The organism is Stackebrandtia soli (genome assembly GCF_965137155.1).
Lineage (GTDB): Bacteria > Actinomycetota > Actinomycetes > Mycobacteriales > Micromonosporaceae > Stackebrandtia > Stackebrandtia soli.
In genome coordinates, this window is the sequence record NZ_CBCRZX010000032.1 from 1 (window position 1) to 47,876 (window position 47,876).

The following is a 47,876-nucleotide window of genomic DNA, read 5'->3' on the forward strand; positions in this document are numbered from 1 at the left end:
GTGGGTCTCCGTTACCGACCCCGCAGAACNGTTCCGNCACGTAACCCGCCCCACCAAGCCGAAACTCTCCGACCACCCAGCACTAGGGAAGCCGAGTTGCCTGGGCGCAAACGAAAGTCTGCGGCCACCCAGTCCAAGGCGTGGCAGGTTCCCGACCAGGTGCGGAGGTACGAGAAAGACAGCGCCCGGAGGGCACCTCNACCAGAAGNCGCCACACCCACATTCGGCTTGGTGGGGCGACGTACGAGGCCGCAAGACGAGGCACCGGCAGGAAGGAAGACCCACCAAGCCGGGAAACTCGACCACCGACCAACCCCCACGACCCAGCAGAAGTCACCTCCCCCGGCTTGGTGGGTCTCCGTTACCGACCCCGCAGAACAGTTCCGCCACGTAACCCGCCCCACCAAGCCGAAACTCNNCGACCACCCGGCACNANGCGCGCCGACTNGCNTAGCGGTACNANAAGCACAGCGCCCGAAGGGCACTCCACTCAGAAGCCGCCACACCCACATTCGGATTGGTGGCCCCGCACACCGCCCCACCAAGCCGAAACTCTCCCACCACCCGGCACACTTCGCCAAGCCGAACGCCGGGGCCTTGCAATCGCACCCGACGTCGCCATGTCGGGGCGTCGACCTGGAGTGTCCGATGAGGAGCGTTAGAGGTGTCGCAGCGGCTTCGTACTATCGAGCCGCCGCCGAGAACACGGACCTCCGCGGCGATCACTCACGCCTCCCCAAGGATGTCGCATGTCCCACCGCCGATTCCATCCCGACAACGACGCCGCCGACGCCGTTCGAGCACAGTGGCTGGCGCCACACGAACGTCTTGAATGGATAGTGAGCGCCAGTCCCGTCTTCAAGATGACCCGCCGCCGGAAGACGGGGAAGCTGAAGCGCCCACTGCCCGTCAGAATTCTGTTGTGGACAATTGGTCTGCCGATCTACGTCTTCGTGTACTTCGCCAGCGGAGCTCACGAGGACGCGTTCGACAGCGGCAGCTCCAGCGCCCCCACCAACGTCTTCGCCTTCGGCGCCCAACCGCACTGTCAGGCGGCAGCCGTCGCGGGGTTGAAGAAGGGCTTCTGGGTGTTGACCGACCAGCGGTTCGCCTACCTCCAAGCGGTCTCCGAAGAGGACGCGGCGAACGGCTCCCGTTTGGGCAAACTCCAGCGCTCCGCCGATCGGCTCCGCAAGGAGTTCGCCTCGCCGAGTCTGCCGCCTGAGCAGGTCCGGTTGAAGAGGATCCTGGAGTTCGCCCGCCACCAACTGCCCGCGCCCCAGCTGACCGAACGAAAGCTGTCGGGATCGACTGTGCCACGGGCGATCTACGAACGATTCCTGCTCCAGGACGGCTCCGGCTTCGACTTCTACCGGGGCCCGGCGCAGCGTTAGGAGCGCTCTTCCGCCGCGAGCGGATCACAGGCGGACGCGTCGTAAGGCGGAGGTGTCATGACGACACCGCGACGCGCCACCTGGAACCGCGATTCCCCAGCACGTTCCTCATGCCATCGTCGGCACGTCCGGAACCGACTCGAAGGCAGCCACCCCCAGACGTTCGAAGACCTCGAGCGCCTGGTCTCGGTACTCGACGGCCGAGGCGTCGCCGAGCGCGACGTGAATCGCGGCCAGCGCGGCGAGGGAACGCCCATGGCGGAAGGGAATCCCCATCCGCGCGTACATGTCGCGGGCGGCGACGCCATGACGGAGCGCCGACGGGAGGTCTTCCAGTCCGGTGTAGATGGTCGCCAACAGCAGGTGCCCGGCGGCCTCGTCGCGCACGAACCCCGTACGCACCCCGACCGCGAGGCACTCACGGGCGTGCTGGAGCGCCTCGTCCACGTCGCCGCGAGCGTAGACGCACTGCGCGAGCGGTTCCAGCAGTTGGGCCGTGGATCCGATGTGCCGATTCTCCTGGTCCTGGTCGTACGCGGCCCGCAGATCCACGTACGCCTCGTCGATTCGCCCCTGCGCCAGGCGAAGCTGACCGCGCAGGGTCAGCGTGCGCTGTGGGCGACTGACCGCCTCGAATCGCAACAGTTCGTCCACGACCCGCTCGCAATCGTCGTACCGGCCGGTGGTCCAGTAGAGCTCCCCGAGAGACAACATGCCCGGCACGGACCGATACCCGGCCTCGGGGCCGAGATCGTAGAGTTCCCGCACCCGCATGAAGTACCGCTCGGTCTCGGCGTACTCGCCGAGTTGGAAGCACGCCGACCCGACGCGCTCCATCCGACTGGCGATCGCCTCGACGCGTCCCGTCTTCTCCGCGATGGCGAGGGCTTCGAGCGCGATGTTCTTCGCGAGCACGATGTGACCGCGAGAGAAGGCGTAGGTCGCCTGGTTGCCGAGGTGCCGACCGAGCAGGATGGGATCGTTCGCCTCGCGAGCGGTGCGCACGGCGAGGTCTCCGGCCGCCTCAGAGTGTTCGAGTTCCCTTGTCGCCCAATATGTTCCCGCAATCAAGTTATGCATTGTGGATTGACCGGCGAGGTCGTCGTGCGACTCGGCGACCGCCAGGCAACGTCGTGCCGTGTCGCGAATCTGGATCGGGTCGCGTCCTTCGAAGATGGAGCGATGCAGGGCCGACGCGGCCTCCCACGACCTGGGGTGATCGACGAGGTCCTCGACGACCGCCATGACCTCGTCGTGTTCCTCCCGGTTGGCCGCCTGTTTGAACCAGGTCAGCATGCGACGTCGCGCACCGTCGAGTTCGACGTCGGACACCAGTGACTCGGCGCTTCGACGGGCGTACAGGCGCACCAGGTCGTGGAAGCGCAGTCGACCGCTACCCGGCCGTTCGAGCAGGTGGGCGCTCAAGAGTCGGGCGATCTGTCCACTGTCCTGGTTCTCGCCGTCGACCCCGACGGTCCGTGCCAGGTCGTCGGGGAAGGTCTGCGCCGGAATGAGACCGAGCCGCAGGAAGAAATGGCGCGTGGCGGGATCCAGGACGCGCAGGGAGAGGCCGATGCTCTCGGACACGGCGGCCTGCGGATCGCCGCCGACCGCGATGCGGTCCAGTCGGTCCGCCCCGCGCAACTCGTCGACGACCTCGGACAGGCGCTTGTGCGGGTCCGTCGCGAGATTCGCCCCGACGATGCGCAGCGCCAGCGGCAACCGACCGCACAGCTCGGCGATGCTCTCGGCGGACTCCCACTCCTCCTCGACTCGTCGCGATCCGACCAGGTCGTCGAGGAGTCGCCGCGACTCGCTCTCGCTCAGCACGTCCAACTTCACGGGCCGCGCGCCGTCCAAGGCGACCAGGCCCGCGAGGCTGTCTCGGCTCGTCACGACCGCGAAGCAGCCGGGGGTCGCGGGCAACAGTGGACGGACCTGATCCCCGGACCGCGCGTTGTCCACGACCACGACGAGGCGGCGGTCCCGCAGCAGGGAACGATAGAGCGCGGAGGCTTCGTCCATATCGGATGGAATGGAGTCGTTGGGTTGGCCCAGAGCCCTCAAGAACCGCTGCAGCGCGTCGAGCGGCGCGATCGGCTCGCCGTGGTCGTACCCGCGCAGGTTGACGAACAGCTGGCCGTCCGGGAAACGGTCCCGATTCCGCTCGGCCCACTGGACGGCCAACGCCGTCTTGCCGATGCCCCCGCCTCCGGACACCACCGCGATGGGGTTGCCGGCGTCGATGATCGAGTCCAGCCACCGCAGTTCGTCGTCGCGACCGGTGAAACCGACGCCCGCGACGGGAAGCTGCGCGGGCACGGGCCGCGACGTCGGCGACTCGGCGGTCGGCGGCGGCTTCGGGGTGGTCTCGGCACGCCCGCGAAGAATCGACAGGTGGATGTCGCGAAGGCCTGGACCGAGGTCCATTCCCAGGTCCTCAACGAAGCGGGATCGCAGCTCCTCGTACACCGAGAGCGATTCCGAAGTCCGTCCACATTGATGCAATGCCAGCATGAGGAGGCCGGCCAGGTCCTGGCGATACGGGTGTTCGTCGAGGAGCGCCCGCGCCTCGCCCGCCACCCGCCCGGGCTGCCCCAACTTCAGTTCGAGGTCCATCCGCAGTTCCTGCGCGGCCAGGTGGGACTCGTCGAGTTGACGCGCCGCCGATTCGAGGGCTCGACCGGACAACCCCACGAGCGCGGGGCCACGCCACCGGTCGAGGGCCAGGCACGACGCCGCGTGGGCTGCGGCGAAGCGTTCGGTTTCGGCGAGCCGCCGGGCCTCACGCACGTCCTCGGCGAACCTCCGCGCGTCGACGTGTTCGGATTTCAACCGGTAGCCATCGCCGACGGCCCGCAGTTCGTCGAAACCCGCGTCGGCGAGGACTCGCCGGATCGCGGCCATCGTGTTCTGCACCTGTCGGCGAGCGGTCGGCGGCGGATCGTCCTCCCACAGGCCGTCGATCAAGCGGTACATGGGGACGACACGGCCGACGTCCGCCACGAGCATGGCGAGCAGACGTGGTTGATGTCTGCCCGCGATCGGGACGGGCCCGGCGTCCCCGAGCACCTCCAGCGGACCCAGGATCCGAAACTCCACACCACACTCCACGACGAACGACGAACACCCCCTCCAAGATATCGGGCCGCGACCACGGCGGTGAAGCTACTGCCCTGCGGCCAAACCGCCCGATTCACCACAGTGGATGAAAGCCGGTCGCGCGGGGACGAGGTCCGTTCGCCGATCGGCGAACGCCGTCATCCGTCGGCCGATTCTCGCCACCCCTCCACGGCGGCGACGCTCGGCACGGCTCGGACGCCGACAGCCGTGCCACAGCCGTGCCCGGGGCGTGGATCGTATGAGTGACAGGCACGAAAGACGAATGGAGCCACCGTGACACGTAGGGCCAGCTGGCGAAGGGCGATCGGCGTCGGGAGCGTCGCCGGATTGCTGCTGACGGGCTGCGGTGGCTTCAGCCCTCCGGGATCGAACGGCCCCGGCGACGAGAAGAAGGCCCCGGCCTCGCACATCGTCTTCATGGCGATGGACGGATGCTTCACGCTGAAGGACCTTCAACCCGTCCAGGACTACCTGGGGGTCGAGGCGATCAGGGGCGATGGACTGATGTCCAGTGACAGCACGATGCAGGAGAGACCGTCGTGCCAGGGCATGTTCACCGTCGCGACGTTCACCCCGGAGTTCAGTGACAGGGGGATGCCCGGCGACGGGGACGTCTCCGTCGCGATCGACACCGAGTACACCGCCGACGAGGCCGCCACTGACTACCAGGACATGATCGATCAGCTGCACGAGGCCAACGCCGCTACGAGTTTCGAGAACGTCCAGGAAGGCGAGATCTCCGGAACGTGGGACGAGAGCTACTACTTCACCGGTGACTCGTCGGGGGAGCAGTTCTTCTACGGCTACGCGCGCCACGACACCTGGGTGCTGCGGGTCAGCCTGAGCATCCATCACGACCCGGGCATCGTGGAATACGAGCGCGCCCCCGACCGCTACCCGGACAGCAGCGCCGCGGAGATGGCGGCGTACCCGTTCACCAAGGAGGAACTCGTCTCGTGGCTCACGACGGAGTACTACCCGCAGACGCAATCGGAGTTCCTCGCCGCGATCGCGGAGCACGAGAAGGCGAACGCGCCGGAGTGACGCCGCGTCGTCCATAGACCGGGGGAATCGGGTCAACTCCGCCCAACACCCGATTCCTCCGCCACACCCGCCCATGCGTCCACATGGGTCATCGGGTCGGATCCGTCTGTCGCGGATCGGCCCGAAACGGCATGTCCGCGAACGTCTCCCGGTCAGGTGGGGAATCGCTCCGACGACGCGTCGGGGCGATTCGGGAACCGGGGGCGTTCGCGGTGCCGTTCCGGCGGTCCGGGGTCGGTGCCGTGCGATCAGCGCGGGGCTCAGCCGCCGACCGTGAGCTTGACGGTCACCACGTCACCGATGTCGAGGCCTTCGGCTTTCTGGACCTTGGCCTTGATCGGAACGAGGTAGCGACCGTCCTTTGGGAACAGTGACGTCGTCCACTCGGTGGCACCGACCTTCGCGACGACCGGGATCATGCCCCAGCCGTATGTCACCGACGCGGACGCCTCCTTCAACGCGACGCACTCGTGCTCGGGAACGGTGACGAAGTGCCACGGCGCCGGGCCGCGCCAAAACCACAGCTCGCCGCTGAATTCCAAGTCCATGCGCCCAGGATAGGGCCGTCGACCGACAGCGGACAGGACGACAGTGGCACGGCAGGTCCCTAGTGGAACTCGTGGACGACTTCGATGGGGCCGACGATGTGGCGGTTGAACTCCGGAAGCTCCTCGGCGGGAACCCACAGTTCGAGGATCGTGCTGCCGCCCGCCTGCTGAACGGGATAGCGCTCAAGGAAAGCGGTGTCGACGGCGAACCGGGTGACGTATCCGGCGCCACTGTGCTTGACGTTCCAATCGCGGGCGATGCGGATCGCGTAGTCCTCATTGAGCACCGGATAGAAGATCGGCTGCTCCGGCAGACGAGGCGGCCAGGCCGTCCACGCGGAGTCCTCGACCAGTTTCAACTCGACGGGCCCGCACGGCCGCCACAGTGTCGTCGTGGTCATGGAAACTCCCTCGGATTGATCGATGATGGACGATACCGGTCGTCCCAGCCCGCCGACAACCGACTTACCGAACTTGACGTGGGCAGCCGCCTCCCAAGCCGCAAAAGACAACCTCCGCACCGTCGACTCCCGTGAATCACAGTGGACAGGGCCGGGCCCGGCGGGGCTCCCCTGCCGCCAGTGCCCGCCCCTGCAACCCCACACGCGGCCCACCAAGACGAAACTCTCCCACCACCCAGCCCTGGACGCGCCGACTCGCGTAGCGGTACGAAAAGGACAGCGCCCGGAGGGCACCTCCACACCCCCCACATTCGGCTTGGTGGGGCGACGTACGGGGGCACAACGCGAACCATTGACAGGAAGGAAGACCCACCAAGCCGGGAAACTCGACCACCGACCAACCCNGACGACCCAGCAGAAGTCACCTCCCCCGGCTTGGTGGGTCTCCGTTACCGACCCCGCAGAACAGTTCCGCCACGTAACCCGCCCCACCAAGCCGAAACTCTGCGACCACCCAGCCCAGGACGCGCCGGCTGGCGTAGCGGTACGAAAAGGACAAAGCCCGAAGGGCACCTCGACCGACTTGGTTAGTTGAAGCTCGCGGCTATGAAGATGAACGCGATCAGGCCCGCGAAGCCGCCCAGGACGACACCCGCGACGCACTGGCCGGGATTCGTCGCACGACCGTCGTCGACCCGACCCATGCCGACGATTCCCAACGCGATCGCGAGCACCGCCGCCGTGAGGGCCACGAAGTCGCCGATGATCGGGACCACCGCGAAGCCCAACGCCACGAAACCGGCGACGAGCGACAACCGGCCGGGTCGATTGCCCGGAGGCGCCCCGACCGGGGTCTTTGAGGACATCCAAACCCCCACCGCCCTTGGCACCGCCCGGCGGTACGACCGAACGACCCGCGGGACATCCGCTCGGGCTACGGCGTGATCGTACTCGTGCGCCGACGCCGCACCGCACGTCCTCACTGATCCGGCGGCCGGGATCGCGGGACGACCGGGAATCGATTCGCGATCCCGGTGAATTGGGCCCACGGACGCGAACGGGCCGGTGAACCACGAGGTCCACCGGCCCGAAACGGAGTAGCGAGGACGTCAGTCGGTGACGAGCGAACGGGCCGCGCGCAGGCGATCCAGGCTCGTCTCACGACCGAGGAGTTCGAGCGACTCGTACAGCGGCGGCGAGACGGTCTTCCCCGTCGCCGCGACGCGGATCGGCGCGAAGGCCTTGCGCGGCTTCAGTTCCAGCTCATCGATGAGCTTCGTCTTCAGGGCGGTCTCGATCGCGGCCGTCGTCCAGTCCGGAAGCGTCGTGAGCGCGTCGATCGCGCCGTCGAGAACGACGGCGGCCTCGCCCTTGAGCGTCTTCTTGGCACTCGCCTCGTCCAGGGCGAACGCGTCACCACTGTAGAGGAACGACAGCATGTTGGCGCCCTGGACCAGGGTGCCGGTACGTTCCTGCACCAGCGGCGTCGCCTCCGCGAGGATACGCAGCTGCTCCTCGGTCGGGTGTTCCGGCAGCAGCTTCATCTCCTGAAGGAACGGCAACAGCCGCTGCGCCAGATCCTCCGGCGCGAGCTGCCGGATGTGCGTCGAGTTGATCGCGTCCAGCTTGCGATCGTCGAACCTCGACGGGTTCGAGTTGACGTCCGACAGCTCGAACGCGGCGATGAACTCGGCGACGGAGAACACGTCCCGGTCCGGAGCGATCGACCAGCCGAGCGTCGCGACGTAGTTGAGGATGCCCTCCGGGAGGTAGCCCTCGGCGCGGTACTTCAGCAGATCGGAACGCGGGTCCCGCTTCGACATCTTCTTACCGCGCTCGTCGACGATCAGCGGCGGATGCGCGAACTCCGGGACGCGCTCGGCGATGCCTAGCTCGACGAGCGCGCGGTAGAGCGCGATCTGGCGCGGAGTGGACGCCATGAGGTCCTCGCCTCGGATGACGTGGGTGATGCGCATCAGCGCGTCGTCGACCGGGTTGGTCAATGTGTACAGTGGCGATCCGTCGCCGCGCGCGATGACGAAGTCGGGCACGCTGCCCGCCGGATAGGTGATCTCGCCGCGCACTCCGTCGACGAAGGTGATCGCCTCGTCGGGCATGCGCAGGCGCAGCACCGGGGTGCGGCCCTCGGCGCGGAAGGTCTCGCGCTGTTCGTCGGTCAACGTCCGGTCGAAGTTGTCGTAGCCGAGCTTCGGATCGCGTCCGGCGGCACGATGCCGCGCCTCGACCTCCTCGGCGGTGGAGTACGCCTCGTAGACGTAGCCGCCGGCGACGAGTTTGTCGATGACGTCGCGGTAGATGTCGCCGCGTTCGCTCTGCCGGTAGGGGCCGTGGGGGCCGCCCTTCTCCGGGCCTTCGTCCCAGGTGAGGCCGATCCAGTTCAGCGCGTCGAGCAGCTGGAGGTACGACTCCTCGCTGTCGCGCGCCGCGTCGGTGTCCTCGATGCGGAAGACGAAGGTGCCGCCGTGGTGCCGGGCGTAGGCCCAGCTGAACAGGCAGGTGCGGACCAGACCGACGTGCGGTGTTCCGGTCGGCGATGGGCAGAAGCGGGTACGTACCTCAGACAAGGGAAACCACCGAGTTCGTCAGGGTGCCGATGCCTTCCACCGACACCGATACCGTATCGCCGGGCTCCAGCGGTTCGATGCCTTCCGGAGTACCGGTCAGGATCACGTCGCCGGGCAGCAGCGTCATAATGTGAGACACATAGGACACGATCGTGGCGGGAGAGAAGACCATGTCCTTGGTGCGACCGAGCTGCCGCACCGAATCGTTGACCTCGCAGCGCACCTCGATGTCGCTGACGTCGAGTTCGGTCTCGATCCACGGCCCGATCGGGCAGAACGAGTCGAAACCCTTCGCGCGGGTCCACTGGTTGTCGCGTTCCTGAAGGTCGCGAGCGGTGACGTCGTTGGCGCACGTGTAACCGAAGATCGCGGCCTCCGCCTCGGCGGGGCTCGTGACGCGGCGGGCGCCCGGCGGGCCGATGACGATCGCCAGCTCCGCCTCGTGGTCGACGCGCGTCGACTGCGGCGGGATGCGGATCGCGTCGCCAGGACCGATCACAGTGGTCGACGGTTTGAGGAACAGCAAGGGTTCGCTCGGAACCTCCGCCTGCTGTTCCGCGGCGTGCGCGGCGTAGTTCCGACCGACGCACACGATCTTGCTCGGCAGGAGCGGCGACATCAACCGGACGTCGGCGAGTGCCCACCGCTGACCGGTCAATGTGATCTGTCCGAAAGGGTGTCCGTCGATCTCGGAGACGGTGGCGCCGTCTCCTTCGCCGTCGACGGTGACGAAGGACATGCCCTGAGCGTGAGCGATGCGTGCGATCCGCACGTGACTCTCCCCTGATGTCGTGGTGGCCGGAAAACGGAAATCAGCCTAACCCGCCGTCACGGGCGTTCCCGCCGCCGATCCCCCGCCCGGTCTGATTGCTCTCAATCGGGGCGCCGGACTCGGCGCGATCCTCGACCCCGAACCACCCGCACAGTCCCGCGTCCGAGAGTTGCCTCCCCTCTGCAGCGGGTTTCGGCGAAGGTGCTCGGCGTACACCGCCATCTGCTGAGGGACCGGGGCCCACCGCAGTGGGCACGTCCTCCTCCAACGACGAACGCGAGGCGTCACCACCGTTCATCGACGCGGGCGCTCCACGTCTCACCACAATGGGCAGTATCTTGGCGTCACAGCAGGAACCAGGTGACCGCCAGGGCGAGAGTCGCGACGGCGGTTCCGACGAGGATGCCCCCGCCGAAGGGTCGCGCGTCGGGCTTCAGCATCAACGCGAAGCCGACGCTGAGCATGGCCGGCGTCGCGATGACGCTGGAGATGATCATCGAGAGCAGTCTGACGGTCAGCGAGAAACCGCCCGCGAGAATCCAGCCGAGCAGGAACCCGATGAAAAGCTGACCGACGATCCCGCCCGCCACCCCGACCGCGAACCGTTGCCTCGCGTGCGCGCGGGTGACACGCGCCCGTCCGGCACGGACCCGCGCCGACCCATAAGTACTCACCTGTCAACGGTATCCGTTTCGGGGGCGCCGACGGCTCAACCGCCGAACGCGCCGCCACCCCCGGGTAGGGTCCCGGCGCCCGAAGTCGCGCGGGACGAGAGGCGGGGCGCCACTCCATCCTGAACCAAGGAACCGTCCACGTACCAGTGTCGAACGCGGACGATTCGACGACGCCGCAGTCGATCGGTCAAACGGTCGCCGGCTGTGTACTCAGGCGATACGTGAGCGCTTCCGAGAGGGCGTGCCAGCTCGCTTCGACGACGTTGTCGTGGACGCCGACGGTCGTCCATTCGCGCGTGTCGTCGGCGGCCTCGACGAGGACGCGTGTCACCGCGTCGGTGCCGCTCGATCCGGCGAGGATGCGCACCTTGTAATCGGCGAGACGGACGGCGTCCAGCTCCGGAAAGTCCGCGATGAGCGCCTTGCGGAGCGCCGAGTCGAGGGCGTGCACGGGGCCGTTGCCCTCGGCGGTGGCGATGACGCGGCGACCCGCGACGCGGACCTTGACGGTCGCCTCGCTGACGACGGCGCCACCCGCCCGATGCTCCACAATCACCCGATAACTGTCGAGTGTGAAGTGTCGCGTCAGTCCGGCGGCGAGCTCGTCACGGACCAGCAACTCGAACGACGCGTCGGCGGCCTCGAACGACCACCCGCGCGCCTCCAGCTCCTTGACACGCCGCGTCACCCGCGCCGCGACGTCGGGACGGCCGGTCAGGTCGAGTCCGAGCTCGGTGGCCTTGAGCTCGACGCTGGCCCGACCGGCCATCTCGGTCACGAGGATCCGCATGTCATTGCCCACGGTCTGCGGGTCGATGTGGTTGTACATCAACGGATCCACTTTGATCGCACTCGCGTGCAGGCCCGCCTTGTGAGCGAACGCCGCGTGACCCACGTACGCCTGATGGGCGTCGGGGGCGAGGTTGGCGATCTCGGCGATGGCGTGGGAGACCCGCGTCATCTTTCGCAGGCCGCCATCCGGTAGGACGGTCAGCCCGAGCTTGCATTCGAGGTTCGCGACCACCGCGAACAGGTCGGCGTTGCCGGGGCGCTCGCCGTAGCCGTTGGCGGTGCCTTGGACGTGCATGACGCCCGCCTGGACGGCCGTGATCGTGTTGGCGACGGCGCAGGCCGTGTCGTTCTGGCAGTGGATGCCGAGCCGGGCCGTCTCACCGAGGTCCGCCCGCAGCGCGGTGACGATCTCGGTGATGTCGGACGGCAGCATCCCCCCGTTGGTGTCGCACAGGACGACCACGTCCGCCCCCGCGTCGAACGCCGTCGCGACGACGTCCGTCGCGTAGGCGGGATCGTGCCGGTAGCCGTCGAAGAAGTGCTCGCAGTCGAGGAACACCCGACGGCCCTGGGAAACGCCGTACGACACGGTGTCGGCGACCATCGCGAGGTTCTCCCCCGGGGTCGTGCGCAGCGCGCGCCGCACGTGGCGGACGTCGGACTTCGCGACGAGGCACCAGGTGGAGGCGCCCGAGTCCAGCAGCGCCCTCACTTGTGGATCGTCGGCGACCTGGACGCCCGCCTTGCGGGTCGCCCCGAACGCGACCAGCGTCGCGTGCTTCAGATCGAGCTCCGCTGCGGCCCGCGCGAAAAACTCCGTGTCACTCGGCAGCGCTCCCGGCCAACCGCCTTCGATGAAGTCGACCCCCAGGTCGTCGAGGTGCCCGGCGATGGCGAGCTTGTCGGCGACGGAGTACCGGATGCCCTCGCGTTGAGCGCCGTCGCGCAGTGTCGTGTCGAAGACGTGGAACTCGGGTCGATCGGTCGCGGTGGTCACGTGTGTCTCCCTGCCGAATGGTGGCGTTGCGTGGGTCGAGCAATGAAAAAGACCCCCCGTGGACACGGGAGGTCTGGCGTGTGGCGTCGTGCGGGTCGTCTACCCGCTCGCCACACGCCCGTCGCTAATGAGACGGCGGAACGTCATGTATCGGAGTATGCCAGGACCAGCCAAGATGTGGCTGTTTACTCCCAAATATTGGGCGCGCATCATGTCACGTTTGTCTCGAAATTACTGTCGGATATCCGAAACTCATTCCTGCGCTCCCGTGAGAGGATCGAGCCGTTTACGCCGCCCGCGATCTTGAGGAATGAACGATGCGCGACGACGACGAGTTGGTGGTCATCGGTGGATCCGCTTCACCGCGCTTGACCAAGAACATCTGCAAGATTCTGGACGTACCGGTCGGTAAAGGCGAGGTTCACCAGTTCTCGGACGGCAACCTGTTCGTCAAGGTCGGCCAGAACGTCCGAGGACGGCACGTCTATTTGGTGCAGTCGACCGCTCTTCCCGCCAATGACAACTTTATGGAATTGCTGTTCTGGATCGACGCGCTCAAACGCGCGTCCGCCGCGTCCATCACAGTGTTGATTCCATATTTCAGCTATGCCAAGGGCGATAAGAAAGACGAACCCCGCGTTTCCATCCGCGCGCGACTCTGTGCCCAGACCATCGAGACCGCCGGCGCCGATCGAGTGGTCACTTTGGACCTCCACGCGCCGCAGATTCAAGGCTTCTTCGACCTGCCCGTTGACGACCTGTACGCGCTGCCCGTGTTGACCGACGCGATCGCCGCCGAGAATCTCGACGAACTCGTGATCGTCTCCCCCGACGCCGGTTTCGCGAAGAAGGCCAAGCAGTACGCGCGTCGGCTCGGCGCCCCCCTCGCCATCGCCGACAAGGAACGTATCGACCACACCGAGAACGCCCACGTCGCGGACCTGATCGGCGACGTCGAGGGCAAGAACGCCGTCATCGTCGACGACTTCACCATCACCGCCGGAACGCTCGCCGAAGTCGCCGACACCCTCATCCAGCGCGGAGCCCGTTCCGTGCGCGCCGCCGTCACGCACGGCGTCTTCACCCGTAAGGCGATGTCCCGGCTCGACGATTCCGCGATCCAGACGCTGTGGGTGACCGACACCGTCGAGAAGCGACCGACCCGCCGCTCCAAGCGCATCGTGACCGTCTCGGTCGCGCCCCTGTTCGCCGAGGCGATCCGCCGCATCCACGCCAGAGAGAGCCTGAGCGTCCTGTTCAGCTGATCAGCCCGTGAACGGCGCGGGCCCCGACACGACGTCGGCGAGCCGGGAAGTCAGCGCGTCCCGATGGACGAGCGGCACCGGCTCGCCTGAACTCCACTTCGGTCGAACCCCCCGGTCGGCCAGCAGATACAACGCGCGAAGCGTTCGCAGCGCGTTGCTGACGTGAGGCGGCACCGGTCCGGGCGTTCCGGCCGCGAAAAGCGAGGCGATCGGGTCCAGCCATCCGACGGCCACGGTCTCGGAGACGTCCGGCCTCGTCAGGATCCGCCCGAGCGCGAAGGCGAGGCGATCGTCCTCCTGATCCCGCCACACGTGCTCGGTCGGGGCGATCAGTCGGAACGCCGCCGTCTCCAACATCTCCCCCGGCTCCACGTGCGGGCTCATTCCGAACACCCCCAGCAGATCGGCGCCGTGCGCGATCGCGTGCAGCCAACCCAGGGACGGGTCGTGCCCGCGCAAGTCCGTCTCAGCGGGATACCAGGCGACGAAAGCGTCCCGCCAACGTTCGTCGTGGACGCCACGTTCGACGATCGCGGCGAGGATGAGCGGCGCGAACGTCCGCGCCTGGATCCGTTCGTCGCCGAAACGGGCGGCCTGCTCCTCGCCCAGCGCCCTCAGAGCCGCCTCGTCGAGCACGCCGCGCTTGATCCAGGTCGCGAGGATCGTGTACGCGTGCCGGTCGCGCCGAACCGGGTCCGGCGAGACGAGATCGGCGGACAGCTCGGCCACCAGTTCCAGCAGCGGGGCGGTGTCGGGAACGGTGAGGTCGGCGTCGAGTACCGCCTGCCAATCGGTCATGGGCGCATCGTAGACGTGGGTATCGAGGGTGCCGTCGCGTCGATTCCGGGTCGGGGCGGCGCCGGAGGATTTAGAGTCGCCCCATGCGCATTGTCATCGCCGGAGGTCATGGCCAGATCGCCCAACGCCTGTCGCGGTTGCTCGTCGCGCGCGGCAATCAACCCGTCGGGCTGATTCGCAACCCCGATCACGCGGACGACCTACGTGAGGTCGGAGCCGAGCCGGTCGTGTGCGATCTCGAGCATTCGACCGTGCACGAGGTCGCCCGTCACGTCGACGGCGCCGACGCGGTGGTGTTCGCCGCCGGGGCGGGGCCGAGCAGCGGAGCCGAACGAAAGACCACCATGGACAAGAACGGGGCGATCCTGCTCGCCGACGCCGCGGAGACCGCCGGGGTCGCCCGTTACCTCATGCTGTCGTCGATGGGCGCCGACCGCGAACCACCGGGCGGCACCGACCCGGTGTTCGCCGCCTACCTGCGCGCCAAGGGCGCCGCCGACGACGACCTGACGGCCCGGTCGAGTCTGCGGTGGACGATCGTGCGCCCCGGAAGTCTGACCGACGAACCCGGCACGGGCAAGGTCCGGCTCGCCCCGCACACCGGCAAGGGCTCCATTCCGCGTGACGACGTGGCCGCCGTCTTCGCCGCCCTGCTCAAGGCGCCGCGCACGGCAGGAATGGTGTTGGAGCTGATCAGCGGCGAGCGGCCGATCAACGACGAGATCGAGCGTCTCCTCGGCTAGGGCGCCATCCGTCGGCAGGTTCCGAGTGGGCGCGTGGTCCGGGCGGGACGCACACCGGCGTTCGACGCCGCCGACGTGCCGAGCCATGACGTGGGCGTGGATGTGGCAGGAAAGGGTCATACGCACGCCCTGAGGCGCAGCCGCCGCGAGTCGCCGAGTGGTGAAGGGCGAACGAACTCCTGCTGCGGCTCGGCTCATCGCTGAAACGTCCGGGGCACGCGGAACCGATGGAGCGCGCCCCGGACGAGATCTATCGGTTTCGATATAACGATCAATCGAGGCGTTGACGAGCCTTCGGCGCCAAGCGAAGGAGTCTGCCGAGAGCGAAGTGATCACCGTGGCGGCACGTCGCACGCTCGACTCCCCACGGCCCGACTGCGGACACCACTATGGATTCGGCGCATCCCGTTCCATTGGGCGCCTATGGACTACCAGCAAGTAATGACCCCTAGAAGAGACCATTGCGCATATGACGGCGAGCTATCCGTCACCCTGACCGACACAGTCGACAGAACCGTGCGTTGACGCAGGTCACATGGCAACTCCCGGCGGATCGAGACACTGCCCACAGTCGCGCCCACCGGCCTTGGCGACACGACAACCAGTCGAGTACATTCTTGATCGATTCCAAAAAAGCCGGGCACCGGATCGACGAGGTCCGGCCCACGACGTCTTACAAGGAGACATCTGTGCTGACCGTTGGCGACCACTTCCCCGAGTACGAGCTGACCGCGTGTGTCTCGCTCGACGCCGAGAACGCCTTCGAGACCATCAACAACAAGACCCACCAAGGCAAGTGGCGCGTCCTGTTCGCATGGCCGAAGGACTTCACCTTCGTGTGTCCCACCGAGATCGCCGAGTTCGGTCGTCTCAACGGCGAGTTCGCCGACCGTGACGCCCAGGTCCTCGGCTGGTCGGTCGACAACGAGTTCGTCCACCACGCCTGGCGCAAGGACCACCCGGACCTGCGTGACCTTCCGTTCCCGATGCTGTCCGACATCAAGCGCGAGCTCACCGAGGCCGCGGGCGTGCTCGGCGAGGACGGCGTCGCACAGCGCGCGACGTTCATCGTCGACCCCGACAACGTCATCCAGTTCGTGATGGTCACGGCGGGCTCCGTCGGCCGTAACGTCGCCGAGGTCCTCCGGGTCCTCGACGCCCTCCAGACCGACGAGCTGTGCCCGTGCAACTGGAACAAGGGTGGCGACACGCTCGACGCCACCAAGCTCCTGGCCGCGTCATGACGATCGAGGCGATCAAAGAGGCCCTCCCGGCGTACGCGAAGGACACCAAGCTCAACCTCGGCTCGGTGACGACCACGTCGTCGCTGACCGAGCAGCAGCTGTGGGGCACCCTGCTGGCGACCGCCGTCGCCGCGCGGAACCCGCTGGTGTTGCGCGAGATCGCCGACGAGGCGGTCAAGCACCTGAGCGCCGAGGCCATCGAATCGGCCAAGGGCGCCGCGTCGATCATGGCGATGAACAACGTCTACTACCGGGCGAAGCACCTGATCGGCGAGGACGCCTACCAGTCCCTGCCCGCCCGGCTGCGGATGCAGATCATCGGCAAGCCCGGCGTGGAGAAGGTCGACTTCGAACTGTGGTGCCTGGCCGTCTCGGCCATCACCGGCTGCGGTGTCTGCCTTGAGTCGCACGAGAAGACCGTCGCGTCGGCGGGCGCGTCCCGCGATCACGTCCACGACGCCCTGCGCGTCGCGTCCGTGATCCACGCGGCGGCCGTCACCCTCGACGCCGAAGCGGCCCTGTCCTAACAAGGTTGTCCGTTCCCATGCCGCCGTGACGAACCGCGGCACCTGGACAACCACTCGAGACCTTACGGGTATGGGGTAGTCGACGCCCGCGATCGATCTTCGGTCGCGGGCGTCGGCGTGTCCACTCTAGATGGAAGCTCCCGCATCGTCCGCAGCGGCGACAGCACCAGCGGAAGGAACGCCAGAAGCGCTCCCGCGGCACCGATGAACAGGGTCTCCCGCGCCCCGACCACCTCGCCGAGCACGCCACCGACGAACGCCCCGACGGGAATCGTGCACCAGTTGAAGAACCGCATCGTCGCGTTGACACGGCCCTGCAACGCGTCCGGCGCCATGTTCTGGCGGGCGCTGATCAGCGTGATGTTGTAGACGACACCACAGAAACTCATGACCGCCGTCGCCCCCGCCGCCAGCCAGATCCGCCAGTCGGCGCCGACCATGGGCAGGACGAACCAGAACGGCGAGCCGAGCGCGAAGACCACGCACATCGTGGGACCCTGCCCGAGTCGGGCGACGACGCGACGCACGAGTACCGCGCCGGCCAGTCCCCCGATGGCCCCGATGCTCATCATGACGCCGATCGTGCCCGGAGACAGGCCGAGTGTGCGCGCGAGGAACACCAGTGCCATGGCGTGATAGACGGCGCTGCACAGGTTCGACCACGCCGTCGAGATCGAGAGCACCCGTAGCAGCGGATCGCGAAGGACGAAGCGCAGCCCCTCCCCGATTTGAGACCACAATGTACTGTCTGGAGCCCGCTCGGCGAGCGGTTCGTCGAAGCCGATCCTGGCCGTGAACGCCGCCGACACGAGCAGGGCGACACCGGTGACGACGAGGGAGACCGGCGCGGTCACGATGACGATGATCTGCCCGGCGACGGCGGGCCCCGCCAGCTGCGCGACCTGCCGCACGGACTCCTGCTTGGCGTTCGCCTCGACGAGGCGATCCCGACCGACGAGCGCGGGTAGGAAGCTCTGTGACGCGACATCGAAGAAGATCGACGCCGCCCCCGAGGCCGCCGCGATGACGTAGAGGTGCCACATCGACAGCTGGCCCATCCACCACAGCACCGGTATCGCGAGGATCAGCACCGCTCGGATCAGGTCGGAGACGATGAGGACGCGGCGTTTGCGGAGCCGGTCCACCCACGCGCCGGCGGGCAGTCCGAAGATGGCCAAAGCGAGGCTGGACAACGCCGCCAGCAGCCCGACCGCGAATTCGCTCGCGTCGAGCGCCAGCACGGCGACGAGGGGGAACGCGACCGTCGTCACCTGGTATCCGACGGCCGTCGCGGTGACGGCGGCGAACAGGTTCGCATAGGGGCGGTGTCGCAGCAGGCCGAGATCGGGGCGTCTCATTGATGCATTGAACCACGAAATTGACGTCATTTGAATGTCAGATTCGCATCATCGACACCTCTTCGATGCGAGCCCCGACTTCGAACCGACGCCGTCGCTCGGCGGTGACGGAAGTTCCCGCGTCCAGGGCGAGACGACCCCGCGCCGAGGAACGGCGGACACACTCGGCGGTGCGATCCCTTATGGATGACGTGTCGCGGTCAGACCGCGGGCGTCGGGGTGTGCGCCTCGCCGTCGAACTGGAAGTGGGCGCGGTCCCCACCCTCCAGGGCCGTCGCCAGCTGACGGGTCTGTCTCGGCCCCAACGACGGGGCGTCCGCCGGATCGAACCAGGCGACGTCGACCGACTCGTCGTCGTTGACCCGGGCCTCGCCGTCGACATGACGGCATCGGAACGCGACGTCCATCCACTGGACTCGATCACCATTGGCGCACACCCCGGGCGGCGTCGCCTCCACCCCGATCAGCGCCTCGGGAACGGCGCGCACCCCGGTCTCCTCGAAGACCTCACGGATCGCGGCGTCGGCGGGCTGCTCCCCCGGATCCGTACAGCCCGTCACCAGCGTCCACGCGCCGTTGTCGGAACGCCGAACCAGCAGGACCCGGCCGTCAGCGTCGAAGACCACGGCCGTCACCGATGGAAGCCACAGTAGATCGTGGCCGATCTTGGAACGCAGGGCGACGATGAAGTCGGGAATCGGCATCGACCGATCGTAGAGGCCGTCTCGATACCCGGTGGTTCGGCTTCGGTGGCGTCGCGGTGTTCATGGTCAGCGGTTCGACGGCCATCGGCCTCGTTGTCCAGGCTGCCCCGTGTTCCAGCACACCAGAAGGCATGGCCGACACCGGTATACGGGAACTTCTCCGCCTCAACGGATGACGCCCCGACCCGCGCCTCACAGGACCTGAGACAACGAGACGACCTCCGTCACAGTGTCCCGATCGCCGCGAACGGCGGTCGCGTCGACGGCGTAGCGTCACGACCGTGACCTCCCTTGACATTCGCACGGCCACCGTTGACGACGTTCCGGCGATCGTCGCGATGCTCGCCGACGACCCGCTCGGAGCGACCCGCGAAACGCCCGACGACCTCGGCCCGTACCTGTCGGCGTTCGCGGCGATCGACGCCGACCCGAACAATCACCTCGTCGTCGCCGACCGAGACGGTCAGGTCCTCGGAACCCTGCAACTGACGATCATCCCCGGTCTGGCACGGACCGGCATGGGGCGCGGCCTCATCGAAGCCGTCCGAATCCACGCCGACGCGCGGGGCATGGGGCTCGGCGAGACCATGGTCAGGTGGGCGATCGAACGGTCCCGCGAACTCGGTTGCGGCCTCGTGCAACTGACGACCGACATCACGCGCACCGACGCGCACCGCTTCTACGAACGCGTCGGCTTCGACCGTACCCACTATGGATACAAGCTGTCCCTGACATAGTGGACGATCGACGGTCGCGATGTCGGAGGGGCTTTCTACACTGCGGCCATGAGCACGATAACCATCGTCGATGAGACCACCGCCGGGACGCGCAGCGCCGGGTGGCACCTGGAGATCTTCGAGGAAGAACTTCCCCTCACGGAGCTGATCAAGCGCCGCATCTTCCAGGAGGTCGCCGAACACAACGCGCGCGGCGGCGAGCACTTCCACGGCCTCGTACAGCCCACGAGCGTCGAAACCGTCCTCAACGGTTCGACGGCGGACGGCTCGCGAAACCGGAAACACCCACACGTTGACGCCCAGACTCAGTACGACAAGGCACTCGAAGCCTTCGGCCGCAACGGTTTCCTCATCCTGGTCGACGACCGTCAGGTGACCGAACTCAACGCGGTCGTGTCCATCAAGCAGGGCACCGAGGTCACGTTCCTCAAGCTCGTCCCCCTAGTCGGTGGCTGATGACCACCACCCAGAACGTCGGTACCCCGGAAGAACTCGCCCACGTGCGGCAACTGGCGGTGGACGGCGACGTCCGGGAGTTCTCCCACCGGGTCGTGGACCTGATCCGCCAGACGCAAGGCTGGCGCGGCATCCTGCCCAGCATCGACCCGAGCATCTTCACCGACCTGCCGCCTGAGCGGGCCGAGGCGCTGCACGAATCCCTGTACACGAGGTTGCACCGCCGTTCATGGCACACTCCGCACGAGACGGCGATCAACACGATCCTGGAGATCCTGATGTCGAACCTGCCCGATTCCCAACGGATCGAGAAAGCGAGGAAACAACTCCACGCGGCGGGAACGCGCTGGACCGAGTGGGATCGGACCGGTCTCCTGTGGGCGGTCCGGATCATCCAGGAGGCGGGCGAGACCCTCGACCCTCGCACCCTGGCGACCCTGCGACGCAGTTCCGTCGACTACTACGCCCACATCACTCCGCACGAGGTCGCCGAACTGTGCGACCACCCCCTGCTGAACGTCGGCGAACCGTGGGCCGAACAGGCCAACGCCGACCTCGAGACGCTCGGGGAGGACTGGACGGCACTGGTCCGGCACGCGCGAACGGCCACCACCGCCAAACCGAGTGCGAAATGGACAAAGCAGACCAATGCGCTCATCGCCGCGATCGGTGACGACCAGGTCCGCGGCCACGTCGTCGAATGGCTTCGGACGCTGAACAAACCGCGCACCTACGAGGTGAACATCACCCAGTACGAACTGCCGTACAACACGACCTTCGACCCGTACAACGCCAACATCCTCCGTGGACTCGTGTGGATGCTCGCGCTGCTCCCTCACCACGACACCGCCACCCGGCTCGGCGAGATCGTGGAACTCGCGCTGCGCAAGGTGCCCGGGCTCGGCCCCCGCAGCCCGAAGGTCGCCAACGCCGCCGTCGGCGCCCTCGCGCGCATGGAGGACCCCGCCGCGCTCGGGCAACTGGCGAGGCTGGCGTCCTCCGTCAAGTTCAAGGGGACGCTCAAGGTCATCACGAAGGCCCTGGACGCCAAGGCGACGGAACTCGGCATCAGCCGCGACGACATCGAAGAACTCGCGATCCCCGATTACGGCCTGACCGAGGTCGGTCGACGCGTCGACGTGGTGGACGACTCGCGCGCCGAACTCACCATCCATAATGGCGTGATCGCCCTGACGTGGTTCAACGACAAGGGAAAGGCCGTCAAGTCGCCGCCGGCCTCCGCCAAACGCGACCACCCCGACACGGTCAAGGAGCTCAAGGCCCTCGTCAAGGACATCGGCAAGATGCAGTCGGCGCAGATCGAACGCGTCGACCGCCAATTCCTCGAAGCCCGCGAATGGCCGTTCAAGTCGTGGCGCGAGCGTTACCTCGACCACCCGCTGCTCGGAACGCTCGGGCGTCGCCTGATCTGGGTCGTCGACGGCACGGCGTTCGGCGTCGTCGACGGGGTTCCGGTCACGATCGACGAGGCTCCGCTCACGGCCGACGATGACGCCACCGTCTCGCTGTGGCATCCGGTCGCCCGCCCGGTCGACGACGTGCTGGCGTGGCGGGAATGGCTGGAACGGCACGAGATCCGCCAGCCGTTCAAACAGGCGCACCGCGAGGTGTACCTGCTGACGGAGGCCGAGGAACGCACCGGGACGTACAGCAACCGTTTCGCGGCGCACATCGTCAAGCAGCACCAGTTCCACGCCCTGGCGGCGGCCCGTGGTTGGAGGAACCGGTTGCGGCTCCTCGTCGACGACGAATACGAGGCCCCGTACAAGGAGCTCCCGCGATGGGGACTGCGGGCGGAGTTCTGGGTCGAGGGGCTCGGCTCCGATTGGGGCGCGGACACGACGGACTCCGGCTCGTACCTGTACCTGGCGACCGACCAGGTCCGGTTCTACCCGATCGACTCGACCGCCAACAGCGCGCACGCCGGCGGCGGTGGCTACCGTCAGTGGCTGGTCGCCGGTCAGGACCCGACGGAGCCGCTGCCGATCGAACGCGTTCCGCCGTTGGTTCTGTCGGAGGTCCTGCGGGACGTGGACCTGTTCGTCGGCGTCGCGAGCATCGGCAACGATCCGACATGGACGGACGGCGGCGGCGAAGGCCGACACATCGAATACTGGCAGTCGTACAGCTTCGGTGATCTGAGCGCGTCCGCCGAGATTCGCAAGAGCCTGCTGGAACGGCTGGTGCCTCGGCTGGCGATCGCGGATCGCGCCCACCTCGACGGCAGGTTCCTCGTGGTGCGCGGCGACCGCCGCACCTACAAGATCCACCTGGGATCGTCGAACATCCTCATGGAGCCGAACGATCAGTATCTGTGCATCGTCCCGAACCAGCGGGCGGCCGCCGAGACGGGCGGACTGTTCCTGCCGTTCGAGGGCGACCGGGTGCTGTCAATGATCCTGTCGAAGGCGATGTTGCTGGCCGACGACTCGGCCATCACGGACTCGACGATCCTGTCGCAGTTGAGCATGCGCTGACGCGCGTGGGGCGGGGCAACCAGTTGTCCCGCCCTCATCATCGAAAAGACCCCGGAAACGAAAAACCCCCACACGGAAGCATCCGTGCGGGGCGCCGAGGCTCGTCCCGGTGACACGTCAGACGCGTCACCCGTGCGAGTTACAGCGGACGGACGTTCTCCGCCTGCGGGCCCTTCTGGCCCTGCGTGATCTCGAACTCGACCAGCTGTCCCTCGTTGAGCTCACGGTAGCCCTGAGTCTGGATCGCCGAGAAGTGCACGAACACGTCGGGACCGTTGCCATCTTGTTCAATGAAGCCAAAGCCCTTGTCGGCGTTGAACCACTTCACTGTGCCTTTTACCACTTACAAGCTCCATAACATGCGAAAAGGTGCGAGCCGCGTCGCGGCCTCACCCCGCCCTGACGGGCTCCTTGAAGCGTACGCGCCTTGTTTCGATTCCGACACCGGGCGTACCCCTTTTTCTCAACAACGTGACGGGTACGATCGTGCGCCCGCCGGCGGGCCGCAGTCGAGGTCCGTCCCCCGGCCCCTCCTCAACGAGGACCGATCGACCCCGCGAGCTGGCGTTCCGCCCGATCCGGTTCCGATGTAGACCACTGCGGGAGGTCCATGGCTACCGTTCGCGGCAACGGATCTCGCCGTGTGGAACGACGAACACGGCGTCCGGGTCGTCGGCCCACGCGAGCCAGCCGCGAGCGATCCGGTCGAGATCCTCCGGCCCGACGAAGCCCTCTCGGACGGCGGTCTCACCGACGGCGGAGTGCCGCATTCGATCCGCCCACATCCCGCCCCACCACCGGCGATCCTCCGCCGTGGCGAAGCACCAGGTGGTTGTCGTGTATCTCACGTCGGGGAACCCGGCCGAGCGGGCCCAGCTCGGGAGCAGTCTCGCGGCGTCTGGCTCGCCACCGTTGAGGCGCGCGACCCGGCGATAGAGGGAACGCCATTCGTCGAGTTCGGGAAGCCTTGGGTGCCAGTACATCGCGTCGTAGTCGGCGTCCCTGGCGGCGAGGACTCCACCAGGCGCGATCAGCCGCCGAAGGGCGCGAAGCGCCGCCACGGGGTCGGGAACGTGCTGGAGGACCTGGTGCGCGTGCACGACGTCGAAGGACCCGGCCGAATAGGGCAGGTCGTACAGGTCGGCCACCTCGACGACGAGATTGGTCACAGCGGCGCTCTCGGCGGCGGCGCGGGTCTCGGCCACGGCCGCTTCGGCGGTGTCGACGGCCGTGACGACGCCGGGCGCGACCGCCGCCGCGAACTCGAGGCTGATCGTGCCGGGACCGCAGCCGACATCGAGGACGGACCTGCCGGGCACGAGCGCGTCCGCGAGGTACGCGGCGGAGTTGTCGATCGTGCGCCATCGATGTGAGCGCAGCACCGTGTCGTGATGGCCGTGGGTGTACGACATGACCGTCCCTTGTGTCGAGGTTGTCTCGTTGTCCGACGGTTCGGCTGTGGCGGCGTCGCGGTGTCCGAGCTCCTTCGCGGTGCTTCAGCACGCCGGAAGGCATGGTCGACACCGTTCTTCGCCTCGCCGTGAGACGCCCCGCCACTCGCCGCACACGACCCGAGACAACGAGACAACCGCTGGTCGCCTGCGGGACCTTGGCGGTCCCGTCGGCGACGGTATCCGCCGAGGGGACCGCGCCGTCGGGTCTTCTCAGTCTTCGAAACACGACGACCGCCCGTAGGCAGCGTGAGGCGGCGAAGGGCGGTCGGCCGGGTGTCGAGCGATCGGTAGTCAGCGGGCGAGCAAGGCGCCGTCACGGGCGACGACACGGCCGTGCTTGACGACGACGCGGTCGGTCGGTCGTGTCATGACGGCTTCGGCGGCGTTGCGGGCGTCGACGGCCACGAAGTCGGCTTTGTCCCCTTCGGACAAGCCGTAGCCGTCGAGACCGAGCGCCCTCGCGGAGTCGACGGTCGCGGCGTCCAGCGCGGCGGAGATGCCCGAGTCGGTCGAGTCGCCCCCGTTCTTCACCTGGAACATGACGCGCTCGAGCATGTCGGCGGTCGTGTTGGGGCTCCACAGGTCGCGGACTCCGTCGTTGCCGAGGGTCAGCGGCACGCCCGCTGCGCGGAGTTTGCCCAACGGCATCGCCGTGGACGGGGCGGTGGAGGCGATCGCGATGCCCGCCTCGGCCAGGCGGGCGATGAGACGGTCCTGGACGTCTGGGGCGGCTCCGATGAGGGCGTAGCCGTGGCTGATGACGACCTTGCCGCCGAGGCCGAGCGCTGCGGCGCGCTCGATGATGCGCTCGAACTGCCAGAGGCCGAGAGTCCCGCGATCGTGCAGGTGGATGTCGACTCCGACACCGTGCCGGTCGGCGAGCTCGAAGACGAGGTCGAGATGGCGGACGGGGTCGCCGTCGACTCCGGCGGGGTCGATGCCGCCGATGGTCTCGACGCCCGCCGCGAGCGCCTGGTCGAGGAGCTCGGCGGTTCCGGGACTGATGAGGATGCCGGCCTGCGGGAAGGCGACGAGTTCGACGTCGATCGCGTGGGCGAGGCCGTCGGCGGCCGCACGGACGGCCTCGACCGCGCTGAGCCCGAGCAGCGGATCGATGTCTACATGAGACCGGACGTGGCTGGTGCCGAGCGTGACCATGTGCTCGAGCAGCGCCGTGATGTAGCCGCGGTGCGGAATGCCGAGTTCGGGACGACGACGCTGGCCGTTGGCGATCAGGTCGGCGATGCTCGCGGCCGTCTCGTGACGGATCCACGGTCCGGTCCATAGTGTCTTGTCAAGGTGCGCGTGGCCGTCGACGAGGCCCGGCAAGACGACGCGGTCGGCGAGGTCGACGACGTCCGCGTCGGTGTCGATCGCGGGGGCGACCCGGGCGATGCGGCCGTCCGTGACGAGCAGGTCCACCTGCTCGGAGTCGCGGCCGACGCGAGCACGCCTGAACAGTGTTGACGACACGGGAATCCTCCATGATCCGAGTTAACGGTATACCACTATACCGTCGATGGAGGCGACGCGACGACCACGCGAAGGTCACCCGAGTCACTCACCTTGACCTTCGCGGAACGGCGATCGCCCTGCCGACTCCGCACGGCTCGATCGGCCTCCCGGCACCGCCGGCCCCATGGCCCGCCGCCGCCGAAGCGCCGGGTGCCGTGACAAGCTCTACACTCGACGGCTACACCGAGGAACGGACAGGCGATGACGGGCACCGACGACGGTTCGCTGCGCGACCAGGCGTATCGAACGCTGCGCCGACGCATCATCGACGTCGAGTATCAGCCGGGCCAGCGGCTCATCGAGCGCGATCTGGCGACCGAGCTGCGCGTGTCGCGCATCCCGCTGCGGGAGGCGCTTCGGCTGCTGTCCGCGGAGGGGCTCGTCGTCATCGTGCCGGGCAAGGGGACCATCGTCAGCCCGTTCACGCCGCGCGACGTCCGCGACCTCCTGGACGTGCGACGTGGCATCGAACCGCTCGCCGCCCGCCTCGCGGCCGAACGGGTCGACGCGCTGGGCCTGGCGCGCCTGCGGGAATGCCTCGACGACGCCCACGCCGTCGAGCACGACCCGAAGCGGCTCACCAAGCTCAACGCGGATTTCCACGGTGTCCTCGCGGAGGTCTGCGACAACCCGTTGCTGTTGACGATCACGCGTCCCCTCGATTCGAGAATGCGCTGGCTGTTCGCGCTCGCGGTGGAACTCGACCCGGTGGCGCAGGTCGCCGACCACGAGCGGATCCACGCCGCGATCGCGGCCGGGGACCCGGAAGAGGCGGCCAGACTGGCCTTGGCGCACGTCGAGGCGGGCCGGGAACAGACGATGCTGCTCGCGCGGTCCTGGATCGGCGGCGACGTCGACCCGAAGGAGGCCACGCACAGTCGACGACGCGCACGCGCCGATCGCGTGAAGGCCGCCGACACCGACACCGACACCGATCAGTCCACTATCGAGTAACCATCGGGTAGCACCAGACCCACCGGCACGGCCCCGTCGGCGAGCCCGAAGCTGGGCGGCGCGAGCGGGGCCGACTCTCCCTCGCCGGTCAACCGTGCGGCCCCCAGGTCAACCACGCCGCCCGTGAACACCGCGCCGCCGAAGTCGACCCGACCGCCGCAGAACGTCGCGTCCCAGAAGTCGGCGCGCCCGCCGATGAAGGCGGCGCCCGTGAAGCTGACGTCGGTCCCGGCGAAGGTCGCGCCCCACCACGCGACCGCACCGCCGTCGAAGGCGCTGCCACCGAAGTCGACGCGCCCACCGGAGAACAGCGCCCCGGAGAACAACACTCGGCCGCCGCGAAACGCCGCGCCCCTGAAATCGACGACGGCACCCGCGAACGCGACATCTCCGAAGTGGACGTATCCGGTCTCGACGACGGCGTCGACGAAGGACATCCGACCCGACGGGAACCAGGCGCCCTCGAAGTCGACGACCCCGTCGACGAAGCGCGCCCCCGACCAGTCCCCGCCGTCGACGACCGCGCCCTTCAGATTCAGGTGACAGTCGTGCCAAGACCGCCCGGAAACGGGCACCGCTCGCAAGCGCGCCCCGATGAGGTCCATGATGACCCTTCGAACGAGACGGTCGTCCAAGGCCCGCTGCCGCGCGATCCGCCGCTCGCCCGTCTCCTCACCGAGCGGCGATGACGGCGGCTGATAGGGCGAACGCATGACGGCGCACAACGCCCCGACGCAGTCCTGACGTCGGCGCGGGAAGACGTCGGTCAGGTCCGCCAACGCCAGGACGCCGCTCACCCGAACGCGCACGTCGTCGGCACCGAGCAGGTTCACGGCTTCGGTGAAGAGCCGGGTGAACCGCGCCGAGTCGGAGCGCTCGCGGGATTCGCGACGGCGCCGACGCACCGTGTGGACGAGGAACGCGCCGACGGCGCCGACGAGCCCGGCGACCACGTAGACGACGCTCTTCGCGACGTCGAGGCCGATGCCGGCGCGATTTCCGTCCACTGTGTTGTCGATATGGACGCGGTCGGCCACGACCGCAGCGACGACCACGATCAGAGCGAGGACGCACAGCGCGACGAGCGCCCGGTCCGATCGTCGGCGAACGGCCCGCCTCTCGGGCGTGTCGCGCAGCTTCGTCATGGTCCTGTTGTACCCGTGGGGGTGTGTGGTGACCGATCTGACCACGCCGATCCGTCGCCGACGACGTCTTTCGTTCGTACAGTGAGGCGATGGCATGGTTGGTTCTAGTCGTCTCCGGCATCCTGGAGACCGTTTGGGCGATCGCCTTGGAGCGTTCGCAGGGTTTCACTCGGCTCAACGCGACGATCGTCTTCGGCGTCGCACTGGTGTTGAGCATGGCGGGCCTCGGTGTGGCGCTGCGGGACATTCCCGTGGGGACGGGGTACGCCGTGTGGGTCGGCATCGGCGCGGTCGGGACCGCGATCGTGGGGATGGTGTGGCTCGGGGAGTCCGTCAACCTCGCGCGGATCATCTGTCTGTTGTTGATCGTCGCGGGCGTCGTCGGTCTCAAGCTCTACCACTGAGGACTCTCCGCTTGGTTGGGCAAACGGCCGGCTTGGTTGGGCAAATTGCGGAATCAGGCGTGATTNCGNCATTTGCCCAACCAAGCGGAGAATTTGCCCAACCAAGCGGCGGTAGGGGTCGGCTCACTCGCGGGTGAGTTTGACCCCGTCCGCGACGACGAGACCGGTCCCATCGGTCCACCGACTCACCGCGACCGCCTGGTACGAGCCGGCGTCGAAGTCGAAGGTGCCGATGGTCTGCCAGGCTCCGCCACCGGTGCGCTGGTCGACGTAGACCGTCTGCCACGGGCCGTCCCCGGCGGTGTTGAGGATGTACGGCGTCCGCGCGTTGTGCCTGGCGTCGGCCGGGAACCACACCTCGACGCGGTACCGCCCCCGCGCGGGAATCGTCGCGTCGTACCAGAATGGATCGGACTTCGCGACCGGTGAGGCGTACGCGTAGTCGGGTCCGTAGTCGCCGCCCTGGTGCCGGGACTGCCAGGCGCCGCTCGCGGTCGAGTTGTGGGTCTCGTTGTTGAGCTTGATCGGGGCGGGCTTCGGTTCCATCGCGTCGCGCACGAACGTCAGGTACTTGTTCCAGTCCCAACCCTTGCCGGGATCGGTGTGGTCGGCGCCGGGCACCTCGACGTGTCCGATGATGTGCTTGCGGTCCACCGGAATGCGGTACTTGTCGCAGATCGCCGCGACGAGTTTCGCGGACGACCGGTACATCGCGTCCGTGTACCACTTCTTCGGGTTGTCGACGTAGCCCTCGTGCTCGATGCCGATCGACCGGGTGTTGACGTCCCAGTTGCCGGCGTGCCACGCGATGTCGGCCTCGTGCACCATCTGCGTGATCTCGCCGTCCTTCGACCGGATGACGTAGTGGGTCGTCACCTGGGACTTGGGGTTGCGGAACCAGGCCTTGGTCCCCTCGTAGCTGCCCTGGGTCGTATGGACGACCACCGTGGTGATCGGATCGCTCTTGGGTCTGTTGGCGTTGGTGTAGTTGCTCTTGTGCGCGGCGAGCCATTTCGCGCCGGGGTAGTCGACGGCGGACGCCTCGGGGGCTCGGTCGTGCGGTCGGTCGGCGTCCCCGTGGTCGAGGCCTCGGCCGCCGGGGTCCGCGTGAACGGGTGTCGTGGTGATTGCGAACGCGAGTGCGGCCGTGGCCGCGACAATCCATCCCTTCATAAGGGACAGCCTCACATCGTCGAACGCCGATGTCCGTTGTAGCAGTAAAGCTCCACATCGGCCTTTACCATGTGATACGACGGCAACGGCCCCGACACGCGGTCGGTCGTCCACTCAGTCCGCGAAGATCCCCTCGCGCACCGTGTCGAGCGCCACCCGCAGGGCCCCCTGCAACACCGGGCGCTCGGCGGCCGTCCCGACGACGACCCGCGGGGAGATCGGCGCGATCCTCGGAACCGCCTCCTCCACGATCGACGCGAGGACGTCACCGCCGGCATAGCCGACTTCGCCGCCGAGCACGACGAGGGCGGGGTCCAAAACGGAGCACACGGACGCGACGCCGAGCGCCATGCGTCCGGCGATCTCGTGCAGGAACTTCTGGCCCGCGTCGCCCGCCTCGACGGCGCGGGCGACGAGCTCCTCCGGCTCCCCGCCGGAGAAACCGTGCTCACCGGCCAGGTCGGCGATGACGTCCCCGCCGACGAGCTGCTGGAACGAGCCCTTCGCGCGACGCGAGACCTGGCCCTGCGGAAGTGGTCCGCCGGGAACGGGAAGGTAACCGATCTCGCCGGCGCCACCCGTGGCACCGCGATGGAGCTTCCCACCGAGGATGACGCCGAGGCCGAGACCGCGGCTGAACCACATGTAGACGAAGTTGTCGACGCCCAATGCGGCGCCCGTCCGGTGCTCCGCGACCGCGGCGAGGTTGACGTCGTTCTCGATGACGACGGGCCTGCCGAGGTCGGTCTCCAACGCGCCGTGCAGGCCGCGCTGCCACGCGGGCAGATCCCAGGCGAAGCCGATGTCGCCCGTGCTCGGGTCGATGATGCCGGGGGTGGCCAGCATGATGCGACTGATCTTGGCCAACGGTATGCCCGCGTTCTCGGCGGCCGCCGCCACTGCATTGTGGACGACAGTGACGGGTTCGTCGGAATCGCCGATGACGAGCTCGGCGCGCCCCTTGACCTCGCCGATCAGGTCGGCGCAGGCGACGGTGATAGACGACGGTCCGACGTTGACGCCCGCGACGTACGCGTACGAACCGACGACGGCGTAAACCTGGGCGTTGGGGCCCCGATTGCCGGGACGAGTCCCGACGGCCTCGATGAGACCGCGCGACTCGAGCCGTTCGACCATTTGGGACGCCGTGACCTTCGACAGGGACGTCGCCGCCGCCATCTGAGCGCGAGTCTGCGGTCCCTCCGAGAACAGCAGGTTCAGCGCGGCCCGGTCGTTGAGCACCCGCAGCAACTGTGGGATGCCGGGTGACTGCTTGTTGGCCATCGCTCGAGGCCCGCCTTTCGAAGTGTTCGCCTACTGAAACCGGGGTTCCCCGAAACTGCCGGTCAACCTCGCATCCTCTCTCATCTAATCGGATGCGGGCAAGCCGCCGTCTGGACACGATTGACACCACCTTAGAATAATCGAAAATATTCTTACTAGTTAGCTCGGATGTTGCCCATGAACCGTCGCGACGTGAGAACCAAAGCCCTCCGGACCCTCATTCCCGGCTTTTCCGGCACAACGGCCCCGCGTTGGGTCGTCGACCTGCTCGACGAAGGCATCGCCGGTTTCTGCCTGTTCTCGTACAACATCGACAACCCCGACCAGGTCGCCGAGCTGACGGCCCAGCTGCGCACCGCCAACCCGAACGCGCTCGTCGCCATCGACGAGGAGGGCGGCGACGTCACCCGCCTGCACACCGCGACCGGCAGCCCCTACCCCGGCAACGCGGCGCTCGGCGCCGTCGACGATCCCGAACTGACCCGCGCGATCCACCACGCGATCGGCGCGGAGCTGCGCGACACCGGTTTCAACCTGAACTTCGCGCCCGCCGTCGACGTCAACGTCGAAGACGACAACCCCGTCATCGGCACCCGCTCGTTCGGCCGGGACCCGCACGCCGTCGCCCGGCACGCCGCCGCGGCCGTCACCGGGCTGCACCAGGCCGGGGTCCTCGCGTGCGCCAAGCATTTCCCGGGGCACGGCGCTACCTCCGTCGACTCCCACTTCGAACTGCCCACGGTGGACGTCACGATCGACGTGCTCCGCGAGCGCGAACTCGTGCCCTTCCGCGCCGTCATCGGCGCCGGAATCCGGATGATCATGAGCGGCCACATCCGCGTCCCGGCGTTGACGGGGCAACGGCCCGCGACCCTGAGCCGCGCCGCCATGCACGACCTGCTGCGTGGCGAGCTCGGCTTCGACGGGGCGATCATCACCGACGCGATCGAGATGCGCGGCGTCAGCGGCGACATCGGGCTGCCCGCCGCCGTCGTCGAGGCGCTCATCGCCGGTTGCGACCTGATCTGCACCGGCGGCGAGATGCAAAAGGACGGACCGCTGACCGACGTCGTCAACGAGACCGTCGACGCGATCGTCGCGGCCGTGGACGAGGGACGGCTTCCCCTGTCCAGGCTCGAGGCGGCGAACCGCCGCGTCACCGAGCTGTTCGACGGCGTGACCGACCTCGGCGACGCCCAGTCCGCGCTCGGCCTCTCCGCCGCGCGCCGGGCCCTGAGGCTCGAGGGCGAACTGCCCGCGTGGGACAACCCGCTCATCATCCAGATCGACTCCGCCGCCAACATCGCGGTCGGTGAGGCGCCGTGGGGCATCACCCCGCTCCTCACCAAACGACTGCCCGATGTGGATGTTCTACACGCGGACCAGGACGGGCCGGGAGTCGAGGCGTTGACGGCCGCGGCGCGCGGGCGTGCCGTCGTCATCGTCGCCCGGGACAGCCACCGCACGCCGCACTCGCGCGAGATCATCACGGCGCTGGCGGGCTGCTCGCGCGCCGTCCTCGTCGAGATGGGATGGCCGGCGCCGTGGCGTGCGGAGGGCCTGACGGCGTACCTCGCGACGTACGGCGCGGCGTCGGCGAACGCGACGGCGGCCGTCGAAGTGCTGCTTGGCGACTGAAGCGTCGACGGTTCCGTCCCGGACGCCGTTGTCGCGGAACGGAACCGAAGGCTCGGCGGCAGTCGATGACCGCCGCCGAGCCCATTTCGAGAGAGACGCCAGGCGGGACGAGCCCCGAGGGAAGCTCGCTCGACACCATGAGCTTGTGAAGGTGTAGTGCCGATCACATAGCGCGTTTCTTCTTCCTACCACGTGGCCAGCGCCGAGGGAAGACCTCGTGATCATCGAAAACGTGCGACCCGGNGCCGGGCCTCGACGCATCGATGGGGCGACGTCACCAACGCAGGAGCGCGACGAGCCCGTCGGCCCCGTCACCAAGGCGTTCGGCCTCCTCCTCGCGGAGCATGGCGACCTCGGTGCCGTTCCGCAGCGCCAACTCGACGAGCCGCTCCCCCATGTGCGGTTCCGGCATCATGTCCTGTTCGGACGCTCCGGGCGGGACGACGCCGTCGGCGGTGTACTGACCGTCGGCCGACCGACACCCCGTCCACTCGTGCCCCTCGCTCATCAACAGCACCTCGGCCTGGCCCTGCTGGATCGCCGCGAGGGTCTCGTCGAGCCCGCGCGCCGTTCGCTTCGTCTCGGTCGCGCGCATGACCAGCGCGGCCTCCGCCTCCCGACGGCCCTTCTCGAGGTCCGGCAGGACCGTGTCGATGAGCATCGCCGTGGGGACGTCCCACAGGACCTGCTGCGCCCGGACGACGCGCGGCCGGTCCCCGTTGACGTGTTCGAGGACCGCGTCGACGAGCTGCGGTTCGCCGGTGACGACGAGGTACTCCCACTCCTGGCCGTCGGCGTAGCGCCGCAGCGTCGTGTGGGTCGTCGACAGGAACTGTCGAATGTGTTCGTTCAGTTTGGACTCGAAGAGTTCGCGGTGCGAGACGCCGTGCCTGGCGAACGGGGAGCCGGACGTGGCCGGTCCCTTCATCTCCGCCCACTCCTCGGTTCCCGCGTCGTACTCGACGGTCGCGAGTTCCGTGGCGAGGCCGAACCGGAAGTCGACGATCCGCAGGCCATCGCGGGCGGCGACGGCGATACCGGCGGGTGAGCCCTTCGACCACCACTCGAACAGGGGTCGGATGTAGGCCGAGTCCTCGCAGGTCACGAAGTCCTCCGTCGGCAGTTGCACCGAGACGCGGTGCACTTCGCCGTCGGACAGCGGCGCGAACAATGCCCGACCCATGCCGCGCGTCGTCGGGTCGAGGAGCCAGTCGCGGTCCTCGCCGAGCGCGTCGATGCGCCGCCGCATGCGGTCGATCCGTTCGCGCGAGCCATTGTCGCTCATGCGCTCGGTCAGCGCGCTGATCTGGTGCTGAAGCCGCAACCGCCACGCCTGCGGGTCCGAATCGCCCTGCGGGTCGGCGTTCACGTACATCGACAGCACGCCGTGCGGGTCGTTCAACTGGGACAGCTGCGCGAAGGTGTCGCGATCGAGAGTCATGACGCTCCTTGGGTCGCGTCGCCCACCCGGACGGATGGCGTTAACGATGGATTCGTCCAGCCAAGCACTGACGACGCCGACACTTGGGCGATTCGCGGCAAATGGCCCGCCGCCCGGCGAGACGTGCCACGGGGACGTCGCGTCATCGGGTGGACGGCCCGCGCACCGTCGAGCGCCTTCCTCCGGTTCGAGGAGGAACGGCGAACGGCCCGCGTCGCCGAGCCCGATCCGAGTGGATCGCGCCCGATCGCCCAACGACGCGGGCCGTGTCAATGCCCCCGGAAGCCCGGGGTTCGTGGTTCGGCCGGGTGGGGAGGGCACCCGACCGAAAAAATCACACCTTCGTCACGCGAATGGCGTCCGCGAGGACGTAGCCGGCGCCGTCGGTGCGACGGGAGACGGACACCAGGTCCCGCTGCCCCGCCGGCAGCGTGAACTGGCCGAGCCCGACCCATTGACCGCCGTTGGAGGTCTGGTCGACGGTGACGGCGTGGTCGCCGTCGCCCGCGTGAACGGTGAACGGCGCGCTCGGGTTGTAGCCGGGGAGAGCGCCGTGCCAGGTCTCGATCGAGTAGACGCCCTCCTCCGGGATCTCGGCGGAGAAGACGGCGGTGCCGTCCTCGGCCGCGGGAGAGGCGAACGCGTAGTTGTCGCCGTGCTTGTCGGCGGCGTAGCTGGACAGGGCCCAACCGGCGCCCATGGTGAAACCGGCGTCCCCGTTGTCGATCGTGACGGACCAGGCGCCAGGGTTGCCCCCGCCGTCGAGGACCGCCTGAACGTCGGCGCGCAGCTGCGGCAGCATCGCGTAGAACGCCTCGCCGGGGCAGGCCGTCGCCACGAAGTCGCGGTGCCCGTAGATCTCGCTCGACGGGATGCCGTACTGCTGGCAGATGTAGGCGCAGAACGTGACGAGGCTGTCGTACAGGGCCGCCGGCGGCGTCTCGGAGGTGTAGGTGCCCTCGTTCTCGATGCCGATGCCGTCGGTGTTGGCGCCGGGGGCGTGCGCGCCCTGGACCATGCCGGAGCCGGACGACAGGTGGTCGAGGCTGGTGTGCCGCCCCTCCATCACGTAGCCGCCGCGGCTGACGGTGAAGTGCTGGCCGGAGTCGGCCCAACCGTTGCCGTCCATGTGCCAGCCCTGGATGTCACGGGCGAGCTGGAACGCGGCCTCCTTCGACGTGTCGGCCTGGTTTGCCGAAGCCGTGTGGTGGATGACGATCTTGTTGGCGCCGTTCGGAAGTTGCGTCAGCCCGCCGGGCGCCCGGGCGCCCCAGTCCGCGCAGCCGGCGATATCGGGGCTCGGGACGTCGGCGGAGGCGCTGCTCGTCGTCAGGATCGTCGCGCCACCGACCGCGGCGCCGACACCGACGACGACCGCGCCGCGCAGGGCGGCCCGTCGCGATATTCGGGGACTTGGAGACATCAATACTCCCGTTCGCTGGAATGGAATTCTTACCCGGTACGCAAATACCGATTGAAGGTTTCTACCACGCCCCGAAACATATCGAAAGACCCAAAACCATCGAATATGCATGAATTATGAGAAAGTGTCGAGAGTCCCCAACAGACAGATCGAAGTGGACTCGGTGCCCACTGCCGAAGAGTCGGTAACGTGCGGTTTCTCGACGATCACACCGCAACCCGGAGTCGATCGACCATCGCGGCGCCCCGGCGGAATACGCCGACTCCGGGCACTTCGAAACGGCGCGCCGGCCGCCGCGCGTCCCATTCGGACGCCGTCCCGCACACCATCCACTTCAGAGGCATGGACAGGACACGGGTCCAGCCCGATGTTGCACAGCTTCGCATGAGACGGCGGCGATTCGCGTTCCGGACGTCGGCAGCGGCGGACATCGGCGAGTCCGGCCCGACCGTTCGTCGGGTGAACGTCTCGGGTCCACCGAGTCGAGTGACCCGCAGACCCGAACGACGGCATGGCGCAGAGCGATCGAGGGGGTGGGAACGCGCGTCCCCACCCCCTCGCTAAGTCGAACGGTCTAGCCCTGACCGCGAGCCGCCGCCGTGGCCGTCTGAGCGAGCGTGCGGATCTGCCGCAACAGCACCGACAGCGACGCCAGGTCCGGGCTCGCCGTCGCGAACTCCTCCATCGATCCGAGCACTCGGGCGAGGGAGGTCTCGTTGTCGATCTGCCACGTCTGAACGCGCTCGACCGCGCTGTCCTCGGCCGACGTCGACACCAGGATCTGCGCCGTCAACGCCGCGAGCGTCGAGTACAGGTCGTACCGCAGCGCCATCCGCGCGAGGGTCTGCCACCGGTCGTCGCGGGGCAGCGCCGAGATCTTGTTGAGAATCGAGTCGGCGCCGAACCGCGCCGCCATCGTGTAGTACACGTCCGCCGCGACCTCGACATCCACATCGGCCACGTGGGAGACCTCGACGACGTCAACAAGCCCGAAGCCGTACATCAGGCCCGCGACGCGAACCGCCAGGTCCTCCGGGACTCCCTTGTCGACCAACTTGCCCGCGTACTCGCCCAGGCCGTCCCGGTCGCTGCCCTGGAGGGTGTCCGCGATCCGGGGAAGCATCTCGGCCAGGCCGGACTTGTAACGCTCGATCTCCGCCGAGACGTCCAGCGGGAGTTTGCGGTTCTGGATGAGCCAGCGCACACCCCGGTCGAGAAGCCTCCGCACCACGAGCAACGTGGCCGTCTGCGCCGCGAACGGGATCTTGTTGTCGAGCGCCTCGACCTCCTGCCAGATCTCCTTGAGCCCGAACACTTCCCGAACAATGACGTACGCGCGCAGCACGTCGGCCGAGTCGCAACCCATCTCCTCCGAGACACGGAACACATAGGAGGTTCCGCCTCGGTTGACCGCCTCGTTGACGACCGCCGTCGTCACGATCTCGCGCCGCAGCGGGTGCTCCGGCATGACATCGACGAAACGCTCGCGCAACGGCGTCGGGAAGTAGTCGCTGAGGACCGGGATCGTCCACTGTTCGTCCGGCAGCGCCGACGCCAGGATCTCGTCGGCCAGGCCCAACTTCACGTAGGACAGCAGGACCGCGAGCTCCGGCTCGGTCAGGCCCCGGCCCTGCGACTTGCGGGTGCCGATCACCTTGTCGCTCGGGAGCGCCTCCAGTTCCCGGTCGAGACCCGCCGTCGTGGCCAGATGGTTCATCAGCCTGCGGTGCACCGACAACAACTTCGACGACTGCGCGTTCGCGTTGGCGAGCGCGACGTTCTGGTCGTAGTTGTCGCGCAGCACGAGACTGCCGACCTCGTCGGTCATCTCCATGAGCAGTTCGTCACGATCGGCCGAGGGGAGCGCGCCGGTCGTGATCGCCCGCGACAGGAGGACCTTGATGTTGACCTCGTGGTCGGAGCAGTCGACGCCCGCCGAGTTGTCGATGAAGTCGGTCGAGATGTGGCCGCCCTTGCGGGCGAACTCGATCCGGCCGCGTTGGGTGAAGCCGAGGTTGCCGCCCTCACCGACGATCGTGCATCGCAGTTCGCCGCCGTCGACCCGCAGCGGGTCGTTGGCCTTGTCGCCGACATCGGCGTTGGACTCGGACGAGCCCTTGACGTAGGTACCGATACCGCCGTTCCACAATAGATCCACTTTGGCCATGAGGATGGCGTGGATGAGATCGTTCGGCGCCAGGCTCGTCACGTCGTCGTCGATGGCGAGCGCCTCGCGCATCTGCGACGAGATCGGGATCGACTTGAGCGTCCGCGGCCAGACGCCGCCGCCTTCGCTGATGATCGACTTGTCGAAGTCGTCCCACGTGGTGCGGGGCGTGTCGAACAGTCGACGCCGCTCCGCGTACGCGGCCGCGGTGTCGGGGTCCGGGTCCACGAAGATGTGCAGGTGGTTGAACGCGCCGACGAGGCGCGTGTGCTCGGAGCACAGCATCCCGTTGCCGAAGACGTCGCCGCCCATGTCGCCGATGCCGACCGCCGTGTGGTCCTGCGTCTGAGCGTCGACGCCGAGCTCGCGGAAGTGCCGCTTGACGGACTCCCACGCGCCGCGTGCGGTGATGCCCATCTTCTTGTGGTCGTACCCTGCCGAACCACCCGAGGCGAAGGCGTCGCCGAGCCAGAAGCCGTAGCTCTGCGCGACCTCGTTCGCGATGTCGGAGAACGTCGCGGTGCCCTTGTCGGCGGCGACGACGAGGTAGGTGTCCTCACCGTCGCGGCACACGACCTCCTGTGGGGAGACGACCTTGCCCGAGGGGTCGATGTTGTCCGTGACGTCGAGCAGGGCCCTGATGAAGGACTTGTAGCAGGCGACGCCCTCGGCGTGCAGTTCCTCCCGGTCCGTCGGCGGGTTCTTCAGGACGAAACCGCCCTTGGCGCCCACCGGGACGATCACGGCGTTCTTCACCATCTGCGCCTTGACGAGACCGAGGATCTCCGTGCGGAAGTCCTCCCGGCGGTCCGACCAGCGCAGGCCACCCCGCGCGACCTTGCCGAACCGCAGGTGCACACCCTCAAAACGAGGCGAGTAGACGAAGATCTCGTAGCGCGGACGCGGCGCCGGAAGGTCCGGAATGGACTGGGCGTCGAGCTTGAACGCCACGTAGGACTTCGGACGGCCCGAGTCGGATCGCTGGTAGTACGAGGTGCGCAGGGTGTTCTGGATCAGGCTCAGGTACGAGCGCAGGATCCTGTCCGCGTCGAGACTCGGGACTGCCTCCAGGCCCTCCTCGAACTCCGCCTGGAGCTTCTCGGCCGCCTCGTCGCGCGCGGCCGACGTCAGTTGCAGTTCCGGGTTGAAGCGGGTCTCGAACAGCGAGACCAGCAACTCGGCCAGGTTCGGGTGCGAACCGAACACCGTCGCCATGAAGCGCACCGAGTGCACGCTTCCGGCCTGGCGCAGGTACTTTGCGTACGCCCGCAGGATGACGACCTGGTGCCAGGTCATTCCGGCGCGGAGCACGAGCTCGTTGAAGTCGTCGGTCTCCGCCTCACCGAGCCACGCCCACATGAACGCGTTCTCGACCATGACCCGCACCTGCGGGACCTGGATCTGCGGATCCGGCAGTTCCAGACCGAAGTCGTGCAGGTAGATCGTGCCGTCCTCGCGCTCGATCTCGTACGGTCGCTCGTCGGTGACGGTGACGCCCAACGAGTGCAGCACGGGAAGCACCGTCGACAGTTTCATGGGCTCGCCGAAGCGGAACACTTTGAATCGGACGTCCGTGTCGCTCTTGCGGCGGCGGTAGAAGTGCAGCGCGAGTTCACCCGGCTCGTCGACCAGTTCGAACTTCGCGAGGTCCTTCGCGGCCTCGAACGGCGAGTGGCTCGCCTTGTAGCTGCTCGACAGGGCGTTGACGTACCGCTTGAACAGGTCCTGCGACTGGTCCTCGCCGAGCTTGCGGTCCAGCAGCAGCTCGAAGTCGGCCTCCCAGGAACGGGTCGCCTCGATCAGTTCGGCCTGGATCGAGTCGGTGTCGATCTCGCGGGACGGCTGCGCCGGGTCGGTACGGACGGTGACGTGGATTCGCGCCAACACCGAGTCCGAGACGTGCGTGGCGAAGTCGACGCCGACTCCGTGCAGACGCTCCTTGAGGATGTTCTGGATCTTGACGCGGTTGTCGGTGTTGAACCGATCGCGCGGGAGGTAGACCAGACACGAGATGAACCGGCCGTAGGTGTCACGGCGGGTGAACAGTCTCAAGCGGCGGCGGCCCGCCAGCCGGAGGACGGCCATGGCGGTGCGCAGCAGGTCCTCGGTGCGGATCTGGAACAGTTCGTCCCGGGGGTACGTCTCCAGGATCGCCATCAGATCCTTGCCCGAGTGGCTGCGGGGCGCGAGACCGGAGCCGTGCATGACCTCGGCGACCTTACGCGAGACGACGGGCAGCACGCGCACGGACGACAGGTAGGCCGATGACGTGAACAGGCCGAGGAAACGCTTCTCCCCCACCACATTGCCGTCGGCGTCGAAGGTCTTGATCCCGATGTAGTCCATGTAGGAGTTACGGTGGACGGTCGATCGGGAGTTCGCCTTGGTGACGATGAGGAGACGCTTCTCCAGGACCCTCTCGTGGGCCTCGGGCGTCATCGTGCTCAACGGCTTCGGACCGGCCTGGTCGGCGCGCAGCAGACCGAGGCCGGACCCCATCCGCGCTTCCAGGGCGAGGCCCTCGTCGCTGTCGACCAGGTCGTACTCGCGGTATCCGAGGAACGTGAACTGGTCGTCGGCGAGCCAGCGAAGGAGCCCACCGGCGTCGGTCAGGTCCTTCTCCGGAACCGGCCACTGTGGGCCGTCGGAGTCGATCTCGTTGGCGAGATCGAGCGCGGCCTTGCGCATCTTCTGCCAGTCCTCAACGCACTCGCGGACATCCGTGAGGACGCTGTGAACGACATTGTGGATGTCCTCGGCCATCTCGGCGCCACGGATGCGGTCGATCTCGACGTGCATCCAGCTCTCGATGACCGTGTCGACGTCCTCCGGCTTCGCCGGAACGACGTCCAACGCGCCCATGACTTCGCGCTTGACCGGCACCTGCGGGTGCACGATGAGGTGTACGTCGATGCCTCGGGTGGTGAGGGCACCGGCGATCGAGTCGACCAGGAAGGGCATGTCGTCGGTCGCGATGTCGATCGACGTGTGCACCAACGCGGGGTTCGGCGTCGAATAGGGGTCGGAATCGGGCAACTCGGGCGTCGTGACGGCGAGTTTCACTTCACCTGGCGTACGCTGCCACGCCAGATCACGATGAGCCACAGTGGCGTCGAAGAGGTCGCGGGCCCGACGACCCATCAGGTCTTCGTCGGGAACCAGCCTCCAGTAGAGCCGCACGAGCGCGGCCAAGTCGTGGTCGTCGGCGGCCAGCTCCGCCGCCTCAGCGATCAGACGCTCCCGATTGGGAAGCTCCTCGTCGAATCCCCGGTCTTCCTCGTCCGACACTATCGCCAACACTGTCTGCTAGCTCCCATGTTCATTCGTACCCACGCCGCTGTGGGTAGCGCTATTAAAGAGCCTACGTCCGACCGTCAGGAATCACACATGATGTCGGCCTCACGTGGCGGGGGGCACCGCAACCTCGCGGGGGTGCTGGTCGTCGGTGTTTCATCAGGTGAGGACGGCACCGAGTGCCATTCTCGGCAGGCGACACAAAGGAATGGAGCCTCAGGCGAGCGCCCGCGCCAAGGTCTCCACGATCGCCGCCGCGTATTCGCCGTCGGGGTCGTAGTCGGGATCGAAGACGGTGAGCTCCATACCCAGACATTCCTCATAGGAGGCACAGACGCGGATGAGCTGTTGAAGCTCGCTGTGGGCGATGCCGCCCGGATCGGGGCCGTCGACGGCGGGCATCACCGACGGATCGAGGACGTCGACGTCGACGTGCAGCCAGAAGCCGGCGACGTCGCCGAGTTGGTCGATCGCCCATTCCGCGCTGCGGGCGGCGCCGGCGGCCCGCAGTTGGGGCACCGTGCGGTGCGCGATGCCGGACGCCGTCAGTTCGACGCGGTGCTCGTCGCCGTCGCGGATGCCGAGGACGGCCACCCGCGAGGCGTCGAAGTACGGGCGCTGCCCGTCGATGTCGGTGAGGTCGGGCTGGCCACGGCCGGTCACGAGGGCGAGGTCCTCCCCCGCCGCCGCGCCGACGTACGCGGAGTTGCCGGGGTGCCGGAAGTCCGAATGTCCGTCCACGAAGATCAGACCGTGGGCGCCGTCGGGACCACTGCGGCGCTTCATCGCCAGGGCCGAGCCGATCAGGATCGAGCAGTCGCCGCCGAGCACGATCGGCCAATCACCGGCGTCGATGATCGCGTCGATGCGATCGGCCAGGGCCCGGGAGTAGCCGGCGATCGCCGCCGCGTGACAGACGCCGTCGCCGGGCCGCCAATCGCCGGGGTCGAATCGGGGTGGCGTGAGACAACCCGCGTCGCGGGCGGACAGTCGGGCGACGAGTTGGTGATCCCGCAATGCCCCGGGGGCCTTCGCGCAGCCGGGAACGCTTCCCGGTGTCGGAGGACGAAGGCCCAGGTTCGAGGGCGCGTCCACAATGGCGAAGGATCTCACCATTCAAGGAAACCACAAAACCGCGCAGGGCAGCCCGCGTGCCGTTGGATGGGATGGCCGGGGCCACCGAAAACGGCCGAACGGTGGAGGGCGCGGCGCCGTGCGGTCGGCTTTGACGCCTGCCCCGTAACCTCGCGAATCGTCACGGCCGGTATGGGTCGACGCGTCGCGCGTTCGCGAGGCGGAGGCGCCCCCGAGCACCGGTGTCGTCGTCAGTGACACCGATGACGAAACGAGGCGCCCCCGGAGCGCGCGGCGGGAGAACCGCGTCCTAGAAGAGAACCGACGCCAGCTTGCGGCGGGCGGCTGCCACGGTCGGATCCTCGGGGGACGCGACGAGGAACAGGTCGAGCAGGTGCTTGCGCACGCGGTCGCGGTCGTCACCGGCGGAGAACTGGACCAAGGTGATGAGACGCGAGTACGCGGCCTCGGCGTTGCCCGAGATGACCTCGATGTCGGCGGCGAGCATGCCCGCGTCGAGGTCCTTCGGGTCGGCGGTGGCGCGGGCCATCGCCGCGTCGGCGTCCGCCTCCGTAACGCGGCGCAGCAATCGGACCTGCGCCAGCCCGGCCTCGGCGTCCACACTGCCGGGGTTCTCATTGAGGTACTGGGAGAACGCCGCCTCGGCCACGTCGTATTCGCCGTTGCTCATCGCCTCCTCGGCGGCTTCCAGCTGCGGGTCCACGGGAATCGCGGGCGGCTCCCCGCCGGCCAACGACACGACCTGCCCAATCCATTGGCGGGCAAGCTGTTCGGGAACGATTCCCTCCTGCACGTCGACAATCCGGCCCTGCCACAACGCGACGACCGTCGGCACCGAGCGCAGTTGCAGGCCCATCGCGAACTCCTGGTTCTGCGCCACGTCGGCGCGAGCCAGGGTCCAGGTGCCACCCGACTCGGTGGCGAGCTTCGCGAACAGGTCGACCGACTGCACGCTCTCGGGCATCTGCGCCGCCCAGAAGATGACGACGACCGGGTTCGACAGGGACCGTTGCAGGACTTCGGATTCGACCGTCGCGTCGGACACGTCGATGACGGCGACGCCCGGACCGGCCGCGGCGGGCTCGGTGGGAGCCTCCTGCCGCTGCGACGGCGCGGACGTGGCGGTCTGAGCCAGGGAGGACAGATCGACGGCCCCGGCCAACAACCGCTGCGGAGCCTGGTTCGGGTCATGCGTATTCATGCCGTTTAGTCTCGCATCACCGACCGAATGGACGCGAAAGGCTGCCCCGTCGCCGAGGCGGCCCCACGAATCGCGCCGCGCGGAATCGCGGCCGGGTCGATCGGGTCGGAGCCGGTGCCCACCGAACGACGAACGAGACCGTCGCCGTCGAACCTCGCCCACCCGTGATCGTGCGAGACGGTTCGCCTCGCACGATCACTTGGGCCCTTGTCAGCCGACCAGGGTCGGGTCGTAGACGCCGGGCTTCGTCTCCTGCTGTGGCGCGAACGCGAAGCCGTACCAGGAGTTGACCGCCGAGGCCTCGCCGGAACTCGGGTACGGGTTGGTGCAGCCGGTTCCGGCACTGCCACCGGACATCAGGATGGCGCAGTTTCCGTTGTAGTTGTCGCCGAGGCCGTGGCCGTGGCCGATCTCGTGACTGACGATGCGGAGGGCGTTGTGCCCGGCCGCGACGTCGTTGTTGTCGATGTAGATCGTGGCGCAGCCGAGACCGCACGGGTAGGCGCGCGAGCCGCCGCTGTTCGTCGCGTAGATGACGATGCTGCCACCGCTGGACGTCGACACCATGTTCAAGTTCGGCACGGCGTTGTTCCAGATCTGCGCCGCGCTGTGGGACTGGCTGACGTAGCCGTAGGCCGTGTAGTAGACCGTCTGAGCCTGGGTGGTGGGCTCGGCGTTGGCGGCCGTCGCGCCGGCGGCCTGCACCGTCAACAGCGCGAGCGCGGTGACGGCGGCACCGGCGAGAAGTCGTCTGACGTAGGTGATGAACACAACTGTCTCCTTTAGAGATGGTCTTGTGTCGCAAATAGATTAAGCGAGCGGCCGTCGCCACCACGACGATTCCGACACGCCGTCGCGACTTCAACCAAAAGGGACGTTATCGGGACAGAGACCCGCAAATCAATAGATAAGCATGAATATCTCGTTTCGGTAATTCACTGATTACGCGGAGATCTCCCTCCCTCACTCACACCGGGAACCGCGCGCCGACATCGACGTCGAGCTGCCCCTTGACCGAAACCGAACCGATGGAAAATCTGCCGAAAACGTTATCCACGCGGTCACTCGATCAGTGCTAATGTCCCGCCTCAGCACGACTGTGTGTCCGATCACATCCGTGTCGACCTACCCGCACGACAACCCCGGAGGACCCGTGTCTCCCCGCGACCGAAGCACCAACACGGATCGCAGCTGGGCCAATTGGCTGCTGCTGCTCCCGATCGTCATCCCGCTGATGACCTTCCTGTTCAACAAGGACGAACCCCGCGTGCTGGGATTTCCGACGTTCTACTGGCTGCAACTCGCGTTCATCGTGATCGGAGTCGGCACGACCACGCTCGTCTACCAGATCACGAAAAAGAAGAAGGGCCGGTGACCTCCGATGGCCGACCTGAACTGGATCCAACTGACCGTCTTCGCCGCGCTCTTCCTCGTCGTGTCGGGGATGGGCTTCATCGCCGCGCGCTGGCGGCGGCCCACCGACATGGAACACCTCGACGAATGGGGGCTGGGCGGCCGCGCCTTCGGCTCCTGGATCACCTGGTTCCTCGTGGGCGGCGACCTGTACACCGCTTACACCTTCGTCGCCGTACCGGCACTCGTGTGGGGCGCCGGAGCGCTCGGCTTCTACGCCCTACCGTACACAGTGGTCGTCTATCCGCTCGTCTTCCTCGTCCTCATCAGACTCTGGTCGGTGTCGAAGCAGCACGGCTTCGTCACCCCGGCGGACTTCGTGCGGGCGCGCTTCGGCTCCCCGACGCTCGCCCTGATCGTCGCGGTCACGGGCATCGTCGCGACCATGCCGTACATCGCGCTGCAACTCGTCGGCATCGAGGCCGTCCTCAAGACGATGGGCGTCCACGGACACCTGCCGATCATCATCGCCTTCGCGATCCTCGCGGCGTACACCTACCAGTCGGGACTTCGCGCCCCCGCGCTGATCGCGTTCGTCAAGGACATCCTGATCTACCTCGTGATCATCGTGGCCGTCGTCTACATCCCGTACAAGCTCGGCGGCTGGGACGTCATCTTCGACTCGGCGGAGGCGAAGTTCGAGGCCACCGAGGCGCCCGGCGACGGCCTTCTCCTCAATGGCGCCAACCAGTTGCAGTACATCTCGCTGGCGTTCGGGTCGGCCCTGGCGCTGTTCCTCTACCCGCACTCGCTGACCGGCGTCCTCGCTGGCAGGAGCCGCGACGTCATCAAGCGGAACATGTCGGCGCTGCCGGCCTACTCGTTCGTCCTCGGCCTCATCGCCCTACTCGGGTTCATGGCGATCGCCGCGAACACCCAAATGGTCGGCGAGGACAAGAACACGATCGTCCCGCAGCTGTTCAGCGACATGTTCCCCGACTGGTTCGCGGGCGTCGCGTTCGCGGCGATCGGGATCGGGGCGCTCGTCCCGGCGGCGATCATGTCGATCGGTGCGGCGAACCTGTTCACCCGCAACATCTACAAGGAGTACCTCAGGAAGGACGCCACTCCAAGACAGGAGGCGAAGGTCGCGAAACTGGTGTCGCTCATAGTGAAGGTCGGCGCGGTGGCGTGCATCCTGCTGCTCGACACCCAGTTCTCGATCGACCTCCAACTGATCGGCGGCGTCATCATCCTCCAGACGCTCCCCAGTGTCGCTTTGGGACTGTTCACCCGATGGTTCCACCGTGGAGCGTTGATCGCGGGTTGGGGCGCGGGCATGGTCGCCGGGATGGCGATGCTGTACAGCGTCAAGAACCCCGTGACGGGCGCCCCGTTCGGCGGTTCGGCGTATCCGCTGGCCGACCTCGGCATCGACACGCCGATGACGATGTACGTCGGCATCCTCGCGATCGCGGTGAACCTGATCGTGGTGGTGATCGCGACGTTCGTGCTCAGGGCGCTCAAGGTCACCGACGGCGACGACGCCACGAAACCCGCCGACTACTTCGTCGACGAGGACGACACCCCCGACACCGAGGCGAAACCGGACGAGGACAGCGCCCCCGTCGCCGCCATGGTCTGACGCGAACCGACGCTGTGGGGGCGGGCCTTCGCGGCCCGCCCCTTCCCCGACCCCACGACACTGAAACGCCTCAGCGTCCGCTCCGGTTGTCCCCCGTTGAGGCGGAACCACCCGTCAGGCGGCCCCCATACCGCGTCCACGACCTCGGGGGAAGAGCTGTCGGGTCGTCGACCGCGTCATCGAAACGCCTGCGCGCCTGAGGATCACCGCATTGACGTCAACCGAGACGGGCTCACCTGGGACGACGAGACGGCCTCTAGGCTGCCAACCGTGCCATTCGACATCGAGATACGCGAACTGGGCCGCGACGACTGGCGGCTGAAGAAGGAGCTACGGCTCGCCGCCCTCATCGACTCCCCCGCCAGCTTCATGGGCTCCTACTCCAACGCCGCCGTTCGAGACGAGAACGCCTGGCGCGACTGGATGTCGTCCGGCATCGCCCTCGCCGCGTTCGACGCCGGCTCCGCGATCGGTCTCGCCGGCGGACATCGTCCACCGCACCTCGCGGGGCACGCCGAAGTCGTGTCGATGTGGGTCGCGCCGACGCACCGCGGCCGCCGTGTCGCGGGCGCCCTCCTCGATCGGATCGTCGCGTGGGCGGCGGCCAACGACGACCCGGGCGTCTACCTCGAGTTCGTCGCCACCAACGACGCCGCCCGCGCCACCTACGAGCGGCACGGCTTCGTCGCGACCGACGAACCGGCCGGCATGGCGAACGCGGTCGTCATGCGACGAGCCCTCGCGCGTCAAGCGGTCTGAGCCGACCGGGAATGATCCGCCGCCCGCTCGCGTTGACAACCCCATGTCCGAATAAAGCGGAAGGATGACCAGTGCAGGATCCACGGCAGCTGTATCAGCTCGACCCCGATCTGCCGGACCTGACCGGTGCGGTGATGCTCCATCAGTTCGACGGGTTCCTCGACGCCGGTTCCGCCGGCGAGGGAGTGACGAGGCACCTGTTGCAGGAGTTCGACAGTCGTGTCATCGCGACCTTCGACGCCGACCAGTTGATCGATTACCGCTCTCGGCGGCCGAACATGCTGTTCTCCACGGACCATTGGGAGGCCTACACCCAACCGGAGATCGTGCTGCATCTCATGCGCGACGACCGGGGGACTCCGTTCCTGCTGTTGACGGGGCGCGAACCCGACACGCAGTGGGAACGTTTCGTCAGCGCGGTGATCGGCATCGTCGGCGACCTTGGCGTCAGCAAAGTCATTGGGCTGCATGGAATCCCGATGGGTTCCCCGCACACGCGTCAGCTGGGCGTGACGTCGCACGGCACCAGCCCGCACCTGCTTCACGAGGCGGGCATGTGGGGTCCCGGGAAGCTTCAGGTGCCCGGCAGCGTCAGCTCGCTCCTCGAGTACCGCCTCGGCCAGGCCGGATACGACGCGCTCGGCTTCGCCGTCCACGTCCCGCACTACCTCGCGGAGTCGACGTACCCGTCGGCGTCCGTGACCCTGCTCGAACACATCTCCACCGCCGCGGGGCTCACCGTCCCCGACGAGGAACTGCGTGAGACGGCGCGCCAGGTCAACGCCGAGGTCGACGAGCAGGTCCGCAACTCGACCGAGGTCTCCGACGTCGTGGAGGCCCTGGAACGCCAGTTCGACATGTTCACCGAGTCCGCCGCGCGACGCAGCCTCCTCGCCGACAATGACGGTCGCCTTCCGACGGCCGACGAACTCGGCACCGAATTCGAGCGCTTCCTCGCCGAGCAGCCGGACCAACGCGACGACCGCCGGGGTTTCTCGGCCTAGAGCCTGTCGGGTCACCCGGCGGTTCGGCTCCGGCGGCGTCGACGGTGTTCATGGTCGAACCGCGGACACGGCTCGACCACCGGCCGCGTCGTCGAAGTCCGCCCTGCTCCAGCACGCCAGAAGGCATGGCCGACAACGGTTTGCCGGAACTAATCGCCTCGCACGACCTGAGACGACCTCTGGACGCGTTCGGTTCGACGCGGGTTCCCGGTCAGTCCTGGTCACGCGTTTCAATCGACCTCCGTCGGGCGCGCCGCCTTGTCGCGG

General features: G+C 67.6%; 38 protein-coding genes and 1 pseudogene. 16 read left to right on the forward strand and 23 right to left on the reverse strand.

Features of this window, described 5'->3' with window-relative positions; translation table 11 throughout:
• Positions 1–749 precede the first annotated feature (749 nt).
• Complete coding sequence (locus ACM9NP_RS17035; RefSeq protein ID WP_415647707.1) at positions 750–1,394, forward strand: hypothetical protein; 645 nt, start codon at positions 750–752, stop codon at positions 1,392–1,394.
• Between the two features lie 108 nt (positions 1,395–1,502).
• Here the strand turns inward: ACM9NP_RS17035 and ACM9NP_RS17040 are convergent, their stop codons facing one another.
• The gene (locus ACM9NP_RS17040; protein ID WP_415647708.1) at positions 1,503–4,496 is read right to left on the reverse strand and encodes an AfsR/SARP family transcriptional regulator; all 2,994 of its coding nucleotides are present in this window, start codon (positions 4,494–4,496) and stop codon (positions 1,503–1,505) included.
• Between the two features lie 294 nt (positions 4,497–4,790).
• On the opposite strand from ACM9NP_RS17040, the gene ACM9NP_RS17045 reads away from it, so the two are divergent.
• Complete coding sequence (locus ACM9NP_RS17045) at positions 4,791–5,561, forward strand: hypothetical protein (protein WP_415647709.1); 771 nt, start codon at positions 4,791–4,793, stop codon at positions 5,559–5,561.
• Positions 5,562–5,821: 260 nt separating this feature from the next.
• On the opposite strand, the gene ACM9NP_RS17050 is transcribed toward ACM9NP_RS17045, so the two are convergent.
• From ACM9NP_RS17050 to cimA, 7 genes are all read right to left on the reverse strand, one after another.
• Positions 5,822–6,109, reverse strand: a complete 288-nt coding sequence (locus ACM9NP_RS17050) for a DUF1905 domain-containing protein (protein ID WP_415647710.1) — start codon at positions 6,107–6,109, stop codon at positions 5,822–5,824.
• 59 nt (positions 6,110–6,168) lie between these two features.
• Positions 6,169–6,510 carry a hypothetical protein gene (locus ACM9NP_RS17055; protein ID WP_415647711.1) on the reverse strand — a complete coding sequence of 114 codons (342 nt, stop codon included), beginning with the start codon at positions 6,508–6,510 and terminating at the stop codon, positions 6,169–6,171.
• Between the two features lie 587 nt (positions 6,511–7,097).
• Positions 7,098–7,376 carry a hypothetical protein gene (locus ACM9NP_RS17060; protein ID WP_415647712.1) on the reverse strand — a complete coding sequence of 93 codons (279 nt, stop codon included), beginning with the start codon at positions 7,374–7,376 and terminating at the stop codon, positions 7,098–7,100.
• 243 nt (positions 7,377–7,619) lie between these two features.
• The gene (gene gltX / locus ACM9NP_RS17065; protein ID WP_415647713.1) at positions 7,620–9,095 is read right to left on the reverse strand and encodes a glutamate--tRNA ligase; all 1,476 of its coding nucleotides are present in this window, start codon (positions 9,093–9,095) and stop codon (positions 7,620–7,622) included.
• Complete coding sequence (locus tag ACM9NP_RS17070; RefSeq protein WP_415647714.1) at positions 9,088–9,867, reverse strand: fumarylacetoacetate hydrolase family protein; 780 nt, start codon at positions 9,865–9,867, stop codon at positions 9,088–9,090. Before ACM9NP_RS17070 ends, gltX begins: the two co-directional genes overlap by 8 nt.
• A gap of 344 nt (positions 9,868–10,211) precedes the next feature.
• Positions 10,212–10,541 (reverse strand): hypothetical protein, encoded by a 330-nt coding sequence (locus ACM9NP_RS17075; RefSeq protein WP_415647715.1) that lies wholly within the window; start codon positions 10,539–10,541, stop codon positions 10,212–10,214.
• A gap of 187 nt (positions 10,542–10,728) precedes the next feature.
• Positions 10,729–12,330: a citramalate synthase gene (gene cimA / locus ACM9NP_RS17080; protein ID WP_415647716.1), complete on the reverse strand. Its 1,602-nt coding sequence runs from the start codon at positions 12,328–12,330 to the stop codon at positions 10,729–10,731.
• A gap of 317 nt (positions 12,331–12,647) precedes the next feature.
• On the opposite strand from cimA, the gene ACM9NP_RS17085 reads away from it, so the two are divergent.
• The gene (locus ACM9NP_RS17085) at positions 12,648–13,595 is read left to right on the forward strand and encodes a ribose-phosphate diphosphokinase (protein WP_415647717.1); all 948 of its coding nucleotides are present in this window, start codon (positions 12,648–12,650) and stop codon (positions 13,593–13,595) included.
• On the opposite strand, the gene ACM9NP_RS17090 is transcribed toward ACM9NP_RS17085, so the two are convergent.
• Entirely contained in the window at positions 13,596–14,393 is a 798-nt protein-coding gene (locus tag ACM9NP_RS17090) for a DUF2785 domain-containing protein (RefSeq protein WP_415647718.1), read from the reverse strand. It abuts the gene before it with no gap.
• A gap of 83 nt (positions 14,394–14,476) precedes the next feature.
• Between ACM9NP_RS17090 and ACM9NP_RS17095 the strand changes: the two genes are divergently transcribed.
• The 3 genes from ACM9NP_RS17095 to ACM9NP_RS17105 all read left to right on the forward strand — a co-directional run bounded on the left by ACM9NP_RS17095 (position 14,477) and on the right by ACM9NP_RS17105 (position 16,907).
• Positions 14,477–15,136, forward strand: coding sequence for an SDR family oxidoreductase (locus ACM9NP_RS17095; RefSeq protein WP_415647719.1), 660 nt, complete (start codon positions 14,477–14,479; stop codon positions 15,134–15,136).
• Between the two features lie 689 nt (positions 15,137–15,825).
• Complete coding sequence (locus ACM9NP_RS17100) at positions 15,826–16,380, forward strand: peroxiredoxin (protein ID WP_415647720.1); 555 nt, start codon at positions 15,826–15,828, stop codon at positions 16,378–16,380.
• A complete protein-coding gene (locus ACM9NP_RS17105) occupies positions 16,377–16,907 on the forward strand; it encodes a carboxymuconolactone decarboxylase family protein (protein WP_415647721.1) in 531 nt (176 codons plus the stop codon). The genes ACM9NP_RS17100 and ACM9NP_RS17105 overlap by 4 nt, the downstream gene beginning before the upstream one ends.
• A 62-nt stretch (positions 16,908–16,969) precedes the next feature.
• Here ACM9NP_RS17105 and ACM9NP_RS17110 read toward each other — a convergent pair whose 3' ends face one another.
• Together ACM9NP_RS17110 and ACM9NP_RS17115 are read right to left on the reverse strand one after the other, a co-directional pair.
• A complete protein-coding gene (locus ACM9NP_RS17110) occupies positions 16,970–18,265 on the reverse strand; it encodes an MFS transporter (RefSeq protein WP_415647722.1) in 1,296 nt (431 codons plus the stop codon).
• 200 nt (positions 18,266–18,465) lie between these two features.
• Entirely contained in the window at positions 18,466–18,969 is a 504-nt protein-coding gene (locus ACM9NP_RS17115; protein ID WP_415647723.1) for an NUDIX hydrolase, read from the reverse strand.
• A 281-nt stretch (positions 18,970–19,250) separates the two neighbouring features.
• On the opposite strand from ACM9NP_RS17115, the gene ACM9NP_RS17120 reads away from it, so the two are divergent.
• Genes ACM9NP_RS17120 through ACM9NP_RS17130 form a run of 3 tightly spaced genes read left to right on the forward strand, consistent with a single transcriptional unit; the run spans position 19,251 to position 22,660 of the window.
• On the forward strand, positions 19,251–19,706 hold the full coding sequence (locus ACM9NP_RS17120; RefSeq protein WP_415647724.1) for a GNAT family N-acetyltransferase: 456 nt from the start codon (positions 19,251–19,253) through the stop codon (positions 19,704–19,706).
• 48 nt (positions 19,707–19,754) lie between these two features.
• Positions 19,755–20,162 carry a hypothetical protein gene (locus tag ACM9NP_RS17125; RefSeq protein WP_415647725.1) on the forward strand — a complete coding sequence of 136 codons (408 nt, stop codon included), beginning with the start codon at positions 19,755–19,757 and terminating at the stop codon, positions 20,160–20,162.
• Positions 20,162–22,660 (forward strand): DUF4132 domain-containing protein, encoded by a 2,499-nt coding sequence (locus tag ACM9NP_RS17130; protein ID WP_415647726.1) that lies wholly within the window; start codon positions 20,162–20,164, stop codon positions 22,658–22,660. Before ACM9NP_RS17125 ends, ACM9NP_RS17130 begins: the two co-directional genes overlap by 1 nt.
• A 139-nt stretch (positions 22,661–22,799) precedes the next feature.
• Here ACM9NP_RS17130 and ACM9NP_RS17135 read toward each other — a convergent pair whose 3' ends face one another.
• The 3 genes from ACM9NP_RS17135 to ACM9NP_RS17145 form a co-directional block, all read right to left on the reverse strand.
• The gene (locus ACM9NP_RS17135) at positions 22,800–23,003 is read right to left on the reverse strand and encodes a cold-shock protein (RefSeq protein WP_415647727.1); all 204 of its coding nucleotides are present in this window, start codon (positions 23,001–23,003) and stop codon (positions 22,800–22,802) included.
• Between the two features lie 271 nt (positions 23,004–23,274).
• The gene (locus ACM9NP_RS17140) at positions 23,275–24,072 is read right to left on the reverse strand and encodes a class I SAM-dependent methyltransferase (protein ID WP_415647728.1); all 798 of its coding nucleotides are present in this window, start codon (positions 24,070–24,072) and stop codon (positions 23,275–23,277) included.
• A 333-nt stretch (positions 24,073–24,405) separates the two neighbouring features.
• Positions 24,406–25,587 (reverse strand): amidohydrolase, encoded by a 1,182-nt coding sequence (locus ACM9NP_RS17145; protein WP_415647729.1) that lies wholly within the window; start codon positions 25,585–25,587, stop codon positions 24,406–24,408.
• Positions 25,588–25,830: 243 nt separating this feature from the next.
• Here ACM9NP_RS17145 and ACM9NP_RS17150 point away from each other — a divergent pair, with 243 nt between their 5' ends.
• Complete coding sequence (locus ACM9NP_RS17150; RefSeq protein ID WP_415647730.1) at positions 25,831–26,583, forward strand: GntR family transcriptional regulator; 753 nt, start codon at positions 25,831–25,833, stop codon at positions 26,581–26,583.
• Here the strand turns inward: ACM9NP_RS17150 and ACM9NP_RS17155 are convergent.
• The gene (locus ACM9NP_RS17155) at positions 26,565–27,728 is read right to left on the reverse strand and encodes a pentapeptide repeat-containing protein (protein WP_415647731.1); all 1,164 of its coding nucleotides are present in this window, start codon (positions 27,726–27,728) and stop codon (positions 26,565–26,567) included. The genes ACM9NP_RS17150 and ACM9NP_RS17155 overlap by 19 nt on opposite strands.
• An 89-nt stretch (positions 27,729–27,817) precedes the next feature.
• On the opposite strand from ACM9NP_RS17155, the gene ACM9NP_RS17160 reads away from it, so the two are divergent.
• A complete protein-coding gene (locus tag ACM9NP_RS17160) occupies positions 27,818–28,132 on the forward strand; it encodes a DMT family transporter (protein ID WP_415647732.1) in 315 nt (104 codons plus the stop codon).
• A gap of 123 nt (positions 28,133–28,255) precedes the next feature.
• Here ACM9NP_RS17160 and ACM9NP_RS17165 read toward each other — a convergent pair whose 3' ends face one another.
• Together ACM9NP_RS17165 and ACM9NP_RS17170 are read right to left on the reverse strand one after the other, a co-directional pair.
• On the reverse strand, positions 28,256–29,305 hold the full coding sequence (locus ACM9NP_RS17165; protein WP_415647733.1) for a golvesin C-terminal-like domain-containing protein: 1,050 nt from the start codon (positions 29,303–29,305) through the stop codon (positions 28,256–28,258).
• A gap of 114 nt (positions 29,306–29,419) precedes the next feature.
• Positions 29,420–30,589 (reverse strand): ROK family transcriptional regulator, encoded by a 1,170-nt coding sequence (locus ACM9NP_RS17170; RefSeq protein ID WP_415647734.1) that lies wholly within the window; start codon positions 30,587–30,589, stop codon positions 29,420–29,422.
• A gap of 192 nt (positions 30,590–30,781) precedes the next feature.
• Here ACM9NP_RS17170 and ACM9NP_RS17175 point away from each other — a divergent pair, with 192 nt between their 5' ends.
• Entirely contained in the window at positions 30,782–32,227 is a 1,446-nt protein-coding gene (locus tag ACM9NP_RS17175; RefSeq protein ID WP_415647735.1) for a glycoside hydrolase family 3 N-terminal domain-containing protein, read from the forward strand.
• Positions 32,228–32,501: 274 nt separating this feature from the next.
• Here ACM9NP_RS17175 and ACM9NP_RS17180 read toward each other — a convergent pair whose 3' ends face one another.
• From ACM9NP_RS17180 to ACM9NP_RS17205, 6 genes and pseudogenes are all read right to left on the reverse strand, one after another.
• On the reverse strand, positions 32,502–33,668 hold the full coding sequence (locus ACM9NP_RS17180; RefSeq protein WP_415647736.1) for a VLRF1 family aeRF1-type release factor: 1,167 nt from the start codon (positions 33,666–33,668) through the stop codon (positions 32,502–32,504).
• 334 nt (positions 33,669–34,002) lie between these two features.
• Positions 34,003–35,091: a golvesin C-terminal-like domain-containing protein gene (locus ACM9NP_RS17185; protein WP_415647737.1), complete on the reverse strand. Its 1,089-nt coding sequence runs from the start codon at positions 35,089–35,091 to the stop codon at positions 34,003–34,005.
• Between the two features lie 574 nt (positions 35,092–35,665).
• Positions 35,666–40,558, reverse strand: a complete 4,893-nt coding sequence (locus ACM9NP_RS17190) for an NAD-glutamate dehydrogenase (protein ID WP_415647738.1) — start codon at positions 40,556–40,558, stop codon at positions 35,666–35,668.
• 216 nt (positions 40,559–40,774) lie between these two features.
• Positions 40,775–41,668: pseudogene (locus tag ACM9NP_RS17195) on the reverse strand (arginase family protein); the annotation flags it as partial.
• A 268-nt stretch (positions 41,669–41,936) separates the two neighbouring features.
• Entirely contained in the window at positions 41,937–42,848 is a 912-nt protein-coding gene (locus ACM9NP_RS17200; RefSeq protein WP_415647739.1) for a tetratricopeptide repeat protein, read from the reverse strand.
• Between the two features lie 210 nt (positions 42,849–43,058).
• The gene (locus tag ACM9NP_RS17205; protein WP_415647740.1) at positions 43,059–43,619 is read right to left on the reverse strand and encodes a snapalysin family zinc-dependent metalloprotease; all 561 of its coding nucleotides are present in this window, start codon (positions 43,617–43,619) and stop codon (positions 43,059–43,061) included.
• A 346-nt stretch (positions 43,620–43,965) separates the two neighbouring features.
• Between ACM9NP_RS17205 and ACM9NP_RS17210 the strand changes: the two genes are divergently transcribed.
• From ACM9NP_RS17210 to ACM9NP_RS17225, 4 genes are all read left to right on the forward strand, one after another.
• On the forward strand, positions 43,966–44,223 hold the full coding sequence (locus ACM9NP_RS17210) for a DUF3311 domain-containing protein (protein ID WP_415647741.1): 258 nt from the start codon (positions 43,966–43,968) through the stop codon (positions 44,221–44,223).
• A gap of 6 nt (positions 44,224–44,229) precedes the next feature.
• Positions 44,230–45,846 carry a monocarboxylate uptake permease MctP gene (gene mctP, locus ACM9NP_RS17215; protein WP_415647742.1) on the forward strand — a complete coding sequence of 539 codons (1,617 nt, stop codon included), beginning with the start codon at positions 44,230–44,232 and terminating at the stop codon, positions 45,844–45,846.
• Positions 45,847–46,116: 270 nt separating this feature from the next.
• A complete protein-coding gene (locus tag ACM9NP_RS17220) occupies positions 46,117–46,605 on the forward strand; it encodes a GNAT family N-acetyltransferase (protein ID WP_415647743.1) in 489 nt (162 codons plus the stop codon).
• A gap of 71 nt (positions 46,606–46,676) precedes the next feature.
• Complete coding sequence (locus ACM9NP_RS17225) at positions 46,677–47,609, forward strand: PAC2 family protein (RefSeq protein ID WP_415647744.1); 933 nt, start codon at positions 46,677–46,679, stop codon at positions 47,607–47,609.
• Positions 47,610–47,876 lie beyond the last annotated feature (267 nt).

Bases quoted from the DNA above. Each gene is read 5' to 3' on its own strand.
- ACM9NP_RS17035 (WP_415647707.1), top strand. From the start codon at position 750: ATGTCCCACCGCCGATTCCATCCCGACAACGACGCCGCCGACGCCGTT.
- ACM9NP_RS17050 (WP_415647710.1), bottom strand. From the start codon at position 6,109: ATGGACTTGGAATTCAGCGGCGAGCTGTGGTTTTGGCGCGGCCCGGCG.
- ACM9NP_RS17055 (WP_415647711.1), bottom strand. From the start codon at position 6,510: ATGACCACGACGACACTGTGGCGGCCGTGCGGGCCCGTCGAGTTGAAA.
- ACM9NP_RS17060 (WP_415647712.1), bottom strand. From the start codon at position 7,376: ATGTCCTCAAAGACCCCGGTCGGGGCGCCTCCGGGCAATCGACCCGGC.
- ACM9NP_RS17085 (WP_415647717.1), top strand. From the start codon at position 12,648: ATGCGCGACGACGACGAGTTGGTGGTCATCGGTGGATCCGCTTCACCG.
- ACM9NP_RS17090 (WP_415647718.1), bottom strand. From the start codon at position 14,393: ATGACCGATTGGCAGGCGGTACTCGACGCCGACCTCACCGTTCCCGAC.
- ACM9NP_RS17095 (WP_415647719.1), top strand. From the start codon at position 14,477: ATGCGCATTGTCATCGCCGGAGGTCATGGCCAGATCGCCCAACGCCTG.
- ACM9NP_RS17105 (WP_415647721.1), top strand. From the start codon at position 16,377: ATGACGATCGAGGCGATCAAAGAGGCCCTCCCGGCGTACGCGAAGGAC.
- ACM9NP_RS17110 (WP_415647722.1), bottom strand. From the start codon at position 18,265: ATGAGACGCCCCGATCTCGGCCTGCTGCGACACCGCCCCTATGCGAAC.
- ACM9NP_RS17115 (WP_415647723.1), bottom strand. From the start codon at position 18,969: ATGCCGATTCCCGACTTCATCGTCGCCCTGCGTTCCAAGATCGGCCAC.
- ACM9NP_RS17125 (WP_415647725.1), top strand. From the start codon at position 19,755: ATGAGCACGATAACCATCGTCGATGAGACCACCGCCGGGACGCGCAGC.
- ACM9NP_RS17130 (WP_415647726.1), top strand. From the start codon at position 20,162: ATGACCACCACCCAGAACGTCGGTACCCCGGAAGAACTCGCCCACGTG.
- ACM9NP_RS17140 (WP_415647728.1), bottom strand. From the start codon at position 24,072: ATGTCGTACACCCACGGCCATCACGACACGGTGCTGCGCTCACATCGA.
- ACM9NP_RS17150 (WP_415647730.1), top strand. From the start codon at position 25,831: ATGACGGGCACCGACGACGGTTCGCTGCGCGACCAGGCGTATCGAACG.
- ACM9NP_RS17155 (WP_415647731.1), bottom strand. From the start codon at position 27,728: ATGACGAAGCTGCGCGACACGCCCGAGAGGCGGGCCGTTCGCCGACGA.
- ACM9NP_RS17160 (WP_415647732.1), top strand. From the start codon at position 27,818: ATGGCATGGTTGGTTCTAGTCGTCTCCGGCATCCTGGAGACCGTTTGG.
- ACM9NP_RS17165 (WP_415647733.1), bottom strand. From the start codon at position 29,305: ATGAAGGGATGGATTGTCGCGGCCACGGCCGCACTCGCGTTCGCAATC.
- ACM9NP_RS17170 (WP_415647734.1), bottom strand. From the start codon at position 30,589: ATGGCCAACAAGCAGTCACCCGGCATCCCACAGTTGCTGCGGGTGCTC.
- ACM9NP_RS17180 (WP_415647736.1), bottom strand. From the start codon at position 33,668: ATGACTCTCGATCGCGACACCTTCGCGCAGCTGTCCCAGTTGAACGAC.
- ACM9NP_RS17185 (WP_415647737.1), bottom strand. From the start codon at position 35,091: ATGTCTCCAAGTCCCCGAATATCGCGACGGGCCGCCCTGCGCGGCGCG.
- ACM9NP_RS17200 (WP_415647739.1), bottom strand. From the start codon at position 42,848: ATGAATACGCATGACCCGAACCAGGCTCCGCAGCGGTTGTTGGCCGGG.
- mctP (WP_415647742.1), top strand. From the start codon at position 44,230: ATGGCCGACCTGAACTGGATCCAACTGACCGTCTTCGCCGCGCTCTTC.